This window comes from Herpetosiphonaceae bacterium (genome assembly GCA_036374795.1).
Lineage (GTDB): Bacteria > Chloroflexota > Chloroflexia > Chloroflexales > Kallotenuaceae > LB3-1.
The window spans coordinates 1-52,008 of sequence record DASUTC010000367.1 but is presented as its reverse complement, the minus strand read 5'-3'; the positions used below and the strand labels follow the sequence as shown (position 1 = coordinate 52,008).

Sequence of the window (52,008 nt, the reverse complement as noted above, 5' to 3'; positions counted from 1 at the left end):
ATCCTCGATAAACTCGGCGAGGATCTCCTGCCGAAAGGAGCGCTCCGGCATCGTGCGGTACAGGTGCTCAATCTCCTTCCAGGGCAGATCGGGGTTTTCCAGCGGATGCGGCGCGCGGACCAGGCCCTGCGCCGTAATCGTCGCCCCTAAGCTCGGTGCCTGAAAGAAGACCGTTTCGGGATCGTCGCCCCGCTGCGCGGCCATGCACTCCCGCCAGAACCAGTTGCGACCTTTGGGCGTGCCGCCTGCCAGCAGCCAGCCGTTCGTGTCCATGAGCATGGGCCGCAGCACTTCCACCCAGGCGACTTCGGCAATATCCGCCACCTCGTCGAGGACAATCCCGCCGGCTGTCTTGGACCGGGCATTCTCAGGATCGTCGAGTGAGCGAAAGAGCATCTGCCCGCGCCCAAGCGTGGCGGTCATGCGCGACTGATTGAAGCTGATCACCTCACGCCCCGCCCGCCGCAGCTCCTCCCAGGCTGTGAATACCTGATCATACGTCGGCGCGCCCCACACAATCGGCGTGCCACTCGCCGCCGCCTCGACCATCAGCGAGACAAACAGCGTGGTTTTGCGCCAGCGCCGCCCCGCCGCCAGCCAGGTAAAGCGCCGCCGGTGCGTGCGCACATGCCGCTGGCCGGGATGCGGATAAGGGAGCCTGATACGTTTGCTACTGGTCGCGCCAATCATTCACATACTCGATCTGGATATTGCCGCTATGGTTGAGATTTGCGTCCACACGCTCCCGGTACTTGTCGGGCCGATGCGCCTTGAGCAGCGTAGTCATGAGCGTATCGGAGTACTTACGGATGTACAGCGGGTTGCCGTCGTCGCCGATGATCTGCCCATCCTGATCCCTGCCGACCCGCCCGATCACCGGCTCTTGCACGCCGTCGCGGGCGCGACGCCATGCCTCCCGCTCCAGGCTATCAACCGCCTCGTCGAGCGCATCATCCCACTGCTGCCGAAAGTCGGGATCGGCCTCCCGCCACTCATACACGGTTGATCGGCCAACGCCCGCCGCTGCTACTGCGTCGCTGACATTGCCGCACTTCCGCAACTCCACGAGAAACACCGCCCGCGCGCGTGTACGTGTCCGTTTTGTCTGTGCCCGCCCGGTCATCCTACGCCCCCGCAATCCCAAGATCGTGCTCAAGCTGCGCCCAGAGAGCCCACCATTCCGCCGGCGTGCAGGTAGGCCGGTATCGCCCGCCCGCGATCAACTGCTCACAGTGTCGGCGAAAGGCATCAATACGAATCTTGAGATCCATGTGGGTATCCTCTTCAAATATGCGGTGCTCCGGCGAACATGGGCGGAGCACCGCTGAGCACGCTGGAGCGTTCGAGTTGGATGTGTGCCTGCTGATCTGGCGGCAGCTAGCCTGCCTGCGGAGTGCGTTTGCGGACACACTCCCAAAACGTCCACCAGGGAAAGCCCTTTGGGTCGGTCTTGCCGAGCGTATCAACCTGATAATGCCCGACGACCGGCAGCGGCCCGAAGCGGCCCAGCCATTCGACGACCTGCGCGGCGCACGCCTCGACCTGCGCCGTCGGATACGGGTCGCGCCCGTTGTTCCGGTTCTCTAGCTCGATGCCGAGTGCGATCTTATTCAGCCAGCGATTACCCCACAACGCGCTGCGGCCTACATGCCCGCACGACACGAGGTCATCGGCCATCTTGTAGATCGTGCCGTCCTTCTGGATCAGGCGATGGATCGACAGTCCTTCGGGGTTTTCGACCAGCCATTCGCGGCTATCCGTGCCGGCGGTTGCATGAATCACAATCAGGCGCGGCGTAAGCACCCCGTAGGTGTGCTTCGTCGGCAGATCCGTGATCGCGAGTGGTGGCGTTGCGAAATACATCCTCAATCCTCCCGATCCCACCAGGCCGCGCAGCCCGGCGCAAACAACACCGCGCAGAACAGCGCGAGACAGAGATAACTCACGATCATCAGCGCGCCCGCCGATCGGTATCGAACAGCCCCGCCGCCCGCACCTGCTGGCTCCCGAACTCGGCCAGCGTGATCAGCCAGGTCGAGCGCTTGGCGTGCTGGAAAATCCCCTGCTGCACCCCGAACGCGGCTAAGATCGCGCCGACCGTCTCGACCGGGAGCGGCCAGAGCAGCGCCTGCCCGTCAAACCACTGGCCGAGGAAGTACGCGCCCGCCGCCAGCACAAACGACAGGTAGAACTTGACGAGATCCGGCCACTCGCAGCGGCCAATCAGCGCGGCCAGCGGCACCGAGAGCGCGATAAACAGATTGGTCCAATTCACAACGTCGAGATCCATCTAAGGCGCTCCTAGTAAACGAGCAATGCCGGTCAAAATATCGTCGCCGGTGACGAGCCCGATCAGCGTGAGCAGCAGGCCCATGCCGACCAGGATATAGCGGATCTTGGTGCGCTCGTCCTCCAGCGTGCCGATCCGCGTCTTGAGCGTCGCCATGTCGATCACAATCTGGGGTACGGGCGCAACATCTTTATGTAAACTCTCGACGCGACCTCGGATCAAGTTGAGCTGGGTACGAATCCCCTCAACCCCCCGCCGATCATTGCCGTCAACCAGATCCGATAAGCGCTCCACAGATTCGCGCATATCCGACATAGCGGTGGTTAGTGCCTCTAGGCCAGTCCGTACATCTTGTAGCAATGTTGTCTCAGTTGATGATGTCACAGCCCGCCCCGGTCGTCGTCGTGTCGTCATAGCCCTCGATCATCCGCTCGGCCTCTCTCCCTCTGTGCGGATTAACAAACAACGGCGCAGGGAGCTAGACGAATCAAGCTCCTGCACCGCAGATTTAGTATAGCACCGATTTGACATTCATGCAATCATCATGCCTAGAAATTGCATGAATGTACTGGTATACTACGGATAATCCGCACCGCCGCCCGCGCCCGCCTGGCCCTGCTCGGTGGGCGTTGGTGTGTCAGGACATATAGGTCACTGATGACGATTCGCCACGCAGTAAGTTAAGCGCGAATTGCAGCGCTTCAGCCTTAGCCGCACACTCTGCCCGGTAGGCTTCCTCGCCTGGTTGTTTTCCACGAGCGCACCAACTGTAAAATCGGATCTGCTCTTGAAGTGCGGCTTCAAGCAGGGGGATCGTGAAGTCAAAAATCATGCACTCATCGTCGGCGGGCTGCTCTGGCCCTGAGTCAGACGGATCGCGCTCAATCTGCCCGTCATCAAACAAGTGGTAGCCCATCTCCTCAAGTTGATCGCTTGGATCGTCAATCCCGATCCACCAGTTCGGCTCGGCAGGCTGCCAGTCCGATCCATCGTCGCGCACGGCCCACGCCCGCACACGATAGATATGTGGCGCGGGACTGCCGGGAGCCGCAAACCAGTGGAGCACCGCATAGTGTGCCACATGCGCCAGCGCGTCCTCTTTGGTCATTGGTTCGATCTGTTCTGTCATTATGTCACCTCCACCATAACCCCGTTCCGCCAATACTCGCCGCGTCCGTCCGTCGCCAGCACGCCCGCCTCGACGAGCGCCCGCAGCTTGTTCTGCGCCGCCCGCTCCCGCACGCCCAGCAGCGACTCAACATCTTGCCGCCCGATGCGCCCGCACGTTTCCAGATGCGCGACGATGCGGGCCTCGTCACTCCCCGCACCATAGCGCACGATCGGGACGTGCGGCTCATGCGGGAGCGCAGCCGGGATCGGCGGCGGGGCCGGATCGGGCGTGCGGTCGTCGGGATCGGCCTGCGGCACCGTCGCGGCGTCGTGCGGCGTCGCATCAGGTCGCACGTCCACCGGAAGATCGATCGGTGCGGGGGCATCCTGCGGCGCACCTTCGGAGGCACGAACACGCCACGTCATGCGGGGCCAGATGCGCCACTGCCAGAATCGCAGCCATGCCCAGCGCCGGCGCGTGCGGGGGCGTGCGGTTGGATACCAGAGCCCGCCACGATGTTGCTGCGTGCGTGCGGTCGCATAGAAGTTCATGCTAATCGTACAAATCATCAGCGGCGGCACCGCCGCAAGAAAAGCGATCGGACCAAACTCCCACACCGCATAGACCGACATGATCGACGAGTACACCGTGATCAGGCCGATCGTCGCCCAGGTCCAGGCCGTCGCGCCGTACAGCTCGGCGTAGCGCAGCACGAAGATCAGCAGCAGCTCGATCGAGAGCGATCCCGTGATCGCATACGCGCCCTCCAGGCTGTAGGGCGAGTCGATCTTGAGATGCTTCTTATGGCCCATGTAGAGGGTGATCCACTGATGCACGGTCAGCAGCAGCAGGATCGTATGCTTCGGCGTGAAGAAGTCGAGAAAGCGCCCGCGCTGGTCGTTCATGGCGTCGGCTCCTGTTTTGGCTTACCGCGCCCGCGCCGCGTTTGGCGAAAGCGCTCTACTTCGTCGGCTTCAATCCACCAATCGCGCCCGCGCTTCTCAGCCTTGAGATTGCCGCGCTTAATATGCGCCTGGACGGTTCTAAGGGATAGTCCAAGCACTGTAGCGGCTTGCTCAGTGGTCATTGGTGCGGTAGCCTCGTTCCTGCAACTTCTGCCGCATCATCGTGTGCCACTGCTCAGAGCCCATATGGTCGCGCTGTCCAAGATACGCGGAAATTAATTCTGCATCGCGCTGCATATCAGCGTTGGTTGTCTCATAGATAACGCCACGGTAAGTCGTTCCGCGTGGCATATTCGGATCGCCATCAAGTTCAACAGCATCGTCATACGATCCAGGACTGTCATCAAGGCCGGATTGAAAGCCTGCTGGCAGTTCGCGCCACACATGATCGCTGCCGGAGCCATGCTTCGCTTGAAATTGTTGTACCAGATCGTTCGTCAGATCCTTACGTCGGATGATGATCGTGTTATTCGTCAGCACTGAAATCATTGTCGCTCCCCTTACTTGCTATGTCGTTATTGTACGCCATGACGTACAATAAGTCAAGTGCCTAGAAGGACCAATTTTGTCGAGATTTGGTAAATAAATACCGCGCCCTGCGGCGCGGCTCCCTCCCCTTTTTGGATCAATTCATTTACACCGCGACAATCTGATCATACTCCCGGCTCGCCTGCGTGTAGAGCGTTGATCCGCCCGGCTTGGCTCCGGTCAACACCTCGATAATCTGTTTCTTGCCGAGCGGCGTGGGCTGACTGCGGAGCCGTTTCACGATTTCAGGGTCCAGGATCGCGCCGCTTTTGGGCTGCTGCGAAACCGTTTCGATCGTTTCTAGGTGTTTCGGATGCGCTACCGCAAACGTCGGCATATTTCCCTCAGTTTCACGATCCCGCACCAGATCGATCGCCTCTAGAATATCCCGCTCCCCGCAGCGCAGCGCCTGGAACGGCTGCGGCGTGGGCTGGCGCACGGTCTTGATGATACCCCGGCCCGGCGTGCCGTCGATCACCTGCTGTAAAGCGTTATGATCGACCTTGGAGCCGAACAGCATCGCGACGGCGGTCTGGTCATACGCGCCGAAGTGCGCCCGCGTGACAAACTGCTTGGAGCCGTCGCGCCCGAAGTTTTCCGCCCGCATGTATTGAAAGCCGCCCTGCACCAGCACGCCCGCGCCCCGGCCAATCTGAAGCAACGACCGCAGGTTCTCGGCCAGCGGCGCGTTCTTGCGGGACGCCTCAAGCGCGGCGTTCAGCTCATCGACGATGCAAATCACCACCGGCAGTGTCTCGCCGGTCACGCTGGCATACGCGCTGTAGTTCTCCACGACGCGCTCATAGCGCCGCGACGTGTCCTCGAACAGTTCATAACGCGTGCGGACCATGCCGCCTAGCTCGCCCAACATCTCGGCAATCTCGCCGGGCTCGGTCAGGATGCCGGACTCAAACAGCGCCGAGCGGCTCCAGGTCGCCGACAGTTCGCGCTTATAGTCGGCGGCGTAGAGCTGGAGCGGCACGCCCGCCGCCACCATATGATGCAGCTGCGCGATCATGCTGTTGATCGCATTCGTCTTGCCTGAGCCCGTGTCACCATGGTAGAGCCCATGGTAGCCGTGGCCGAGCTTGAGCTGGAGCAGTTCACCACTCGCCAGCACGCCGTAGGCCAGGTGCGCGGGCTGGATGCGATCCCGCACCCGCGACAGCTCGACAATGCTGGGCAGCTGCGGCGCATCGTCGTCGCGATCTTCGGCCGCTGCCGCAGGAGCCGGCAGCGCATCGCGCACATGCGGGGCGTAGTGCAGCGTGTGCGGGACGTTGACCGCCGGAGCACCGATCGCCCGGCGCGTCTGGTGCTCGTCCGCAATCGAGGCAATCGCGATCGTCGCGCTCAGTTCCCGCACGGGCACGGGCAGCATCCCGTCGCGCGCATAGATCAGCCGCGCCTTGTGCTGCGCGACCGCCAGCGCGTACCATGCGCCCGCACCGGCGACAACCGCCACCGCAGCCAGGACCGCAGCGCCCGCAAACGCGCCCGCACCGATCAGGATGCGGGTCGCACTCGTTTTGACGGGCGCAAGCGCCTGCTGCTGCGCGACATACTGCGCCGCATCGAAGCGCGCACGCTGATCGGCCAGCACACGCTCGGCAGGGGTTTGCCCGCACGAGACGAGCGTAAAGACCACGAGAGCAAAGACGAGGGCCAGCACGAGAAAGGACGCCGAGCCGAGGACGGAGACGCGAGAAGACTTCGATCGCATGAGTAGGCTCCTGTTGGAGCCGCCGGTGTTCTGCTATACTACTGGCGGCGGCTGGTGCTTTCAGTCCGCTAGTCCAGGGCTGGGGCGTCGCAAGCGACCCCGGCCCGAACCATTTACTAGCCGTAGTATAGCACGTTCTACGACAGATCGCGACAGCGCACGACGCCGCGACATGGCGCACGCAGGGCAAACGAAAACCGCCCCGATTGGGGCGGTTTTCGTGTCACATTTTAGACCGCTTGTTGCTGTTCGGCCACCGAGCGCGACGGGAACGGGCCGCGATAGGTTTCCATGACCTCATTCCTGGGAGGGTATTCATCAAACCATTCGACCGACTCACGATACGATTCCGCGTTGCTGTTCGGCTCGTACTGCCGGACCACGTACCAACCTGCACCGTCCTGTTGTTCGTTCATAGTGAACCTCCATAAAAACGCATGTAATCTCGCGCGGCGGCTGCACTCAGGCTGCGCCGCGCGTGCTACAAACTAATCCTGATCTCGCCGTCGCTGGTTTTGACAACAATCTGGCGCGTGCCTGATTCGGTACGTTTGATAATCGCCGGGCCTGCTGCGATCGGGCTGTAGCCGCCATCATTGTCCACAAAGCCAATCCGCAACGGTCGGTCCTGAGCAATCTCAATTTTCTTTGGTGCTTCTCGCTGAGGCTTGCGCCCCGCTCCTGGTGCGCGGGGCTTGCCCGAACGATTGCCGCTCCCATCACCGCCCATGTATTCCTCCTAAAAGTTCAGGTCATCAAGGGTATTGCAATCGTCCTTGTTCGTTCGAATGATATAGTGCGAGGTCCAGCTTGTTACCGCTTCGTTGCTGTCGATGATGTCCGCTGCTTCGTCGGCGTGTTCACGGTCGAAGATAAACGTTTGTTCGATGTTCATTCCAGACTTGACGGTGAACACTTCGAGCTTGTACTTCCCAACCATACCAGCGCCTTCGCTTGCAATCTGCATATCGATGGTCTTCTTGCTTGGCTTAGCAGTCATGTCCGCATCTCCTTATTACTTGCTATGTCATTATTATATCGGAAATTATAATAAAGTCAATATAAATCTGGTAAAGATTTACGGCAATTTCAGGCACAATAAAACCACCCGCCAATGCTGACGAGTGGTACCGCGCCATGTCGCAACCTGTCGCTACCCGCCAAACAACCGCTTATACCACGGTCGCCGCGCCTGTTCCAACTCTTCGCGCAACCGCTCGGCCTCCTGCTCCAGATGCCCCGCCCGCGCCTCAGCGTCGGCAAGTTGTCGCCGTGCGTCAAGCGCATCATCAGTCAGCAGCCGCTGCTGCTCCAGCACGCCGGTCAGCCGCCCGATCTCATGAGAAGCGGCGAAGAGCTGCCGCTCCAGGTCGGCAATGTGCTGGATCGTCGCCTCTGACATAATCTCGGCCTGCGCTTTGGTCTGTGGGCTGAACTGCGCCGCGCGGGCGCGCGCCGCCTCTCCCGCCTGGTACTCATCGGCCAGGCGCTCCACATCCGCCCGCAGATACAACTGCTTGCCGCCCGGCGCGTGGGAAACGTGCAGATTCTTGGTTGCATCGGTAGCCCAGCGCTCGACCGTGCGTTTGCTCACGCCGATCAGCGCGGCGGCTTCTTCGCCTGAGATGTAGTCAGATTCTGGCATAGGGTATACACTAGAAGCGACAGCCTGCGCTGTCAAGCGACGCCGCGACGGATCGCGGTACACTGATTTGGTGAAGATTTCACCACCGAGGGTGGTCAGATCTTCACAAAAGGCGGGGTGGTTTGATAGAATATAGAAGTACCCCGCAGCAAGGAACCAGCATGGCAGATCCACAGGACCGAGGAGCGACGATCCCCGGTACGTTCAGTGCGGTCAATTATGGCGATGCCAGCCGGATCGCCACGCCCGCCGATCATGAGCGTGCCCGGATGATCATGGAACACCGGAAATTCGCCTATAAGGGGATGCTGGCCATCCGCGCCGCGTCCGCGCTGGCCGGGCAGATCTACGCCGAGCATGGGCTGGAGGCGGCGATGGATCTGGCGTCCAGCGTGCCCGAAGAGGACTACCTGCACGACTACCTGCCGAACGCGCCGATCCTCTACAACGACATCGATCCATTTGTGATTGCGTGGAGCCGGCAGCTGCTAGGCGATCGTCCAAACATCGCTTACACGAATGAGGACGTACGCAACATCCAGCAGATCCTTGCCGTTGCGGCCCAACACTTCGGCGCAGCCCGGCGGATCGGCGTCCATGCAACCGGGCTCTGGTATTTCATCGAATCCGACGAGGAGATCCAGGCGATCACGCAGGCGACCTTTGACTTTGCCGCACCGGGATCGCTCAAAACCGTGACCGGCTGGGACGATCCCGGCGACCAGGGCACGACGGCGATCAAGAAGGGCTACCAGCAGAGCGGCCAGACCCTCTACCCACGCTCAGCCGCACAGATCACCGAGTTGATGCGCCCGTGGCAGCCGTACCAGGGCGGACTGATGCCCACGGAGCAGTTCTTTCGCCAGCATGGCCGCTACCGGCAGCTCGACACCGAGGAGAACCAGAACAAGATCGGGTTTGCCGGGCTATTCATCCGACCCTGATGCATCCTGTTGTTGGGCATCGCGCCAGATCCGGTAGGGGCTCGACGGATTGCTGTAGAACGGGTGCTCGGCATGAATGAACTGGTTGGCGACGGGGAACGGCGCGCGATCGGGGATATTCGGCGGCACCCAGAGCAGTGTCAGGGGCCAGAGCTTCGGGAAGAGCAGAATCGGCGGCAATTGAAACGCCAAACAGATCGCCTCAATCACGCGGGCGGTGGGGTTGTCGGCCTTGCCGCTCCGCAGCTTCTGAATAATGTCCACGCTTACATTGTCGCCGTACAGCGCGACATCGCGCGGAAGGAGCGTGCGACCATCCTGATCGCGGTAGGTCGTAAACAACCAATCGACGATCTCTGCCAGCGTCGGCAGTGGCATATCTGGAGAGAGAGTCGCGTTGTCTGTTGGCACAAATAAAAACCCCTTGCGCTACAGGTTGTGGACGTGTAGAATGAGATCAGCCGAATATATTCGGCTCACCCGTATCCTCGAAGAGATTCAGATCGTTTATAGGAACAAGGCACACGATCACCGTTCTGTCACGGCACCCCTCGCCGTGATCGTGTGCCACATATGCAGGACGAACCGATCGCCAGGTCGGGCACCCCCCAAAGGTGAAGGATGGACCATGGACAACCAGGACGTTGTAGAGAGCGTGTGCGCCGAACTCACACTGATGCAGGCACGCAGCGACGAAGCCGCCCGACCCGCGTTTGAAAACCTGATTACTTCGATCCGTCGTGTTGCTTCCGATGCGACTGCAAGCGCTCAACTTGCTGCGCTACCGCCCGCAGGTCTGCTGGCGGGATGGCTGCAAGGGCTTCGATGACCTGAACGATGGCCGGGGAGGCATCCACCAATTCAGTCATAACCGTGCTAGCCGTCGGCGGCAGCCCTTTGTCTTCCGCGTACCACCGAAACAGCCGATCCAGCCAGCGCGCAACCGCGTCGGGCGACGGCTCATCCACGCCATGCATGGGGTCGCGATCGTGGCGCGCAAAGACTTGCGCCATCGCGTAGAGTGTCCGCAGTTCGGGCTCGAAGTGACCACTTAACCAACGTGTAACTTGAGAGGCTTGAACATTGAGCCGCCGGGCAAAGTCCGATTTATTCCAGCCACGCCGATCAATCTCGGCTTCCAGGTTTTTCGCAAATCCGGCAAGTTTTGCATCGCGTTTCGGATCGTTCATCTGCACCCCTCTAGATAGCGTCTTATTATACTAAACGTTTGCACAAATGTATATATTCGTGTCGATTGAGATATTGACATTCATGCAAAAAGGGCGTATGATAATTGCATGAATGTAAAGGATGATCCTATGGAAGAGGTGTATACCAGCGTCACGATCTACCTCCCGCCGAGCCAGCTTCAGGAACTGAAAGCCTACGCCCGAACCCATCACGGCTCGGCATCGCGGAAAAACGCCGGAAACATGAGCGCTGCTGTCCGTCACATCCTCGCTGACTTTTTCGCCCGCCAGCCCGCCGAGCCGTCCGAGACCACCGAAGGAGCCGACCATGAACACCACGCCTGAGACGTGCGGGCACAGCGACGCGAAGTTCGCGTTTCTCGGTCAGATCGACGAGCGCGCGCCGCGTGGGCAGCGCTGGTCGCCAGACAAACTGCTGTGTAAGCAGTGTTTCGCCTTTGCCGTGACCAACAACCTGCATCTCAAGGATCGCCGGCTCTACCCAGCGGCAACCATCGCCTACCTGCGCGAACTGCACAGCCTGGCCATCACGATCGAGGGTCAGCTGGCCGGCACGACGCCGAGCTACCTGGACGGTGCCGACGCGATCCATGCCGTCGCCGTGCAGCACATCGCCGACAACGAGATCGTGCTGGAGCAGATCGCCAGCGGCGAGATCCCGACCGAGACGCAGCTGGCCGAGGAGCGCCGTGAAGCACTGGCGGCGCGGCTGGAGTTCGATCTGGCGGCGTAGGTCATTCATACACCTATGGTACTACGCGGCCTCGTTTTGTAGCGGTGCATTGTTGGTGCAAAAGAGGAAGACGTGAACCGACGAGATCGATTCAATCAATCAAAGTGCGATCGATGTGGGAAAAGCACGCCAGCGCGTCAGAACGGGATCGGGGATCTTTTTGTTCTTTCTGACGAGTTGGGGGAACCACTGACCGATAAGGGCGACTTCTGCAAAGATTGTTGCAGCCGATACAGCCGGGAAAACTGGCTGAAATGGTTTCGCATCCACCGCCCTAGCGTAATCGCCGCCTTCGAGCATCAAGGGAATGAGAGATGACACCTGTTCAGATCGACCTGCTCACCCTGACCACCTGTAGCGCCTACGCCTGCGTTCTGGCGCGGTTCAATCATCGGATCGCGCCCGATCACACCTGGAAGAGTGTTGCCGTGGGCGTGGGTATCTGTCTCGGCTTTGCCCGCCTGCACACCACCAGCCAGCCCGGTGCGACCTGGAACGATCACGAGCGCAACATGCTCCGATCGCTGGCCGTGGGCTGCATCCCGATCGTCCTCTGGCAAGAACTCCGCCGCGACGCCGACCACGCCCGCGCCTGGGCCATTCTGAAAGGACTAGCCACTCATGGGGAGGCCAGCGAGCGATAACGGCACGACGCGCAAGCGCTATCTGGAATTGATTCTTGACGGCCTGCGCTCTCTCAACACGTCCTACACGCCGATCCAGACCGACCTGCGCACGTTACGCGATACGCTCGACGCTCTTCAGGCAGCGCTGCTGCAAAACAAACATCACGAGGCCAGCGCGCACAGCATCGCCGCCAAGCATCACGCCCGGCAGGTCCATGACCATCTAATCGATCAACTGGCACAGCTGGAGCGCGAACTCGGAGGCATTGCGCAACTCGCACAGGAGGGAATCAATCCGCCCGAGGCCAATAGTCGGAGCCGTGCATTCTTCGGAAACGACGAACGGCCTGGCGCAGAACCAAGCCGCTCATCTCCGTCACCTACGTTGGGAAAGGAATAACCCTATGGTAGCACGTCTGATCCGGTTCTTCAAGATCAAAATCTTCCATCACTGCCCGTTCTGTAACGGGCTCGGCTATCACTCGCCGGTCCTGCCGTGCGGGATGTGCCACACGTCGGGGAGGTGGTAGCGATGGCCGCTGATCCCTTGCGCGGCGCAGCACCCCGCGTGCGCCAACACGCACGCCTGAGCGACGCCGAATTGGTCGAGAAGGTGCGCGGGAGCGTACCGCAGCAGCTCCCTGATACGCGCCTGCTGGCCTGTGGACGCTGTGATCGTCCGCTCCAATCCGATAGCGACGGCTTTCTCGCCTGCACCAGCTGTCAACCGCGCTGCTCTTGTCGCGGCCCGATCGTCGTCAGCAAGGACCAGACACGCATCGCACTGATCTGTAAGTTCTGCCGCCGCGCCGCACAGCATCAGCACCAGCCAACGAGGATGCCATGAGCGAGAAGCCGACTACCCCGCCCGACGTGGACTACACGTTCACGGTCCAGGCGACGATCGAGGGCGTGACCGGGCCGCTGGTCATTCGCGCCATGCGAGTCGATGAGATCCGCCGCGCCGTGCACCTGCTGCGCGAGAACCAACTGCTCAACGTGCAGATCCCGGCAGCCTGGAGCTACACGCCCGAAGGCTTGCCGATCTGCCCCAAGCATGGCGTGCCGATGAAGAAGCGCGAGAAGCAAGGCGATGTGTGGCATAGCCATAGTGTCGGCGAGCGAGGCGAGGATCTGTACTGTCGCGGCTATCCCGGCAAAGAGTCGCCGGGCTGGGAGTACTGAGATGAGCACTAAACCGCGCTGTGCAACCTGCAAACAATCGTACCTCCTCATTCCAGCCGATGATGGTAGATGGTACTGCGCACGGCATGATGCACTGCGAAAACAAACCGAACGACTCCTAGAGCGCCTCAAGGCAAAGGAAATTAAATATGACCAAGCCCCTCTTTATCCCTGAGCAGATGCTCAGCGCGGCCCGCGCCGCCGGCTACCAGGACGCGCAGACCTGCCGCGACGAGGACAGCGTGCAGGCGCTGGTCGAGACCGCTTGGTCACAGGTCACGGGCGGACTCACGCCGCACGCCGCGCCGACCTATTACCGCGATTTTCAGCAGCAGTATGCCGCCGGCTGGTGCCGGTGGCTCGATCAACGGGAGGCTCGTCATGTTTGAGATTCCGATGTGGCTTGGCTGGATCATCCTGGGAACGATCGGCGGCGGGCTCACTGTCTCGTTTGCCGTCGCAACCGGGCGCTTTCTGCGCGACGTGGACGAGGCCCAATCGCGGGCGTTCCTGGAGTGGGAAGCCCAGAAGCGGCTGCGGGCGCAGCCAATCGAGGAGGACCAAGCCGCATGAGTAGCTTTGCCCTGCGCGTGCCGACTGCGCACGCTGGCCTTCAGATCCAACCGAACGGCCACTGCTTTATCGTCCTGCCGGCGCACGAGACGACGCTGCGCGACCTGATCAGCCGCAAGGTCCGGGCCGAGTGGCACAAGCTCGTCGGGACCGGCGCGTTCGCGTCGTCGCTCCTGGATCTGACGGGCCCACTGGATCGCGTCGAGACGATGGACGTGGCGGTCGTCGTGCAGCACGCGCTGGCGGCCTGGGAGCGCGGCGCGTTTCTGGTGCTGCTGGGGATGCAGCCGCTCGTCGATCTGGACGCGCCGCTCACGGTCACGCGCGAGTCGCGCATCCTGTTTGTCGTCGTGCCGCCGGAGCCGATCCAGGTGATCGCGCTGCGGCCTGAGCAGCTGCGGGCGGCGTAGTTATGAACCGCCCGACCCTCCTATCCTTCTACAGTGGCGGCGGGCTCGTCGAGGCGGGCCTGCGCGGCCTGGTCGAGCCGATCGGCGCGGTCGAGTACGATCCGGCGATTGCCGACGTATACCGCGCCAATCACGGCGACCATGTGTGCGTGGCGCGCGTCGAGGATCTCACGCCCGCCGCCTTCGACCGACCTGACATGCTCTGGCTCTCACCGCCCTGCCAGGAGCACAGCGCCGCCCGCAATAAGGCGCTCGGCAGCCGGGACGATGCCGACGCCGGGCTGGCGGTCCTGCCGTTTCTCCGCGCCTGGCAGCCGCCGTTCGTGTTCGTGGAGAATGTCGAAGGCTACAAGCGGGCGCGGAGCTTCAAGGCGATCATCCACACGTTGGCCGAGCTGGGCTACTGGTACGACGTGCAGGTGCTCAATGCCGCTGACTATGGTGTCCCGCAAACCCGCCGCCGGCTGATCGTCCGGGCCTGCCGGGATGGCATGATGCCGCAGCTACCCCAGCCGCAGCCCTGGATCGGGTGGTACGCGGCGATCGAGGATCTGATCCCGACACTACCCGAATCCGAGTTCGCTGAGTGGCAGCTCAAGCGCCTGCCTGAACAGTGGCGATCATTCATGCATCCCTACACCACAGCAGACGGCACCACGCCGCCGCGCCTGGACGATGAACCAGCTTTCACGATCACGTCAACCGTCGGCAAGAATATGCCCCGCGCCTTCCTGGTCGGCGGCGCGAACACCAGCGCCGCCCAAGCCGCGCCCGGCGTCGGAGTCTCCGACGCCGCCGAGCCTGCGCGCTGCGTGAATGCGAGTAATAGTTCGCACTGGCGGGCGTTCCTGGTGGATGGCAAGCCAGGGGATTCAGGCTCCTATGTTGCCGTACGCAACGACGGTGAGCCTGTGTTCACCGTCGTTGCGTCGTCAGGACATAAACAACCGATCCGCGCCTGGCTGGAGCAGGGCCGCGTCGTGAAGATGACTCCACGGGCATTAGGGCGGTTCATGACCTTACCTGATTGGTATCAACTGCCAGCGCAGAATAGCCTCGCCACCAAGATCATCGGCAACGGCGTGCCGTCGCGCTTTGCCCGGCAGATCGTCGCCGTGACCTGTGGCCTACCCCTGGGAGATCTCACATGACCGACACCTACACCTGCCTGATCTGCCGCCCGCTCCCCGACCGCTACGGCCCGCTGGATTTCCCGATCACGACGTTCGTCTGGTTCTGGGAGATCGATCGCTACCTCGTCGCCCCGCTGCCGACCTACCCCGACCAGGCCGCGCTGGCCGCGCACCTCCTGGCCGCGCATGGCATCGGCGCTGCGCTGGCGAAAGGGCGGCGGCTCCGGGATCGCTACCGGGCTGAGGCGTACGACCAGCTGCTCACGCTGCGAGGTGCGGGCGGGCACGAGCTGGCGCTGCTGCACCGGGAGGGCCTATCATACCGTAGAAGCATGGATACTTCGATCAGAACCCCGATTCGTGCATAACACAGACGGCGGAAGCTATGCTATACTCAAGGTGTCTAGGTAATCATGTATGTTTAGCGATCGGGCTGCTGTTCAGCAGGGTGCTTTGTTGCACCGTTACAACAAAACCTAATAAAAACACGCCGAGCAGGTCGCTAGTGATTGCCTAGACACCAATTGCAGCAGCTCGGCGTGTTTTTATATCTCGCATTTGCATGAATGTAAAAGATTGTTTTGCTTTCATGCAAACCTAGAGGCGTTATGAGTCAACCGAAAGAACGCCCGATTTTATTCTCTGGTCCGATGGTTCGGGCGATCCTGGCAGGAACCAAGGTGCAGACGCGGCGGGTTATTGCGCCGCAGCCAGAAGTCTGGAATGAGGAGCGCCTACATGGATCACCGCTCCTCTTCGCCTGGAAAGACAAGGTAAACACGCCTGCCAACATCGCCCCCTATTGCATGAAGCGATTTTGTCCATACGGTGAACCGGGCGATCGGCTGTGGGTACGGGAAACCTTCTGTATTGAGTCGAACTTCAATATCGACAGCGACTACCAGCCGCCATTTGATGATGGACGACCTGTGAAGTGGACAGAAAGCACAGAGTACGGCGACTATTGGCAGCAGTGCCACTACCGCGCCACCGATCCGACGCCTGAGCTGGTCGGTGAGGATGAGGACGATCCCGGCTGCCGTTGGCGTCCATCCATCCATATGCCGCGCTGGGCCAGCCGAATCACCCTGGAGATCACCGAGATTCGCGTGCAGCGCGTGCGCGACATTAGCGGCAAGGACGCACTGGCGGAAGGTGTGACCCTGCCGGAGATGGCAAACGGCCCCGCCGACCCGACCGCCGAATTTGCGGCGCTGTGGGACAGCATCAACGAGGCACGCGGCTACAGCTGGGCGAGTAATCCCTGGGTCTGGTGCATCTCCTTCAAGCGCATCGTCCAGGCCGAGCAGAGCACGGCGCAGCCAGCGCGGAAGGCGGCGTGATGACGAAAAAGGCGCGAAAAACACTCGACACGCTGCCGACGCTCTTTGCGCTCTCGGCTCGCGACGGCGATACCTGCCGCTACTGCGGTAAAGCGCTCTATTCACCACAGCTTGTGTCCGACATGCAGCGCTTTACAGGCGCGACGCATTGCGGCGAATCGTGGTGTACGCCTGAGCGTCACCCATCCTGCTACTACATCGATCCAGCCACAATCGACAAAACGAAAATCCCAACCATCGATCATGTTATCCCGCAATCAAAGGGCGGCACGCATGATTTATCAAACCTCGTTCTCGCCTGTCGCTCTTGCAATTCTCGCAAGGGCGCACGCATGACCGAAGGACTCAACGATGAACGATCATTTTAGCTTCCGCTGGGGAATACACGTCCTTGATAAACTCAAGTTCGTACCCGTGTATGATTTCCTGCTGGACAGCTACGCTGAACTCGGCATCTCACCCGCTGAGATGATGTTCATTATCCACCTGAGCCAGTTTCACTTTGAGAGCGAGCGCGGGCGCGCAACACCGAGCCTTGCCACGATCGGCAAGCGCATGGGCTATGCCGATGCGCAGATGCCGCGCCGCCTAGCAAAGAGCCTCAAGCAAAAGGGGATGCTTGAGGTGATCGATCACGGCAGCGAGGGAAAACCGAACGAGTACAATTTTGCTGGGTTCAGCCGCCGTGCCTGGGAGATCTGGCTCAGGAAGAACGATCAAGGGACTATACATTATGATACCCCTGTACAATCGTATAGCCCTATACAGAATGATACCCCCTCCCCTATACAGGAATATAGCCCCCCCCTATACGCCAGTATAGGCAAAGAAAAAGAAGAGAAGAATCAGAATCCAAAGAATCAGAGAGGGGGGAAACTAGCGCCGCTTGCAGCGGACGCCGCCCCCGCCCCGGTTGAAAAAAAGGCTGATGATGGGCAATCGAAGAAACGAGCGCCCAAACAGATCGACGCCGCACCCGTTGCCGATAACCTGCAATCTCCCAAGCCACCGAGCAAGGCCGCCAAGCATCAATCGCTGCTCGCGCAGTTCGACGCGACCGGCCAGCAGGCGATCAAGCTCTACCAGGCCGCGTTCGGGCGCTACCCCAACGAGATCCAGATGCGCGACATCGCCGAGAAGGTGCGCGATCTCGACCGCTGGCAGCAGGTGCTCGACGACTGGCAGTTGAACGGCTGGAACTGCGCCAGCGTGGGCAAGATGACCGCCCGCTACCAGAAGCCGATGGATCGCCCGAATCAGCGCACAGACACGCCCGGTCGTCGTCGGGGCGTGCTGAGCGGCGACGGCGACGCCGGGCCGAAGATCGACAAGTCGAAGCTGGCCTTCTTGCAACCGTCGGGAGGTGGCGCGCATGGCTGAGTGTGGATGCAACGGGACCGGCTGGCGTCTGTCGCCCGCTGGGATCGTCGCTTGTGATTGCGAGATTGCCCAGGAGCGCCAGCGGGTGCAGGTCCGATCCCGGCTGGCCGGGTTGGAGCAGGAGCTTGGCACGCTGGCCAGTTGCACGTTTGCGACGTTCGATCCTGATCGCCCGACGCAGGCCGTCGAGTGGTGTGGCGATACGTTCAGCCCGTACGAGCAGCGCGAGTCCCTGCGGTTTGCGTGGCGGCGGGCCAAAGCGTACGCCGATCAGCCGCTGGGCTGGCTGTACCTGTGCGGCCCCTACGGCAGCGGGAAGAGCCACCTGGCAGCGGCGACCGCGCATCGCCTGGCCGAGCGCGGCCATATGATCGCGTATGCCAGCACGCCGGATCTGCTCGACTTCATTCGCGCCGGCTACGACGACGGCACCGCGCACGAGCGGCTCGACACCCTGAAGCGCGTGCAGGTGCTGATCCTCGACGACATCGCTGCCGAGAACGCCACCGACTGGACCGAGGAAAAACTATTCGTGATCGTCAATGCCCGGATGCTGGCGCAGCGACCCACGATCTTTACGTCCAACGTGCGGATCGACGCGCTCAGCGGACGCATCGGCAGCCGGATCGCGGGCGCGGCCGAGGAACTGCTGGTCATCGCCGCCGACTACCGAAAGCGAGGCCGCTGATGGAGCGCACGCTACCGCATAACGAGACCGCCGAGCGCGCGACCATTGGCGCGATCCTCCTGGATCGTGAGGCCATTGTGCCGATTGAGGCGTGGCTGGCGGCTGAGCATTTCTACATCGAGAAACACGCCTGGATCTACGAGGCGCAGCAGGCGTGCTATCGCCGGCGCGTGCCGCCCGACCTGACGACCGTCGCCGACGAGCTGCGCCGCGCGGGGCGACTGGAGCAGCTGGGCGGCGTGCCGTTCCTGGTCGATCTGTCCAACTCGGTGCCGACCGCCTTTCATGTCGAGTACTACGCCCGGATCGTGGAGCGCACGGCGACGCTGCGGCGGCTCATTCGCGCCGGCGGCAAAATCGCCGCGCTGGGCTATGACGAATCCGGCGACGTTGATGCCACGATCGCAGAGGCAGAGGCCGAACTGCATAAGGTCAGCCAGAGTCGAAGCGCTGGCGGTTTCGTATCGGCAGCGCAGGCCGTGGACGAGTACTACACGTTCCTGGAAGCGGCGACGGCCAGCGGCGGGATCGGCGGGCTGCCGACCGGATTTATTGACTTCGATCGCCATACCGGCGGGCTGCATAAGTCGGATCTCTGGATCTTGGCCGCGCGGCCTGGTGTCGGTAAAAGCGCGTTTTCGATGGGGATTGGTTTCAATATCGCGATGCAGCTGCACCTCTCGGTCGGCGTGTTCGCGCTGGAGATGGGCCGGGAGCAGTTGATCCAGCGCCTGGTGGCGGGTGAGACCGGGATCGACGGGCAGCGCCTGCGCAACGGGCGCGTGACCCAGGACGAGCTGGCGCGGGTTATGGACGCGATGGCGCGGATCTCCGAGCTGCCGCTGTACATCGACGACACGCCCGGCGTGACCGTGCATGAAGTGCGCTCGAAGGCGATCCGCCTGCAAGCCGAGCATGGCTTAGATCTCCTAATCATTGACTATTTGCAACTGATGAGCGGCAGCGGTAAGAGCGAGAACCGCGTGCAGGAAGTCAGCCAGATCTCGAAGGGGTTGAAGCAGCTGGCGCGCGAACTGAATATCCCGATCATCGCGCTGTCGCAACTGTCGCGGGCGGTGGAAGGCCGCACGAGTCATGTTCCTATGCTTGCCGACCTCCGTGAGAGCGGGAGTCTGGAGCAGGACGCGGACGGTGTCATGTTTATCTACAGGCCAGAACTCTACGACAAAGATACCGATCTAAAAGGCATCGCCGAGATCCATATCGCAAAACATCGTCATGGTCCGCTCGGTGTGGTGCCGCTGTTCTTCGATACACGCACGACGCGATTCCAGAGCCTTGCGCCGTACGAAAGCGTGGAGGGTTTCTAATGGCCCGCCGAGCGACCCCACCCCGGCCCGTGCCCAGCACGCCGACGCCCGAGACGTTTGTGCGCGGCGCGCTGTCGCCGGATGATCCCTGGATTGCGTTGCAGCTCGTCTCCGCGATGGCCTGGCGACGGCGGGGCGATGCGGCGCGGGCGAAGTTATATCTCAGGCGCTGGAAGGCGCTCAAGCAGGCGATGGAGAGCTAAGATGATCGAACCTGTGTACACCGAGGCCAATCATACGGTCTATCACGGCGATATGTGCGCCATTGTGCCGCAGTTGGAGATGGTCGACCATTGCCTGACCGACCTGCCGTTTCATGAATACACCCACCGAGGCGCACGCACGCGCAGCGCGAACACCGGCACCGACCACGATGGCACGTCGGGCGTGCTGATCGACTTTGCCAGTATCGACGACCTGCAAGTGCGGATCTGTCTCGGTCTGATCGGGATGCAACTCAAGCGCTGGTTTGTGGCGAGCATGGACTGGCGGCACCTGCGCGACCTTGAGGAGATTCCGCCGATCGGTTTTCGCAAGTGGCTGCGGCATGGTAGCTGGCTCAAGACCGATCCCGCGCCGCAATTCACCGGTACGGAGCCCGGCACCGGCTGGGAGAGCATTTGTATCATGCACGCCGATCGCGGCGGTCATAAGCGCTGGAACGGCGGCGGACATCCGGCGACCTACATTGGTCCGACGGAGAAGCGCGGCCAGTATCGCACACAAAAACCAGAGTGGCTGATCGGCAAGTGGATCGTCCAATTTACCGATCCCGGCGACCTCGTGCTTGATCCGTTTTGCGGCGGCGGGACCGTGGCGGCGATGTGTAAGAAGCTCGGCAGGCGCTCGATCTCGATCGACCGTAGCCGCCGCGCGGTGGATCTCACGATTGCCCGGCTCCAGGCGACCTACGAAGCCCCGATCGTGCTGCCTGAGCCGAAGCGCCGACAAGATGTTCTTGATTTCGCCGCCTAGATTTTTACCCGCCTTTGATTGACAAGTATGCAAAAAAGTACTATGATATTTGCATGGATGTAAATCTCAAAACCTACACCACCGCCGAAGCCGCCGCGCACTATGGCATCCCGCGCGGCACGATCCAGCAGGCCGCGCGTCGCGGGCAGCTCGTAGGCACGCGACGCGGGTCGATCTGGTTCTTCACTGCCGCGCAGATCGAGGCATGGCGGCGACGGACGGCGCAATGGCGGGAGCAGCGAGGGAAAGCATGAGCAAGGGCATAATCTTTTGGGAGCCGTGGATCAAGTGTGGCGAATGTAACGATGCCGAACAACTCACCCACACCATGAACCAAACGCCCGCTGATTTCGCCCGTGAAATTGGCTGGAAATTGACGAAATTGCATGGCTGGCTCTGCCCTCGTTGCCAGAAAGGTCTTGGTAAGTGATTGCGCGTCTGCGCGCTGACCTTGCGGCGGTTTCTCCTCGTCCCGTCGCGAGGCAGCGCGGAGCAGCGCAGCCAGTACCCTAACTCCGTCCTGGCGGCTGTCTTCAGATTGAGGCGGATGCTATTCGATGTTCGTGTGCTGCCAAGACCGTCGCACGGGGTGCGCGACAGGCCCGAGATGAGGGGACCGGACGCCTTAGACGCAGCAGCAGAAAGGAGCGACACGGTGTAGTTGCCGAACCTGAGTATCGCTTTGAGTTTCACACCTGCGCGCGGGGCCGTCGCTCGGGGGAGAGATGGCCCCGCCGCAATGTAGTTGAGGATGCGTATGGAGCAGATTTCTGACGAGATGAAAGCCGTGATTCTTGGGATTACTGAGGGCGTGCCGGATGTCGAGCGCCGCCTGACGAACTGCGCGGTCGCGTGCCTGGGCGCGAAGACCGACGATCTCGGCGCGCTGCCGACCGGGAGCCTGGGGCGGCTGATCACGATGCTGGCGATCCACGGCCCCGAATCACCAGCCGTGCAGATGGAACTGCACGCCATGTCCACCGCGCTCCAGGCGACGAAGTTCGGCCATCCCCGGTACGGCGATATGCAGGCCGCCCGCGCGGCCGTCAACGCCGCACCGCCGCGCCACGAGCCGATGGTGTAGTGATGGGCTACACCGGGACCAAACACCGCTTCCCGCGCCGCCCGTGGACGCCTGACGAGGTGCAGCGCGTGGTCGATCTGCTCTCCGCTGGCTATGGCATGGATTACATCACGGCCACCGTGCAGCGCTCCTATAACGCGATCGTTTGCTATCTGCGACTCGTCCAGCCCGGCGGTGTCACGGCCATCCGCTCCGATCTGCTGGCCGTGCGCTCCCGCATTGCTGTCGCCCGGCTCTTTGGCGTCGCTGAAAACCGTGTCGATACCTGGATTCAGGCGGGCTGGCTGAAAGCCCGGCGCAACCGACGCACGCAGGGCCATCGCCGCACGAAGTACCTGATCACCGACGAGGCGATCCTGACGTTTCTGGAATGCCGCGACGCCTGGGTGATGTGGGAGGCCGACGATATTACCGATCCCGACTGGCGAGAGCACGCCCGCGAAATTCGCGCCGCTGCCGGCGGTCGCTGGGTTCGTACCAGTGAGATCCCGACCTACGCCGATCGCTTTCGGCACTACTCACGCAGTGGCGCTGGCAGCTGGGTCGATCGGGGCCTTCTGCCGTCTATCAAGATTCAGAACGTGCTGTATGTATGGAGTGCCGACCTTGACCGGTTCATCCCGCCCAGCCTGCGCCCGACCGCCAACGCACCGCTGGAGCCTGCACGATGATCAGCAGATCGTCCAGCTGGTGCGCGCCGGTCAAAGCGTGGCCCATGTCGCGCGGCAGTTCGACTGGTCAGAGTTGGCATTATCAGGCTATATTCGCCGTCGTTTTGGGAGCGTTGGCCGAGCAGATCGCGCCAAGCCCGACCGAGTACCTGGACACGCGGTTCTATCGCCGCTAAGGAGGATGTCATGATCCTGGTCCGTCAGAACGGCCCGTTTGAGCTGGAAGCAACGCCCGACGCCGCGCCGCAGCCTCGCCCGCTGGATCTGTCGCTCGTGGGGCAGCCGGTGCGCTTTTCCTCGCTGGCCGCGCCGTCGCTGGCCAGGCAGAACGGCACGATCAGCGCGGTGCTGGCCCGGCTCACGACGGGGGAGCATCTGGTCACGATCAAGTTTCATCCTCCGATCAAGCATGGCGGCATGGAGCGGCGCTATCTCGACTCGCCGACCGACGATCTGGTCTTTCTCGGCCAGGCGCGTGAGCAGGCGGCGTAGCGATGGAGATCCTGACGCTCGACGAGTACCGCCAGCAGCTCGCGCCACCGCCCCGCCGTCGCGACGATGAGCATGTGATCCAGCGCGAGTTCTTTCAATGGATCAACGAGGCGGCGATCGTCGAGTATCCGGTGCTGGGCCGCTTCTACGCGGTCCCGAACGGCGGGAAGCGTGATAAGGCGGTCGCGGCCAAGCTCAAGGCCGAGGGCGTGCAGGCGGGCGTGTTGGATACCAACCTGCCGTTCCCGGTCGCGCCCTATGTCGGGCTCTGGATCGAGTTCAAGACCGAGCGCGGGAGCCTCAGCAAAGAGCAGCGCGACTGGCGCGACTTTCTGCTGAGCGCGGGCCATCAGGTCCACATCGCGCGCTCCTGGCAGCAGGCGGCACGGCAGGCGCTGGAATATCTCAAGGCCGACGAGCGGACAATCTTACGGCTGACTGAGGGGATTTTGTAGCCATGTTTCTTATTGTTGTTTTTATCGTCGGCGTCCTGATCGGTAGCCGCCTGCGCGTTGGCTCCAAGAGCGTACTCTTTGGCGTTCACTGCTGGGCGATTCATCCGTGGTTTGTGGCGCTGGCCTGGTGGAAGTTGTACGGCTTCCCGTTTGACCCGCGCCTGTGGGTTGCGTTTCTCGTCCACGATCTTGGCTATTTTGGCAAGCCGAATATGGACGGCATCGAGGGACAGACACACCCCGAACTCGGTGGGCGGATTATGGCGCGGCTCTTCGGGCAGGAGTGGGGCGACTTCACCCGCCTGCACAGTCGCTACTATGCCCGTATCGAGGGCAAACCTGTATCAAAACTCTGCGCTGCCGACAAGCTTGCGACCAGCCTCACGCCTGCCTGGATCTATGTGCCGCTCGGCACGCTAACCGGCGAGATCGACGAATACATGGCGCTGCCGGGATCGGTCGAGGCCATGCGGACAGGTGAGCACGACGGCACGCGGCGCGGTTGGTTTCGCTGGATTCAATCACATTTTGTGCTGGCGGCGCAAGGTACAGCCAAGCTCGATCCGCCACTGCAAAGCCATAAATAGTAAAAGGAGCCCACAACCATGATCCGCATACGCATCCTCGCCGCCCTCGCCCTGCTCAGCCTCGCCCCCGCGCCGACGTACGCCGCCCACCTGGCCCCGCCCGTGTCGCGCCCGGTCGCGCGCATCGGGGATTGCACCGAGGACGAGATCCCCGCGATCGACGCCGCGCCCGTAGTCGGCGGCTGGCAGCCGGGCCGCGTGGCGCAGCTGGGCTGCTGGGTGAAGGAGTAGGGACTATGAAACACGCAACAAACGGACAAATGGCGGAGATCATGGGGTGGACGCTAGACGGCAGCATTTATTACACATCAGATGGTCATATTGTTGGTTTTTTCCCGATTGGATCGGGGTTCAAGTTTGAAGCGGAATGGAATCCCATTGCAAGGCTTGACCACGCCGCGCTTGTGGAGGCACGGCTAGACGAACTCGGATTGAAGATGCAATACATGCGGGCGCTGACAGAACTGCTCAAGGATGAACGCGGACGATCGAGTGCATGGGGGTTTGTAACCGCGAAAGCGCAAACCCGTTGTAATGCTGCTTTACAGGCGTTTGAAGCATCCAAAATTGCACAATCCTAACTCCTGATAATCGGGGTTATTTGTAGTGAGGAAGCGAACAAATGAGCAGAATTATTTACCAAACAGACAATTGGGGCAATGTAGGCGAGGATCATATTGAGTTTACTTGGCAAGGCGTCACGATGTTTCTTACGATCACCGATGAAATGATCAAGATCGTGGGCGCTCAGTTTCTTGATGTTGATCATAGCTCTGTCAACAGCGTTACTCTCCGGCCAAGTGCAGAGCCATCGCTACTGACGCCAGCAACGCCGCCGAAGAATATCAAGGGTCCATTCAAAAATAAACCGCCCAAAGGGTTTACTTAGGGACGGATCTAAGTGTCGATAATGCGACTTATTGGTCGTTGAGTAGGTGAATTATGGACAGAGATCTACTAATCCAGAAGTTCCACGCGCCGCACTACTGCCCACGCTGCAACACGACACAGATCGATCCTTCGTGGACATGGGGCGGCACAACGTGGCACCACAAGTGCCCGATCGACAATCCACAGAGCGGCTATGAACTGATGCGACCACTAGACGCGGTAGCATTGGCCCAGCGGTGCGCTGCCTTAGAACAGGAGCACAAATCACTAGGTGCTGCGCTTGTATGCCGACTCTGCGATCAGACCAAGCCGATCATGTTCATTTTCAAGCGGGAGAATGATCGGCTATCCCTATGCTCTGACTGCATCCGTGAAGATGAGCACCTTTCTGATCTGGTACTGAAACAGCTTAAGCCTACTCCCGCCGCGCCGTCGCCTCAATCACAATCGGACGCTGCGCCTCAATGAGCGCCGCCGCTGCCGCTGCTGCCGCCTCGCTGGCCTGCGCCTGCGCCGCTGTCGCGACCGATCGCGTCGTGTCGTGCGCGGCCTTGAGGTCGTCATGCTGCCGCTGAAGCGCTGCCAGCGCCTGCTGGACCTGTGTGAGCGGGTCGGCGCGGTCGATCGGCGTGTAGGTGGCCGTGCGGTTCTTGAGATCGGCTTTGACCAGATAGTGATCGAACTCACGCTGCACCGTGGTGCCGTCGATCACGACGAACGGGCCGCGCGGCTGGCCCAACTCCAGCTTGCACTCCGGCAGGATCGCGACCGTCGAGTAGCCCGCGCCCGGCGCGATGTAGCGAAAGCTGGCCGTCTCGCCGACGAACATACAGAACAGGGCGTAGGCGTACGCGCCGCTGTAGGCCGCTGTGCCGCGAAACGAGGCCATGACCGTCACGCCCGCCTGCACGTGGCGCTGCATCTCCAGCAGGTTGCGGATGATACTGGCCGGGACGATCGCCACGTCGTAATCGACCCAGCTATAGATCGCCGCCTCGTCGAGATAGCCATCGATACCTGCCGCCAGAAAGTCGTCTTTCGAGATTGCGCCGTTCTTGCCCTCGATCGCGTTGGGGAGGATGATCACATCGGGACCAAGGATCTCGCGCCCGCGCTTCAGGAACGCCGCCCACGCGGCGCGGTACGCGGCATCGTCGGTATACTCCGTGCAGCCGCCGTAGTCGCGCTTGATTTTATTGAGCGAGAGGTGGCAGTTGTCGATTTCAAACGACCGCGCGCCCAGGCGCTCGACATACTCGTTTTGTACCTTGGTCCAGAAATACTCCTGCCACTCTTTATTGCCGGGGTCCATATCGTAGAAATAATTCTTCGAGTCGCCATTGACCGCCGCCAGCCGCCGACCGTCCAGGCCATGCAGGAACCAGGCTTTATTCGGGTGAATCTCGCGCTGAAACTGGTCACGGCTGAAGATCACGCCGTTGGTCCAGGGCGTAGCGGTCGGGATCGCGGCGGTGATGGTGTTCTCGTCACGGAAGCTGGGCGAGCTTTCTGGCTCCGGGATGATGTAGAACTTGGGCCACGTCGGGCGGATCTGTCCGAGCGCGCGCAGTTTCGCCACGGTCGCATCGTCGTTGCCGCGCTGGAGCACGAGATGGCGGATCAGCTGATCCAGCTGGTCGGCGGGAATGTTCGTCGGCGCGGTCGAGAAGGTACAGAGCGGGAGCGGGTTCATATCGGTAGTCCTTTCGTGTACAATGGGCCGTAGCCCATTAGGAGGTTTGTGATGCGTGTTCTGTTGATCGTAGCAGCTGCTGTGCTGCTGCTATTCGCTGGTCTGTCCGCACCCGCGCGGGCATCGGACCCGCTGCCGCCGATCCTGCCGACCGTCGCGCCGCCAACGACACCCACACCCGGCCCGCCGCCGCCTGACGCCACGCCGCAGATCGTGCTGCCGCAGCCGCCCGATCCGACTGGCACCCTCCCAACCGACAGCCCGCCGCCGATCCGACCAACGCCGGGCGCGCCGATTTCATCGATCGGACGCCGCCCCGCCGTTCCGATTCGCGTTAGGTAACGATCAGGCGATAGTACACGGTCACGTAGATCGAGAGCGATCCCGGCGCGCCAGTCACCGCCAAATCAACATCAATTCGCGCCCGGTTTGAGGGTGCCGCGCTCACGCTGGGCGCGGCATCGTTTTGCGCCCAGGTCAAGCTGGCAGCACTTGTATTGAATTGATGCACGCTACTTGCAGCGTTGTACGCCGCGTTGACGCCCCGAATAGTAATCGTCCAGTAGTTTGACCCGTTGTTGGTTGTGGCGACAACATAGCCCGTTGTACAGCGCGCAACGTAGGGCGCATAATCCTGGCGAATATCACTGATCGGCACTGACGTTGCCACGGTGAGTCCAGTCACGCCACGTTGGGCGCTCAACTCGTGACAGGTCAGCCAGCGCGCCCCGTCGTAGAAGCACCACCAGCCGAGATCCGAGCGGTAGAAGCGCAGGCCGGTTGGCGGGCTGCTGGGAAACGCGGTGCCGCTGGCCTCGGTGGTGTTCGCGGCGGCGATACGCTCCACGCGCCGCTTGAGGTGTTCCAGGTCGCGGATCGTCGGCAGATCGTTCATTGCTCACCTCGCACAAACGCCTCGATCGTCTCCGTGCCGCCCGCCACCTCAATCTTTACCAGGTCGATCCGCGCATCGATCAGGTACGTATCCGCGCCGGCGGTCACGTAGTCGCCGTGCTTCCAGTGGACGCCGTAGCGCGTGTCGGGTGTTTCCTGCACCCGCCCGGAGATGCGCACGCGGGGGCGGGCGGCGCGCACGCGCGCCTGTCCCTCACTTGTGAGGATGGTTATGTCGGCGGTGTCGGTCTTTTCGACCAGGCGCTCGATGCGATTGAACGGACTGGCCCCGATGCGCTCCGTGTCGGCATACACGCCGATCGTCCGCGCCTCCCGGTCGCCCTGCCCGCCCACGATCGCGGCGGTCACTTCTTCGCTTTCGTCCTCGTCGATCTCGACGTCGGTCAGGTTGCCGAGATCGGGCGACAGAATCACCGGGCTGATGCCGCCGGGGAAGCGATGATCGTCGCCGCGCTGTTGCAGATAGGTTTGCAGGATCAGCCGCTCGTTGACCGCGACCACATCAAACGCGACGTACACGCCCGCCTGTGCGCTGGCGTCGGCGATCTCGCGGCAGACCTCCAGCACATTGTCGCGCGAGAACGCCTTGCTGACGGTCGCGCCCGCGCTGGCCACGGCGGCCAGATCCAGGTAGGCCGACAGGTTGACGCCCGTCGCCCCGCCACTCTCGGCGTCGCGCTCGGCGCTGTCGATCCCGTTGTGCAGGTTTTCATTGACCACCTCGACGATCAGCGCATCTGCCGCGCCGCTCTTCTCGGCAAAGCTGCTGCCCGCCGGGTAGGCCACGATCCGCCGGTCGAGCAGTGTCAGCAGCGAGAACGCGCGCACGATCAGCCGCCGCTCGCCGCTACGCATGATCTTTCGCCGTGGGTGCCGGATCAGCCACACACCCTCCAGCTGCGCCGGGCGACCGTCCACGCTCCGCCACACGGCGATCCGCCCGTCGGTGCGGAAGAGTGCGCGCGGGATTGTGCCGGGCAACTCCAGGGTTAGCTCGGTGATCGTGTTCGTCGCCAGCGTGTAGGACAGGCTGAGGAAAGCCGACAGATCGGCCTCCAGGCGCACGCCGAACGGATCGGCCAGGATCAGTTCATACGTGGCGGCCATTAGCTTGCCACCCGATCATCGGCGCTCCAGGCGCGCGGGCGATAGACCAGCGTCACCTCCGGGCCGGGCTCGGCAAAGAAGGCCACATTGTTTATACCGGGCTGGAGCCGCCACGTCGCATAGCGCGAGCCGGGCAACACGCTGCTGATCACGTTGCCGCGCACGCTCGACGTGATGCCGCGCGAACCGGGCCGCAGATCGATCGTCAGCGTCTCGCCGGGCACCAGCACCAGATTGAAGTAGATCGCGTCGCCGGTCGTCGTGTTGGCGAGTTCGTACACGCGGATCTGAAACGCCGTCGTATTGCGGACGGTCACGACCGGGTACGCCGTGGCCGAGCCGGGGTTATTGATCACGGCGACGCTGGCGGCATTGCCGTCGGCACCCGTAAAGTCGCCGCCCACGTACAGCTCGCCGGTGGGTGCTGCCAGCACGGCCCGGATCACGTTGGAGGTCGGCAGATCCACATCCAGCGGCAGCCAGATCGAGGTGTTGTATTGCGCGATGCGATCCAGGATCGAGAGCGGCCCGGCGTTCGTGAAGCTGCCCGCCGCGAACAGGAGGCCACTCGCGTCCACGTCCAGCGCCAGCACGCCGCGCGTGCCGACCGCCGCCCCGCCCGTGCCGACGCCAGTTTGCAGGCTCGACCACGCGACGCCATTCCAGGCGGCGATGTTCGGCGCGGCCACGATCCCGGCTGAGCCAAAGAAGCCGCCGGCGTACAAGATGCCGTTGGGCCCGACCGTGAGCGCCCGTACATCGGCATTACTCATGCCCTGCGCCAGCGTGCCCCAGCCGCCATTCCACGCGGCGATCCCGCGCGCCGTGGTGCCCGCCGCTGCGGTAAATGCCCCGCCCGCGATCAGCGTGCCGCTGGGTAGCGAGGTGAGCGCCCGTACGTCGGCCTGATTGAAGGTGCCGCCAGTCAGTGTGCCCCAGCCGCTACTCGTCCACATCGCGATCCCAAACGCGCGGGTGCCTGCCGCCTGCGTGAACGCGCCGCCGACGTAGAGCGTGCCGGATGGCGCATAGTGCAGCGCCACCACATCCGAAGGATCAGGGGAGAGCGTACCGGGGCCGAGGGTGCCAAACGCGCCATTCCAGGCCGCCACCGAGAGCGCCCGCGTGCCGCCCGCCGTCTGAAAGTTGCCGCCGACGTAGAGCGTGCCGCTGGCGGTAGTTTCGAGTGTCGCCACGTTGCCGTTGACCGTTCCGCCCGTGAGCGTGCCCCAGCGCTCGGTGAGCGGATGCCAGAGCGCCAACCGCTGCGCGACGGTGCCGCCCGCGCTATTGAACGCCCCGCCGACGACCAGCGTACCATTCAGCCAGGCCAGCGCATACACGCTGTTATTGATTGTGCCGCCGCCGAGCGTGCCCCACTGGCCGCTTGTGTCGCGCCGGATGATGTAGTTGGGATTGCTGAGCGTGCCCTGCGCCAGTAGTGCCGTGCCGTACTCGACGGTCGTCTGCCAGTAGGGATCGAACGCCACAAACCGCATACCCGCCGTTTCCGAGAAGCCCGCGCGGCTTTCCAGGCTCAAGCCGCCATCATAGTAGGCGTCGATCTGAAGCGTGCCGCCCGCGCCGCTATACCAGAAGCGCGTCGGCTGCTTGGTCGGCGTGAGATCGGGCTTGATGGCGTCGATGATCGCGGCGCGGATCGCGTGCAGGCCGGGGTAGCTCGTGCCGCTCATCAGGGAGGCGATCGTAAAGGCGCGCGGTTGGGCGAACGTATTTTGATACAGTGCGCCGTCTTGCAGCCCGTACTGCTGCGCGATGTTCTGCACGTCGGCCATGCCGATGCCGGGCGACTCCAGCACGATCGCGCCGAGGTCATTCAGCGCCACGATCGAGCCGCCCGATCGCACGGTGCCGGGCCGAAAGCTCGTCGATTGGTGCGGGTTGCCGTCCCAGCGGCAGCCGGGCTGATCGCCGTCGATCGGGGTTGTCACCGAGCCGACTTCCGCCTGTACTGCATCGATGTAGATCGTGCCGGTGCTGGCCGCGCCGGCCCCGTTTGCTTTCCGCACAATAATGCGTCGGTTCTGGCTACTGTTCTCGGTGTAGCTCCCCACGTACCTATGCCACGTCCCGCCGCCTTGGAAAACTACGCTCCCAGCCAGTGCATTGGAGGTATTCGCCACGGCCAGCATATACTCGACACCCACCGAGCCGCGTACATAGGCACTGTAGCTGTAGGCCGTGCCGTTCTGCGCGGCAAACGTGCCGACGTAGGCACCGCTAGTGCCGTTGCTGTTCGGCACCACAAACAGGCTATAGGCTCCAGCAGCTTGATAATCGCTGGCACTCCCAAGTGTCGCGGATTGAATCGCGCCCGCGCCGATCGTGCCGCGTTCAAAGGATGGGTTAAGTGTAAGGTTGCGCTTCTCGCTGGGCAGGATAAGAGACCAGTACCCCATAGACACCTGCACACAAAAAGGCGGCGGCCTCGCTCCCCACATTGGAGAGAAAGACCGCCGCCGAAAGTCCGATGGCTTTAGATTGTTGCAGGTATTATAGCATGTGGCGTACAGGGATGCCTATAGATCTTCCGGGTCCGAGTCCGCCCAATGGTCGCCAAAACCATCAGCCAACGCCTCCGCAGTTGTGCGATCTCGTTCCATAATCTCATCAATATCCGGCTCGGTTTCGCGTGGCCTGCCGGGCTTACGCTTGGTGGTTTTGTACTGCTCTACATCGGCGCGCTTGAGCCGGTAGCCGCTCGGTGTAATGTGTGCGCTCAAGCGCTTATTGCGGATCGCCTGCTGGACCGTGGCGGCGCTGCATCCGAGGATGCGCGCCGCTTCCGCCGTCCCGATCTCGTCAGTATTAGTAGTCAACGCCTTCCACCTGTTGATCGAGCTCGGTCCACTCAGCCGCAACACTCTCTGCCGTTTCCGTGCCTTTCCAGTCGCCTTCTTCCAGCCAATCCGCCAGGCCGTCGCGGCTCACATCATCACTCAGGTGCTGGTACACCATCGCCTCAACCGCCGACCAATCCGTGCTCATTACTGCCTGCTGAAATTCAATGTTGCTCATGGTGGTCACTGTCTCCATGTGTTTGTTTGGTATGCCTATATATTATCATGACCGTGATAATTTGTCTATATGAATCTGGTAAAGATTTATGGCCAATTTTCACAGATAGACACCACGCGCCCGGATCTGCTATAGTAGCCTCCTACACATCCACACCCCCAAGGAGTCTCTATGGAAGCGAAGAAGCCTCGCAGTTGGCGGCGCTGGGCGCTGTATGCGCTCGGTGGCCTGGTCGTTCTGTGTCTCGTCTGCGGCATCATCGGCGCGCTCACCAATCCATCCACACCCCAGCAAACCGCCGCCGCGCCGGACACCACCGGGCAAACGACCGCGCCCGTCGCCTCAGCAGCCGCTGCACCCGACCCCAGCCCGACCGCAGAACCCAGCCCCACGGCAGAGCCGACCGCCGCGCCGAGCCAGGAGCCGACGCCCTTACCCGCCGTCGGGCAGGATGTGCAGGTGGGCGACGTGCGCTGGAAGGTGATCGCGGCTGAGGATCTTGGGCAGGAGCTGCCGAGCGATAATCAGTTTATCGAGGCCAAAAAGACAAGCGGGAAGTTTATTCGCGTGCAGTGGGAGATGGAGAACCTCAAGAGCGATACCGCATCCTTTACCGGCGCGGATCTCGTCGATAGTAAGGACCGCACATTCCAGGCGTCCACCGACGCGCTGGTGGGCTTTATCGACAGCGAGCAGATCTGCTCATTTGAGAGCCTGAATCCCAACGTACCGAAGACGTGTACACGCATCTGGGAAGTGCCGGCGGATGCTGCCGACTTGAAGCTCAAGGCGAGCGATCTGGAACTCTTCGGCGGAGATGAGACGCTGATCGCGCTCGGCTTCTAAAAGCCTGCTTTCGCCAGCGTGCGCATCAGGGCAAAGTCGGCGCTGGGATTGTTCGGCGCGCTGCCGTAGGTCGGGCTGTAGTTGAAGTTGTTCACGACGCTGCTACTCGTCTGCTGTGCGGTGCTGAGCGCGCCGCCGCTGGCCTGCGTGACGGCTGCCTGCACGAGTGGCGCGCCGCGTGTCACGCCCAGCGCCATCCCCTGCATCATCGGCACGCCGACCAGATCCGCAAACATCTTCGACGGGCTGGCGATGCCCAGCGCATCCTTGGCTGCCTCAAGTGCGCGCTTGGCCGCGTCCACGACCGCGCCGACCAGCGCGCCGACGCCGTTCTTGACGCCGTTGATAATACCCGTAATAATCCCACCGCCGATCGAGAGCGCCGAGCTAATGAACTGCGGCGAGAGCCCGGTGATCTGACTGGCAAGCCCCAACAGGATCGACGGCACGGCGGCGGCCAGTTCCTGCACTTTCGTCACGACGGCGCTGCGGATGCCCTCGAAGATCTCGCGGAAGTTGGCGATAATCGCGCCCAGGATACGATCCTGTGTCTGCTGGAGCGCGTCGAGCGCGCCCTGCCAGTCGCCTTTGATCAGCGCCAGCGTCGTGTTGATCACGCCCTGAATCAGCGCCAGCGCGGTCTGGACGATGGTTTTGATCGCGGCCCAGGCAATATCAAGCGCCAGCTGGATCTCTGCGCCGTGCTGTTGCACCCAGGCCGTCGCCGAGCGCAGCCGCTCCCCGATGGTCAGATCCAGGATTTGCAGCACGCCGGTCACGATCTGCTGAATGCTCGTCCATGCCTGTTGCGCCGTGGTCAGGATGTCCGCGCCGTGCCGATCCCAAAACGCCGACAGCTCGCCCAGCCAGGCGCTAATCAGGCTGCCGAGATAGCCGGCTACGTTGGTCACGACCGTGCGAATGCCGCCCCAATCCGACTCCCAGGCGGCATACAGCGCCGCGCCGAGCGCGACCGCTGCCAGGATCGGCGCAGCCAGGCTGAGGATTGAGGCGACCGCCGAGGCAATCGCCGCCACCATCGCGCCGCCCAGCATCGCCGCGACCCCAGCCAGGATCGGCTGCCAGTGGCTTACCAGGAACGCCGCGATCGGCTCTGCCGCAGCCAGCATACCGCTGAACCCAGGGATGACCTGATCGATCGAGCTAACGAGCGCCTGCACCGGATTGGCGGCATTGGCGATCGACTCCGCAAACGCCATCACCTGATTGACACCGGGCGTCACGTAGTTGGCCAGGAAGTCCGACAGGACCGGCAGCAGCGCCGTGCCGACGACGATTTGCAGCGCCTCGATACTGCCCTTCAGGTTCTCCATCTGGAAGTTAAAGCCCTGCTGCGTCGCCGCTGCCTGCGCCTGGACGCCGTTCGCCTCCATCATCTTCTGCGCGAACAGGTCGTACTGCTCCGACCCTGCGCTGATCAGGGCAATGGCCGCGCCCTTGGCATCGTTGCCGAAGATGGTTGACAGCGCCTCGGTGCGCTGCGCATCAGACAGCCCGCCAAAGGATTGCTTGAGCAGTTCCGCCGCGTCGCGCATGCCGATGAACTTGCCGTCCATATCAAAGAACTTGCTCTGCGCAAAGCTATCCCAGACCTTTTGCGTTTCTTTGGCCGTAAAGCCTTGCTTGACCGCAAACTCGGTAAATTGGTTGCCCAGCGTGTCGATATCGGTGCCGAGTGGCTCGACCCCGTTATCCTTGAGAAACTGCATGATCCGCGTGGTGCTGGTGGTCATTAGGCCCAGGCCCGACATTGCTTCGGTTGCTGCCTTCGTGGATGGGACGAACCGCGCGACGAGGTTCTTAAATGACGTGCCGGCTTCGGCAGCGCTGCCGAACGCGGGACTGATCAGGCCCATCGTCGTTACAAAGTCCTGATAGTCGATGCCTGCGCCTTTGACCGCGCCCGCCGCCTGCAACATGGCGTCGCCGAGCTTCTGCACGTCCAGCGTCGAGGCGTTGGCGGCTTTGGTCATCAGCTCCTGCGCGTTGGCCATGAACTCGGTCTGCTCGGTGACACTCGCGCCCATTGGCACAAAGGTGCCGAGCATTTTGGTGGTCAATTCGGCGGCGTCAGCAAGCTCCATCCCGGCAGCCGCCGCAAATTGCAGCGAGTCGCGCAGCGCGCCGGCTTTGACGACGGCAGGATCGATACCGGCCTTGATCAGTGTGGTCGCGGCCTCCTGCACCTCGGTCGTCGAGACCGGCAGTTCTTTGCCGAGCGAGATAAACAGATCCTTGAACTCGTTCAGCGCCGCGCTGCCCGGCTCAAAGCCTGCGCCCGCCGCCGCGCCAAAGGCGTTCATCCCGGCCTCGAAGTTGCCCGCCAAGCCCACGCTATCGGTGACGAACTTGGCGACGCCGACACCGGCGGCGACCGTGGCCGTTGCGATGGCGGCCAGGCCCGCCACGCCGACCTTTTGGAGCGTACTAAAGCCGCCGCCGGATTTCTCCGCAGCGGAGCCGAGGGATTCAACGTCGTTTTTGGCGTCCTTGAGGGCCGAGCCGCTACCGACACTGGACACAACGATCTTGATTTCGGCGGCCATGCGCTCCTACACACAACGCGGCGGCCCTGCTCCCCGATCCGAGGAGAAAGACCGCCGCCGATCGTTCCGATGGCTGTTAGGTGTTTTTATTCTCGCGGGCGCGTTCCCGCTCTTCCAGATAGACCGTGCGCCGGGCGATCCAGCGCAGCGCGCCGGGCTGCGCCATGATCTCCCACGGCGCTTTGCCCCAGCGCGACTCTTCCGCGATCTGGATCGCCGTCGCCCACGCGGGCACGTTCGTCCCCCCAAAGCGCAGCGCGTTGTAGAGCGCTGCGCGTTCTAGTTTGGGACCGTGGTTTGCTCCGTGATCGAGGACTGCATGGCCGTCGTCAGTTCGCGAAACTGCTTATTGGTGATCGCCCGCAGCTCGTCGCGGCTCAGGTCCAGCATCTCGCCCATCGGCTTGAACAGGTCGCGCCATTTGCCGGTTTCCTGCGCCGTCTCCATGTCTTCCATGAAGCCCAGCGTAATCTCGTCGGGATCGACGATCACCTCGCGCGTTTTCGCCGTTTCGCCTTTGCCGATGGTGATGGTGAATCGGATCATGTCTCGCGCCCCCTTCGCGCGTGTCGGTGCTTATGCGCCGGCAAACTCGCTCGTGCCGTGGCGCACGATCGTGATGGTGCCGCGTCCGGCAGCCGGCGTGCTTTCGTTGTACTTACTGATGAATTTGCCGACGGCGATCGAGTTGCCGTTCTGGTCGCCCAGCGGATCGAACTTCTGCCATTTGATCGGGAGATCAAAGATCGCGGTCTTGCGCTGGTAGGTGGTGCCGAGCGGGATCGTGCCGCCGGTCCACTGCATACGGAGCAGCTGCGGCAGTTGCTCACGCCACTTGTTTTTCTGGCCGGTCGTGCCCGCCGCGCCGTAGGTGCCGCTGATCTGATGCTCCAGCGTTAGCTCGCCCTCGATGTCGATGCCCGTGAAGACGGCGGTATGAAAGTACAACTGCCCGCTGTCGGCGGTGAACTTCGGCTCGAACTTCGGCGTGATCTTGAGCTGCCCGGCCAGGATGTTGCCCACCGTGACCTGGCCCGTGCCGAAGCCAGAGCCGACCGGCGTCAGGTAGAAGGTGCCGCGCGATGCCAGGATCGTCTCGACCGCTGGCAGCGTGCCGACGTTGCTAAACGTGCCGGCGTTGTTCGTGCGCTGCACCTGCCGGCCCATCAGATCCGCCTCAACGGTCATGGCCTCGCCGCCCACAAAGGTAATCGTCAGACCTTTGCCGATCAGGTACTCGATCGCTTCGGCTTCGACCTCGTTCTCGCCGCCTTCGAGCGTGTAGCTCTGTGTGTACGGCGCGGTGTCCGAGGGGATCGGCAGCGTAAAGACGACCGCCGAGCCGCTGGCCCCCTGCGCGCTGCCGGCGCGATTGCCGCCGCCCGACGTGCCCAGCCCGTGCATCATCAGCAGATCGGGCAACTGCTCGAACGTGGCCGGGTTGCTCGGCAATTTCAACTCGGCCATGAGCTTGGGGATGTAGGTACGGTCGGTACCGCCGAAGATCCCAACCTGCTCTTCGACCATGACCAGCTCGCGCTGATCGTCGGGCATGTCCGCCACGCCGCGCCAGAGGAAGCGGGGCGCGACCGCGACGCCGTTCGTGTCTTCTGCTTTGAGTCGCAGTGACCGCAGTTCCTTTCGACCTGGACCCAGCATGTGCGTTGCTCCTGTGTGCTGGATGAATCAAAACGGCGGCGGTCGTCGCTGCCTGTTGGCTTTGACTGACCGCCGCCGGTGTTCCCGATGGCTCTTAGGTTGTTATGTCAAGACTGTGCTCCGGTATACACCACCGCTACGTTGTAGCGCTCCCGATTCGAGCGGGCTCCATCCCTGACACTATACACTCAATTATAGCATGTGCATCGGCAATTTACCATAGCTCGCGCACGCGCACGCGCAGCTCAAAGCCGTGAAACGGCACGCCGCCGAACACAAGATTGCTCACCAGCCCGCCGTCGCTATGTGGGCTCTGCGCGCCTTCCTCGACCGTGACCTGATAGGGATTGCTCCCGCTCGGATCGGCCAGCGCCACGGTCGCCGGATCGAGATACGTCTCCTTGAACCGTTGCAGCAGCACGGCGGCGGCGGCGGCGCGCGTCGGGATGTCGTTTTGGCCGAGCGGCTCGGTATAGACCAGGATGCGATAGGTGCGATCTTCGCGCTTGAGCGCCCCGCCCATGCCCTCATGGTGCCAGGTGCCATCGGCGGGCCACGAGATCGCGAACGGGAGATCGGCGGTGTTGAGCTGCGTCGGGTACTTGTCCAGCACCGGGGCGCGTTTCACGCCCGGCACGCCCCGATTCACCGCCTGGAGCAAATTGATCGTCGTATTAATCGCCATGTGATCCCCGATGATTCGCCATCGTTATCAATGCCGACGGCACGAGAATCCCGATCAACAAGGTAAGAATGCCGGGAATCCAGCCATGTTCTACGTAGAGAAAAGAGATCGTGACGTACACGGATGCGAGGAAGATCGCGATTGCAATGCCGTACACGGCAATTCGTTGTTTAGTCATGCTGATACACCCATAAGCGCCCGCCGAGCACCTGCACGCGCTCGCCCAGCGCATCGGTCACGGCCATCATAACCTCGCGATGATACCAATCATCGCCGCACAGGATCGCGCCCGGTATAAGGTGCGGCTTGACGGCCTCTAAACAGTCGAACACGCTCTGATAGTCGTGCGCGGCGTCGAGATGCAGGAAGGCGATCGCCGGATTATTCCCCTGCCGCCAGCCGGTGATCCATTCTTCCCAGCCAAGAATAATCGGCACAAACTCGCCCGCTGTCAGGCGCGTCATGTTCTGGCGAAACGTGCGGTACACATCCCGCTCCCGTGCCGCCACCGTCGCCGGATGATCGTCGCCTTCCGCCTCATTGCCGCGCCAGTGGTCAACACAGTGCAGGGTACGCGGCGCGACCGCCTGCGCGATCACAAACGCCGAGCGCCCTTCCCAGCAGCCGATCTCAACCAGCGCCCCGCCGGCGGGTGCATGCCGGGCCAACTCGGCCACAACCAGCGCCTGCGTGCCGCTGTACCAGTCCTCGTGAAAGTCGGGCCGCCAGTCGGGATGAAACAGATGCACCCAGCGCATCGGATCGAGCAGGACCGCGACCGGGAGATCCGCCGCCGGGCCGATCTCGAATTGTTGGTCGTCGCGCCCGTAGGCGTCCACGCCTGCCGCTATACGCTCGGCAATCGTGCCGGGATCGGTCGTCGTGTCGTCGATCAGTTCCTGGTGCAAAAAGCTGGTCATCTTCTGCTGGATGTGCGCCACGTCGCCAAAGTAGGAGAGGTGCCAGCCGCCGCCCTCGACGAGTGCATAGCGGGGGTAGTGTTCGTCGGGCATCCCCAGCCCGTACCGGATCACATGGGGGGAGAGGGCGCGCACGTCGGCGGCGGGAGCCGCGCGCGTGCCGCGCCAGCGGGCGTTCGTGCAGGTCGTGTTCAGGTTGTAGTAGGAGAGTGTCTGGTCATACACCGCCACGACGCCGGGATCGAGCGTGCGGGGAATGTGGGAGCGGCGCGGGATCTCGTCCACATCGGAGATCAGCACCACGTCGGTATCATCGGCGTCGAACAGTCCGCGTAGAATCGCGTTGCGCTGGGCCATCTCGCGGCGGCGCGTGCCGGGCAGACCGTCGCCTGCCGGGAGGTCGTGGACGATGATATGTCTGATTTTCGGTAGCCAGTCCTTGAAGCGCTCTTTGTGCTGCTCGAAGTACAGCGGTTTGGGCTGGCCCGCGTGCGTGTGCGTGGCCTCGACCAGCACGAAGCGATCGACCGTGTCGTACAGCTCGCGCAGGCGGATCTCTAATATGTCGAGTTCATTGAAGAAGGTCACGCAATCAATCACGGCCATGCGGCACCTCAGCGGCCCACGCCGCGCCCTCGGTTGAGACGGTCGGCGCGCGTTCTTTCGTGCGCTGTGTCCACATGACCCGCTGCTCGCCGTCCTGCTCGGCCTGCGGATCATGGAACGAAACAACGACCACATTGTTTGCTTCAAGGTGCAGACCGGTCACTACTGCTGTACTTGATACGCCTTCGATGCAGGTAGCGATCCGGTCGGTGGTTTCCAGCGTCGCGCCCTGCTGTGTGATCATCAGCAACACCTCAGCTGATATTCGGACTTCTCGCGTACTCATTTCGCACCTGCCAGATACGACTCGATCGCCGCGCCCGCCCGTTCGACCGGCTGCGCTGGCGGCACCTCGATCACGGCCATGCCATTGCACGGCAGTACGAACGTGACCGGCCAGCCGCGCGCGTCGCAAAACTCCTGCACGGCCCGACGCACGCCGGGGAACGTTTCGGGATCGTGGATGCAGATATGGCCGCCCTCACGCACCCAATGCGACCATAACTCAAGTTCGGCCTTGACGTGCTGATAGGTGTGTAGCGTGTCGATAAAGAGCAGGTTGATCAAGGGGTTAGATTCTGGCGGCAGCACCTTTGCGAAGTGGTCATACAGTACATTGACCGTCTCGCGCTCAATGCTCGATCCCTGGATGAACTGCCACAGCGGATGCCCCGCCGCGACCTGGCTCGACCGGGGATCAACGTCCACACTCCACACGTAGCCGCCGTGCTGCTCCACGCCCGCCAGCAGCGCCGCCGTGCTCACGCCCGAGCGCGTGCCCAGCTCCAGCACGTTACCGCGTGCGAGGCTGTACAGCAGCGGAAGGTGGTGCTGAATGTCAGACGGCGTGTAGAGATGATTCAGGTAGGTGGCATAGGTCGGCGTCGGCTGCGTCGGCTTGAGACTCGCCCACACCCGATCGCCGAATGTGCGTCGGTTGGCCTCGAAGCTCTCGGCCCAGCGGGAAAGCGCCCCCGCCGTGCGCCCGCCCTTGTGCTGGATCGGCCAGGCGGTCTGCACGAGCGAGATCCCGGCTTGCAGGGCGCGCAGGCAGAGATCGTTATCTTCCCAATAGGGACCGGGGTAGTAGATCGCATCCCACGGCCCGACGATAGCATGACGCTCGTCGCGCTCGTTCCATTCGTCGATCAGCTGCTCCCACGTCGCCCGCGTCGCCGCGATGCACCAGCCCGACAGATACGGCAGCCAGCGCCCGCCGACGCACTGCTGGCCCAGCTCCGGCCCGTAGAGCGCGCCGTCGCGCACATCTGCCGCGACCATGCCGAGCCAGTCGCCCGCCGGTACAACGTCGCTATTCAGGAACACGATAATATCGCCTGTGGCGCGTGCGTAGCCCTGATTATTCCCCGCCGCAAAGCCTGCGTTGTGATCGTTCCTGCGATAGATCCCGTGCTCGGCGTGCCACTCACGCAGCGCGGCGGCGGTGGCCGGGCCGCTGGCATTGTCCACGGTGACGACCTCAGCCCCGGCGACGGCGCGGCTGTAGTCGGGCAGGAGGTCGAGCGTTTCTGATGACCAAGGCGTGATAATCGAGATCTTAGGCATGTTGCCCGCCTTCACGAACACGCTCAACAACCTGAGCGTATGCCGCTACCATTTCTTGCACAGCAGCGAAGCCGAATACCATCACCCGATCGCCTTCGGTGATGATCAGGAATGGCCCATGTTCGATCGGTTCATTGAAGTCAGGAATCCGCTCACGCATCTGCTCAAGCGTTCCCCATCCCACAAACCAGCGCACCTCATTCATACGGCTAACACCTCCTCGGGCCGCACGATCCGCAGCACGCCCCGACTCCGCTCCCGTGCGATCTGCTGCTCAAGCTCGGCTAGGAGTGGCTGCCAGTAGGTCGCGACGACACGATCGATCTGGTAGTCGTATGCGCCCTCGTACGCAGCGGCTGTGATCTCGTCCCGCTCATATTGCAGCGCCACATACGCCTGCTCCAGCCGATCCGCAATCGCCGCCGGCTGCGGGATGTACTGGTAGCTCCCCTGCGGGCTGTAGAAGCGCAGCGCTTCCTCCCGTCGCACCTTCCAGCCGCCAAAGCACAGCTCTGCCGACGCCGCCCAATCGCCCACAATCACGGGCGTGCCGCACGCCTGTGATTCGAGCGTCGGCACGCCGAAGCCCTCACCCAGCGACACGGCGTTCAGCACGTCGATCGCGTTGTAGTAGGCGTGGAGGTACTGGTCAGGGAAGCCGCCGTTGCGGTAGCGCGCCTGATCGCAAAACATCACCTTATCCGTGATGCCGAGCTGCGCACAGAGCGCGTGCAAGTTCACGCCACCCTCGAAGCCGTCGGTACACACGTCGGTATGGACAAAGTAGCGCGCGTCGGGGTGCTGCTGGGCGAACAGCGCGAACGCTTCGAGGTTCTGCGGCCATGCCTTGCGGCTGGGAATGCCGCCGCGATTGACCGCGACCGTGCCGACCAGGAACAGATCGTCAGGGATGCCTAAGAACTGTCGCGCCTCGGCCTTACTCTGCGGGTTGAGCAGCTGCGGATCGTAGGCGTGCGGCGCGTAGAGCGGATCTAAGCCCGCGTCGTGCAGGTCGCGCTCGCCGTTCCGGGCGTAGGCGATCGGGCGGTAGCAGGACCGCACGGCCTCGATCACCGCAGCGGGCGCGGGCTCGTGATCGACGGGCACTAAGGGGCACCAGCGCAGGCCGCGAAACGTCTCTGGCCGAAACACGAACGCATCCTTGAGCGTGATCACGATGTCGGCGCGCCAGTCCGCTGCCGCTGCCGGGATCACGTCGTTACCAAACGGGTCCGCGCCGCCGGGGTAGATCTTGATCCCCTGCCACTCGATCGAGCCGCCGTGCAGCCCGAACGTGGTCAGGATCGCCACGTCGTGACCGAGCGCGGCCAGGCGCGGGGCGAGCAGGGCGATCTGTCGCCCGTATCCCGATACGCTCCAGGGCGCATCGCTTGCAATTAAGCACCGCATTAGCTCGCCTGCCCTTCGACCAGCGTGATCAGGCGGGCGCGGAGTTCGTGCGCCTCAATAATATTGTCTTCGATTGCCTGCTGGATTCGTCCCTGTTCTTGGCGGAGAAAGGCGATCCGCTGCTGATTGGCGGCGTACCGTTGCGCGGCTGTGACGATGGGCGATTCGGGCGCTGGCTTGCTGATGGCAGGTTTGCTGCTTTGCTTGATACAGCGTTCGTCCACAGTGTTCTATCCCCCTTCGATAGCCCTGGTGGGAGCGCGCGCCGGGTGCCAGGGTCGCACCAGTTCAGCCCGTCGGCCTAGACGCGCGCCGATCGGCAATGCAAAAGCGGCGGCCCGGCTCTCGCTCGTAGTGAGGAGAGACAGAACCGCCGCCGGTGTTTCCGATGGCTCTTAGTTGTTGCGGCTATTATAGCACGCGGGCTACGAGTTTTGAAGATTGGTCGCTAAACCGCTTGACAAATTATCCCGCTGGTGGTATATTTATTGCATAGCAACGAAGGGGCAAGACAATGGCACAAGCAATCAAAGGTGGTCAGGCTGGACAGAACGGCGAGTTTTACAAAGGCGGCCAATTTCTCCCAAATACCGATCTTCCGAAGCGCGGCGCGAAAGAGCGTAAAGCAGCGACGAAAAAGCAGCAGATCGCGCCGTATGTATGGGAAGTTGCGCCGAGCGGAGAGATGAGCATCTATAGCAACGTACAAGCTTTCGTCAAAGTTCAGAACGATACCATGACCATTGTTGCCAGTGTTGAGACGCTGAATTACTTCAAGGTTGACCGTGCCGAACTCCAAGGAAAGGTTGACAAATGGAACGCAGGGCAGCGGTGGATGTAGATCCACCGCTCACCAAAGATCCGACCATTATTCCATATATCATGTGTGCTGGATGTGGCGCAAAGCCAGAACACCATGACCCGCTTCCCGATGGTTGGTTGTGGGATACCCTAGAATTTCGCAACTCTTGGGTATGGTGTCCGAAATGTATTTCAGGTGAAACATGGCGCTAACGACCACAGAGGCGGCTGTACTGCTCAGTGAGCGCGGCTACACTGGACAAAAAGGACAGCCTATAAAACCTGATACTGTCAAGCATTGGTGTCAACAGGGACGCTTCCCACATGCCCAACGTATCGGCGGCGAACGCCGAGGGTATTGGCTGATCCCACGATCGGATCTTGACAATTTCGCCCCGCCACAGGCGGGCAGGCCAAAGCAAGAAAAATAGCACCCTCGCGCTGTCGTGACCAGCCGAGGGTATGACCATCCTGCAAGGAGGATGATGTGGACAGTGTACCGCAAAAGTCTTGCATTACGTGCAAGGAGTTGAAACCGCTAAGCGATTTTCCTACACGGCGCGATAGCCCCGATGGATATCGAAATCAATGTCATGTGTGTCGCAAATTGGCGCGCTATAACACAACGCCCGGATTTCTCGGTCCTGGTGATACCAAGACTTGTGCATTGTGCAAAAAGGTTAAACCTGTTGACCAATTTTGGACGAGCAAGGTGCAGCGCTCAGGATTTACAACACGGTGCAAGGAGTGTGGACAGGCGGCGGCGCGCGACTGGAAGCGTCGTAACAAAGACAAGATCCGAGCGTATGAGCAAGCAAATCGAGAGTATTTGCTGAAGTTGCGCCGCGATTGGGTCGAACGCAATCGATCACGGTACTTAGCCCTGCGGCGTAAGGCCGCAAAAACACCATATTGGAAAGCTTATAATCGCAACAAACAAGCCTTACGCCGCACACTCAGCCGACAGGGAGATGTAACTCCTGAGAAATTACAAGCCCTTTTAGACTCACAACACCGATGCTATTACTGCCATAAACCTTTTACGAGTCGCCGCAAAAAGACGATTGATCACGTTATTCCAATTGTCAAAGGTGGGGAGCACGTTCTGAGTAATCTTGTCGTGGCTTGTCAGTCCTGCAACTCGATCAAGCACGACAAGATTCAAACTCTTCTCTAAACGGCACCGCCCGTACGTGAACGGTAAGGGGCGAGGAGGTACCTCACATCTTGAGGGATGCCGCTGATGATAGTGACCTCCCCGCCCTCTTGAAAGCCCGCGACATCGGTCATGCCGCCCTGATCTTTGCCTCGGTACAGATAGGCCGCATACCTGACCGTCGCCTGCTGAATGTCGGCGGGCGGGGTCGTCGAGTAGCCCCACGTTCCACTAAACACCACATCGCTATCGGTATTCCACACCCACACATACGCGCTCTTGAGCCGCACGATCCGGTAGGGCGGTCCCTCGTTGCGCGGCTCCAGCCACACCGAGCCGACCGGGATCGTCTGCCCGTCGCCGTTATACACGCCCGTGAGGCTGTAGAGATCCTGATCCAGATAGAACGCGGCTCCCGCCACCTGTCCGCCGCTGAATCGGTTGTAGTACACCGTGCCTGCCGTGCCGGCAAAGCTGCGCCGCGTATAGGCGCTGATCGCGCCCTCGGCCCGATCCAAACAGTCTTGCAGCAGGCCGTCCTGCTCGGTGCCGAGGCTGCCATCGGGCGAGAGGTAGTCGCGCAGCGCCTGGAGAGTGACATAGCGGCTCATGTGATGTTACTCCCTCGCACAAAGTAGCGGGATTGCTCGGCGGCGTTGGCCGCGCCGGTCCCGACCCAGCGCACATTCCAGTAGCCCGCCTGCGTCGCCGTGCCGTTGTAGCTAAACGTGCCGAGCGCCTGCCGCGTGACCTGCCCCGCGCTCAGCGTGTAGGTGCCGACCGATCCGGCAGGCGTTTGCAGGTACAGCAGTACCTCGGACGGATCGACCGATTCGCCGGCGGCGTTGGTCACAAAGAAGCTGATCGTCGGTACATCGCCGACATCACAGGTAAACGCGCTCATTCATTCCTCCGTCGCCGTGGCGTTCGTCGTCGCGGCGGTTGTGGTGCTGGCATCCTGGTTCAATTGGTAGCCCACCGCGCCCGCGTGCGCCGTCGTCGCCGTGCTGCCGGTCTGGTTCAGTTGAAAACCGACCGCGCCGCCATGCACGAGGCCATAGAGCACGCGCCCGAACGCCCGGATCGCCGTGGCCCCGCCCCCGACCGCCTGCGCCGCCAGCGTGCCGCTGCTGCTGAGTAGCCCGCCGAGCGTGCGCTGGATCTGTTTGGTGATCGTCCCGGTGCTTTCCAGCGCGCCGGCTAGCCCGATCGTCGTGCGACGCTGGAGCATACCACTGCTACCGAGTGCCCCGGCCAGCACCTTCTGCGCCTGGCTGCGGAGCGTGCCGCCCGGTGCGAGACTGCCGCCTGTGGGTTTGCTGGCCTGTTTGATCAGGCTCCCGGCACTGGTCAGCGTGCCACCAAGCGAGAGCAGGATCGTTTTGATGACGCTCAGGCTGCCGCTGCTGGTCAGCGTCCCGCTCAGGATCTGCTGAGCCTGTCTCGACAGCGCGCCCGCGCTCGTCAGCGTGCCCGTAGTGACGTTCTGCGCCTGTTTCAGTAGCGCGCCCGTGCTCGTCAGATCTCCCGCCGCCTGTTTCCCGGTCTGCCGAACCAGCGCCCCGCTGCTGCTGAGGCTGCCCGCCAGCGAGAGCAGCACGGTCTTGATCGCGGTCAGCGTGCCGCTCGTGCCGAGTGTTCCGGCCAGCGTGCGCGCCGTGGATTTGAGCACCGCCCCGGCGCTCGATAGGCTACCGCTCACGCCTTTGCCGACCTGTTGCGCCAGCGTGCCGCTACTCGTGAGCACGCCCGCTGCCTGCTTGCCGATCTGCCGGCTGAGACTGCCCGCGCTGGTCAACGTGCCGCTCGTGACCGTCTGCGGCTGATTGGCGAGCGATCCCGCACTCGTCACGCTCCCGGCGGTCTGTTTCTGCGCTTGTCTGCTGAGCGCGCCCGCGCTACTTAGCCCGCCCGCCGCCTGTTTCCCGGTCTGCCGAACCAGCGTCCCGCTGCTGCTGAGCGTCCCGGCGGCGCTCTGCGTGTAGAGCGTGCCGCTGCTGGACTCCGTAACCTTGTAGGTGCCGAAGCGCCACGCCGCGCTATTGACCGCACCGTTCGGATAGTTGGCGTTCGGCCGGCCCGCGCTGATCCCGGCATCTCCGGCGCTGGTCAGCGCGTTGTCGGCGCTCGACAGGATCTCGACACCGTTCTTGAGTACGCGCTTGGCACTGTCGCGGAGTTCCAGCGTGATCACGTCGCCATTGGCGAGCCCGGTATCGACGCTGGCTAAGAGCGTGCGCGTGCCGCCGACGATCTTATACAGGCTTGTGTCGTTCTGCGCGTTGGCGAGCTGCGCGAACTCCACATAGTAGCCGTTGTCGGCGTCGGCCATGCGCCCGTGGATGCGCCACCAGCGGGAGGCTGATCCTGTATCCACGGCGTTGATCGTGATCGATACATCGTAGGCAGCCGTGGACGGCGACGGCTGCGATTTGACCAGGTGCCCGCTGCTGTTCGCGTTGGTCAGGCTGCCCAACTCGTCCGTCGCAGCCAGCACGCCCAGCACCGCCGTGCCCGTGATCGCGACCTCGGCATAGCCCGTGCCGGTCGTGTCGGGCGTGCGCGCCGTCAGCGCCTGATCGCTGGTCGCGACGAAGCGATCTTCAAAGATGACCGCCACTAGCCGCCCGCGCTACACGTCAGATCGTAGGTCGTTTGCAGAGAGTCCCCGGATTCGAGCGTGATCGCCGCAAAGACTGTCCGATCGAGGAGCGTCCCGCCGCCGGTCGCCGCCTGCGAAAAGATCCCGTGCTCCCGCGCGACGATCTGCGCGTCGGCGGTTAGCGTGCCAACGGTGCGGTAGATGTTCGCGCTGGCGCCCTCGGTCGTCGAGCCCGTCGCGCGCGTGCTGTCGGGATTGAGCGCGGTCGTGCTCTCCGTGACCAGCGCGGTATCGCCCGACGCTTCCGCCGTGCTGCCCGTGCCGACGCCGTGATACTTGAGGTTCTCCAGCTCGGTCGCGTTCTGGAACGCATCGACGAGGTAGCCCACGCCCGCCGTCGTGACGACCCGATACCCCAGCGTACCGTAGTGGATGCGCTGGCCGTCGGCCTTGATCACGACCGCCGAGAGCTTGCCGATCATCGTCGCCACGCCCCAGGCATTCGCGAACGGCGCGATCAGGTGATAGGCAATCCAGCCCTTGAGAAAGCCCCAGCGGAGCGTGTTTGCAAGCTTCCACGCGAGCGGCGCGGATTGGCGTTTGATACGCCGGATGTGGAGCGCGCCCCGTGGTCCGAGTGTGCCCTGTGCCATAGATCCTCCAAAGGCGGGACCGACGCCCCGCCCCTGTCCTGGTTTTACCCGCCGAAGGCCAGCACGCCGATCGTGCCGCCGCCGCCCGCCGCTGCGGTGCCCAGCAGCCCGCGTACAATCACGCTGCCGGCTGAGAACAGCGCCGGATCGATCTGCGCGCCCGAGACGGTGCCCGCGCCGATGTTCGCTCCTAGCGCAACCGGGAACGCCGCCGATACCGGAAAGCCGATCCCGATGGTGCCGACACCGCTGGCCAGCGCGGTCGTGCCCCAGCCCACGCGCGCGGGCACGGGTGCGCCGCCTGCGAATGTGGTAAAGGCCGTACCGCCCTGGAGAAAGCCGGTTGGCGTGTTATAGCTCATCCCTGCCTCCCGTTAGACCAGCGTCGTACCGACCGCTGCATAGCCGTTCGCCGCCGGCGTGGTGCCAGCCGTGCGCGCGGTCGTGGACAGGCAGAAAAACGCGCCGCCCAGCGTGCCGCCGCTATCGACCTTGAGATTGGCCCCAAAGTGCGTATAGCCCGTGCCCGCGCTGCTCAGCACATCCGATTTGACCTCGTAGATGATGCCCTGCCCGGTGGACGAGCCGAAGACCAGCGAGCCCAGCAGGCTATTGGTCAGACCCGCGCCGACCGCGTACACGAACACCGTCCCGGTGTTGCCGATGGTGCCCGCGAACGTGTAGGCGTGGTACTGGTAGTCGGTCGCCGGCACCGTGCCCGCCGCCGTGCCCGCCAGCGTCGTGTTGACGATGGAGCCGCCGCCGATCGTGGTCAGGCGGCTATTTTCAAACAGTGTATGGTTGCGTGCCACGTTAGCCCTCCGATCAGGCCGAAACTTTCATCGTGGCAATCCGCCACGGATCGATCACCTGGCCACCGACGCGGTAGCGCGCGACGACGACAATGCTATTCGTGCGCGCGGTCGTGGCATCGTCGTAGCGCTGCACGTCCATGCCCACCCGATCGACGATCAGGTACGCGCCGCGACAGATGAACAGGACCGGGTACACGTTGGCGGTGTAGGCCGTGCCGCTGGCGGTCGTCGGCGAGGCCAGCGCCTCCGACTCTTTGATGTCGTAGCCTTCCAGCTTGGTCGGCTGGCCGTTCTGGAGCTGCTGGTTGCGATCGGCCCACAGATACGCGCCCGAGCCGTCCTTGAGCGTCTTCACGACGCGCACCGAGCCGCGCGCCATCGCCCAGATGCCGCCCTGCTGGCGGTACTGGCTGGCGATCGCGTAGGGCACGTTGCGGAACGCATCGCCGGTCAGCGAGGTTGCGCCGCCGCTGTTGACCACCTGCACCGCGCCATAGGCGTAGGTGAATGGGCCGCCCGTGCTATTGCCGTTCAGGACGCCCTGCGGCTTGGCGACGCCATCGCCGATCAGGAACGCCTCGTCCTCGACGATCGCGATCGCTTCCGCAAAGGCCCGCTCCAAGAACGGCACGATCGCATTCGCGCCCGCGCTGTCTTCGAGCAGGTTTTTGCTGACCGGCGTGTGTGCCATCAGCGTATGCACCGGGATCGTCACCTGGCCGAACGTCGCGTTGGTCTCGGCCTGGCTGCTGGTCGGCGACTCGTCCACCCAGGTCGCGCGGACGCTAGTCGTGTAGCGATCGTCGCCGCCGAGCGCGACGGGGAACGTCACGCGGTCACGCGTCGTGGTGATCTTCTCAGCCACCTCGCGCATGATGGTCATGCCCACCAGGCGCTTCACGATCCGGTCGCGCACATCTTCGGGTACGAGGTAGCCGCCCAGCGTGTCCTGACTCTCGATCTGCGTGGCCTTGAGTTCGGCGACGGTGCGCCCGCTGGCGACGGCCTCTAAGATCTGCTCCGGGCTGTACAGCAGCGTGCGATGCAGCTTCGGATCGGCCTGACCCGTGCGGATGTAGCGCACAAAGTCGGCAGCCTTAGCCCACGCGACATGTCGGTAGTCGCGACCGTACAGCTCGGTCGCCACCTGCTGGACGCCCGTGTCCACCGCGCCGTACTTCTGCGCGAACCAGGACTTAACGGCGATGGTATCGGTGCTCTCCGGCGCGGGCTCAGCGCTGGCGTCGCCAAACGGCAGCCGCGCCGACGTGTCCACGCTCTTGGTCTCGGGCTGCCCCATCGACTCGGCCTTTTTCTCCAGCTCGGCCTGCCGCAGCAGCTTTTCCGCCTCGTCCAAATTGCTTGCTTTGATCGCGGTATCCGCCGCCGCAAGCGTGTCCTTCCATCCCATGATGGTTACTCCTGTAGTGCTACGATTCGTGCGTGCAGCGACAACCGCCGCGCTCGATCGTCCGCCGCCGCCTTTGTCCCTGCGGACCTCTCGCGGCTCTCGGTGTCGTGCGCCTCTGGGCTATCGTCTATGGTCACGTCAAGGCCGATCGCCTTGTACGCGGCTTTGATTTGTGATGCTGGCAGGAGCCGAGGCTCTGCTGGGGTCGGAGTCAACGACGCGGCCAGCAAGGGCCAGCGCGTGACCTCGTTCGTGCCGTTCGGCTGCGCCTTACGCTTCACCAGGTGCGGCGCGCTATCACTGCTGAGCGCCAGCGCCCCCTTGGTGATCATCTGCTGGATCGCGCCCCGGTACTTGTGCGCTTTCGCCAACTCGCCCTCTAACCAGATCCCTACGTCGTCAACCGTGGCCTTGGTCCAGGTGCCGACGACCGGATCGTCGGCGGTCTGCGGATCAAGCGCGTGGTGGTAGAGCATCGGGCGCGTGCTCCACTTGTCGAGCCAGTAGTCGGTCGCTTTCGTGAAGTAGTCGCGCATCATGGAGATGTCGGGCTCGTCGGCGCTGCCAAAGCGCACGGCGTAGGCTCCGATCCGGTCGTCGTCGAGCGCTTTCACGGCGTAGAACGGATCGACGCTCTTGGTAGCGCTGCTGCTGACCGGCACATAGTCGGGCTTGACCTCCTGCCAGTCGCCGCGCTGGGCAAAGCTGATCGCGCCGTCCTGCTGCGTGTAGCTGACCAGGTAGAACGTGCCGCCCTGGTTCACGATCACGGAGTCGTCGCGCACGGTCACGACGTAGGGCCGATCGTCGTAGCTGGGCATCTGCATCGGGGCGCGATACCACGCCTCGCGCACCTTCTGCGCCACCTGCTCGTAGTCCAGCGCTTTGCCGGCCATGCCGGGCATCTCGCCCATCTCCGACTCGTCGTCGGCTTCGCCTGTCTCTGCACCCAGCGTTTCCGCCAGTTCACAAAGCTCTTCCGCCCGGTCATAGATCGCCTGCACGATCGCCTGGTCTGCCGCGCTATTGCGCCGCCCGGCTTTGATGGCGTCGTACTCCTGCCCGACCTCGGTCAACTCGTCGAGCGTGGCGGTTAGGTCGTCCAGGATCGGGGCAAAGTCACTCATATCGATCTCCGTTGCTTTGCGGTTGAAGCGGTTTGCTTGGTGTCCGGTTAGATCGCCGTCGCTGATGAAGCGCAGCCCGCTTGCGCCGCGCAGGTTGTCAGCAATCAATTTTGCTTTGGCGATCGACGACGGTGTGCCGCGATTGAAGTGTGTTTTCGCAATCTCCCGCCAATCCGAGGTCGAAAGGTCGAACTTGGGCGTTTTTCCCGCCTGTGGCTTGGCATCCTCGATCGCCGCCCGTAGCGTGCGCCTGGTCACATTCGGACTACTCAGCAGCTTTTTCGCTTGCGCCCGGCTCGGCACCCGCTTACCATCCGACCCTTTCTTCCACAGTCCGCCCGTGCCGCCGCTCGGCTTGCCGCCCGATCCCCCGGACCCGCCGCCACCCCCGCCCATGTTGGCAAACATCGCCCGCTCTTGGGCGGTCTGTTTGATGGCGCTCACCGTCAGCTCGTCGCCGCGTGGTGCCGGGCGCTTGGACAGACGCTTCTTGCCGTCGGGCGTCAGGCTCGGCACGCCGTCGCGGTCGATCGTGATCAGTCCTTCGGCCTCAAGATCTGCCAGCTGCGTCTCGCTGAGCTTCCCGCCGCGCTCAAGTCTGCCGAGTTGCAGCGCCTGCACGCGCTCGGTACGTTCCTGCCGGGCCTGCTCCTTGGCGGTCTTTTCCTTATCTTTGGCATCGTCCTTGCCCTTGCCGCCGCCCCCGCCGCCCTTGGCCTGTTTCTGCTTCTCTTTCTCGGCCTTGGCCTGCTCGCGCTCTGCCGCCCGTTTCTCCCGTTCCGCCTGCCGGGCTGCCCGTGCGGTTTCGCGCTCCTGTTTGGCCGTCGCCTGGTCGGCTGCCTGTTTGACCCGATCCCCGCCCCGGCTGAGCGCGTCCCTGGCCTTCGACACATCGCCCGAGCGCGCCGCGTCCACGTAGGCCCGGCCTGCGCTGCTCAGGCGTGGCGTGCCATCGGCCCCGATCTCAACCATGCCGCGCTTCACGAGCTCGTCCTGCATTTTGGGCGAGAGCGCGATCACCTCGTCGGGACTGGCAAACTCCAGCAGCGCCTCGCTGACGTTCTCGCCCAGCCCGGCCTGTTCAGCGACCTTCTGCTCATTGGCTCGGCGCGTGGCGGTCTGCTCCTGCTCGCGCTCGGCCTTGCGCTGCTCCGGCGTGACTTTCGGCGCTTTCGGCTTCGCTGCCCCGCCGCCCGTGCCCGGCTTCGGCTTGGCTGCGGCTTTGCCTTTGGCCTTGCGCTGCTTGCGGGCCTCACGGACGGCTGCCATGCGTGCCGCAAAGGGATTCTCTTTGCCCCAGCGCACGAGGGCCGCATGGCGCGCCCGCTCGGCGGGCGTCATGGGCTTGCGAGTGCTGCCTGCCGCTGGGGCCGGGGTACTTGGCGCGGTCCCGCGTGCGGCGCTGGTTTGCTCTTTTGGCTCGGCTTTGAAAGCGGTCATAAGGCACACAAAAAGC

74 protein-coding genes (1 of these 74 only partly in view) are annotated in these 52,008 nt (G+C 62.7%); 31 read left to right on the top strand and 43 right to left on the bottom strand.

Annotated features, from left to right (window positions below):
* From VFZ66_29860 to VFZ66_29795, 14 genes are all read right to left on the bottom strand, one after another.
* A protein-coding gene (locus tag VFZ66_29860; protein ID HEX6293425.1) for a hypothetical protein crosses the window boundary here: on the bottom strand, nt 1-690 show its 5' portion. 567 nt of this gene lie to the left of the window's left edge; the window shows 690 of its 1,257 coding nt (coding positions 1-690); it begins with the start codon at nt 688-690; the stop codon falls past the left edge of the window.
* Nucleotides 671-1,066: a hypothetical protein gene (locus VFZ66_29855; protein HEX6293424.1), complete on the bottom strand. Its 396-nt coding sequence runs from the start codon at nt 1,064-1,066 to the stop codon at nt 671-673. Before VFZ66_29855 ends, VFZ66_29860 begins: the two co-directional genes overlap by 20 nt.
* Nucleotides 1,067-1,124: 58 nt before the next feature.
* Nucleotides 1,125-1,271: a hypothetical protein gene (locus VFZ66_29850; protein HEX6293423.1), complete on the bottom strand. Its 147-nt coding sequence runs from the start codon at nt 1,269-1,271 to the stop codon at nt 1,125-1,127.
* A 106-nt stretch (nt 1,272-1,377) separates the two neighbouring features.
* Nucleotides 1,378-1,863 carry an N-acetylmuramoyl-L-alanine amidase gene (locus VFZ66_29845; GenBank protein HEX6293422.1) on the bottom strand — a complete coding sequence of 162 codons (486 nt, stop codon included), beginning with the start codon at nt 1,861-1,863 and terminating at the stop codon, nt 1,378-1,380.
* An 88-nt stretch (nt 1,864-1,951) separates the two neighbouring features.
* Nucleotides 1,952-2,290, bottom strand: coding sequence for a hypothetical protein (locus VFZ66_29840; protein HEX6293421.1), 339 nt, complete (start codon nt 2,288-2,290; stop codon nt 1,952-1,954).
* Nucleotides 2,291-2,584 carry a hypothetical protein gene (locus VFZ66_29835; protein HEX6293420.1) on the bottom strand — a complete coding sequence of 98 codons (294 nt, stop codon included), beginning with the start codon at nt 2,582-2,584 and terminating at the stop codon, nt 2,291-2,293.
* Nucleotides 2,585-2,927: 343 nt separating this feature from the next.
* Nucleotides 2,928-3,419, bottom strand: coding sequence for a hypothetical protein (locus VFZ66_29830; protein HEX6293419.1), 492 nt, complete (start codon nt 3,417-3,419; stop codon nt 2,928-2,930).
* Nucleotides 3,419-4,306 carry a hypothetical protein gene (locus VFZ66_29825; GenBank protein ID HEX6293418.1) on the bottom strand — a complete coding sequence of 296 codons (888 nt, stop codon included), beginning with the start codon at nt 4,304-4,306 and terminating at the stop codon, nt 3,419-3,421. Before VFZ66_29825 ends, VFZ66_29830 begins: the two co-directional genes overlap by 1 nt.
* A gap of 171 nt (nt 4,307-4,477) precedes the next feature.
* Nucleotides 4,478-4,855: a hypothetical protein gene (locus tag VFZ66_29820; GenBank protein HEX6293417.1), complete on the bottom strand. Its 378-nt coding sequence runs from the start codon at nt 4,853-4,855 to the stop codon at nt 4,478-4,480.
* A gap of 145 nt (nt 4,856-5,000) precedes the next feature.
* Nucleotides 5,001-6,617 carry an FtsK/SpoIIIE domain-containing protein gene (locus VFZ66_29815; protein ID HEX6293416.1) on the bottom strand — a complete coding sequence of 539 codons (1,617 nt, stop codon included), beginning with the start codon at nt 6,615-6,617 and terminating at the stop codon, nt 5,001-5,003.
* A gap of 230 nt (nt 6,618-6,847) precedes the next feature.
* Complete coding sequence (locus VFZ66_29810) at nt 6,848-7,033, bottom strand: hypothetical protein (protein HEX6293415.1); 186 nt, start codon at nt 7,031-7,033, stop codon at nt 6,848-6,850.
* A 65-nt stretch (nt 7,034-7,098) separates the two neighbouring features.
* Nucleotides 7,099-7,347 carry a hypothetical protein gene (locus tag VFZ66_29805; protein HEX6293414.1) on the bottom strand — a complete coding sequence of 83 codons (249 nt, stop codon included), beginning with the start codon at nt 7,345-7,347 and terminating at the stop codon, nt 7,099-7,101.
* Between the two features lie 9 nt (nt 7,348-7,356).
* Nucleotides 7,357-7,617 carry a hypothetical protein gene (locus tag VFZ66_29800; GenBank protein HEX6293413.1) on the bottom strand — a complete coding sequence of 87 codons (261 nt, stop codon included), beginning with the start codon at nt 7,615-7,617 and terminating at the stop codon, nt 7,357-7,359.
* Nucleotides 7,618-7,770: 153 nt separating this feature from the next.
* The gene (locus VFZ66_29795; GenBank protein ID HEX6293412.1) at nt 7,771-8,262 is read right to left on the bottom strand and encodes a hypothetical protein; all 492 of its coding nucleotides are present in this window, start codon (nt 8,260-8,262) and stop codon (nt 7,771-7,773) included.
* Between the two features lie 161 nt (nt 8,263-8,423).
* Between VFZ66_29795 and VFZ66_29790 the strand changes: the two genes are divergently transcribed.
* Entirely contained in the window at nt 8,424-9,206 is a 783-nt protein-coding gene (locus VFZ66_29790) for an SAM-dependent methyltransferase (GenBank protein ID HEX6293411.1), read from the top strand.
* Here the strand turns inward: VFZ66_29790 and VFZ66_29785 are convergent.
* Together VFZ66_29785 and VFZ66_29780 are read right to left on the bottom strand one after the other, a co-directional pair.
* Nucleotides 9,189-9,617, bottom strand: a complete 429-nt coding sequence (locus VFZ66_29785; protein ID HEX6293410.1) for a hypothetical protein — start codon at nt 9,615-9,617, stop codon at nt 9,189-9,191. The two genes, VFZ66_29790 and VFZ66_29785, sit on opposite strands and share 18 nt — an antisense overlap.
* Before the next feature lie 314 nt (nt 9,618-9,931).
* Complete coding sequence (locus VFZ66_29780; GenBank protein ID HEX6293409.1) at nt 9,932-10,396, bottom strand: helix-turn-helix transcriptional regulator; 465 nt, start codon at nt 10,394-10,396, stop codon at nt 9,932-9,934.
* A gap of 129 nt (nt 10,397-10,525) precedes the next feature.
* Between VFZ66_29780 and VFZ66_29775 the strand changes: the two genes are divergently transcribed.
* The 4 genes from VFZ66_29775 (at nt 10,526) to VFZ66_29760 (ending at nt 12,176) form a co-directional block, all read left to right on the top strand.
* Nucleotides 10,526-10,741, top strand: a complete 216-nt coding sequence (locus tag VFZ66_29775; protein HEX6293408.1) for a hypothetical protein — start codon at nt 10,526-10,528, stop codon at nt 10,739-10,741.
* Nucleotides 10,725-11,150 carry a hypothetical protein gene (locus VFZ66_29770; protein ID HEX6293407.1) on the top strand — a complete coding sequence of 142 codons (426 nt, stop codon included), beginning with the start codon at nt 10,725-10,727 and terminating at the stop codon, nt 11,148-11,150. Before VFZ66_29775 ends, VFZ66_29770 begins: the two co-directional genes overlap by 17 nt.
* A gap of 314 nt (nt 11,151-11,464) precedes the next feature.
* Complete coding sequence (locus VFZ66_29765) at nt 11,465-11,794, top strand: hypothetical protein (protein ID HEX6293406.1); 330 nt, start codon at nt 11,465-11,467, stop codon at nt 11,792-11,794.
* The gene (locus VFZ66_29760; protein ID HEX6293405.1) at nt 11,772-12,176 is read left to right on the top strand and encodes a hypothetical protein; all 405 of its coding nucleotides are present in this window, start codon (nt 11,772-11,774) and stop codon (nt 12,174-12,176) included. The genes VFZ66_29765 and VFZ66_29760 overlap by 23 nt, the downstream gene beginning before the upstream one ends.
* 78 nt (nt 12,177-12,254) lie before the next feature.
* Here VFZ66_29760 and VFZ66_29755 read toward each other — a convergent pair whose 3' ends face one another.
* The gene (locus tag VFZ66_29755) at nt 12,255-12,503 is read right to left on the bottom strand and encodes a hypothetical protein (protein ID HEX6293404.1); all 249 of its coding nucleotides are present in this window, start codon (nt 12,501-12,503) and stop codon (nt 12,255-12,257) included.
* Between the two features lie 116 nt (nt 12,504-12,619).
* Between VFZ66_29755 and VFZ66_29750 the strand changes: the two genes are divergently transcribed.
* From VFZ66_29750 to VFZ66_29645, 22 genes are all read left to right on the top strand, one after another.
* Nucleotides 12,620-12,961: a hypothetical protein gene (locus VFZ66_29750; GenBank protein ID HEX6293403.1), complete on the top strand. Its 342-nt coding sequence runs from the start codon at nt 12,620-12,622 to the stop codon at nt 12,959-12,961.
* 149 nt (nt 12,962-13,110) lie between these two features.
* Complete coding sequence (locus VFZ66_29745; protein ID HEX6293402.1) at nt 13,111-13,350, top strand: hypothetical protein; 240 nt, start codon at nt 13,111-13,113, stop codon at nt 13,348-13,350.
* On the top strand, nt 13,343-13,534 hold the full coding sequence (locus VFZ66_29740; GenBank protein ID HEX6293401.1) for a hypothetical protein: 192 nt from the start codon (nt 13,343-13,345) through the stop codon (nt 13,532-13,534). The genes VFZ66_29745 and VFZ66_29740 overlap by 8 nt, the downstream gene beginning before the upstream one ends.
* Complete coding sequence (locus VFZ66_29735; GenBank protein HEX6293400.1) at nt 13,531-13,944, top strand: hypothetical protein; 414 nt, start codon at nt 13,531-13,533, stop codon at nt 13,942-13,944. The genes VFZ66_29740 and VFZ66_29735 overlap by 4 nt, the downstream gene beginning before the upstream one ends.
* 2 nt (nt 13,945-13,946) lie before the next feature.
* A complete protein-coding gene (dcm, locus tag VFZ66_29730; GenBank protein HEX6293399.1) occupies nt 13,947-15,095 on the top strand; it encodes a DNA (cytosine-5-)-methyltransferase in 1,149 nt (382 codons plus the stop codon).
* A complete protein-coding gene (locus tag VFZ66_29725) occupies nt 15,092-15,445 on the top strand; it encodes a hypothetical protein (protein ID HEX6293398.1) in 354 nt (117 codons plus the stop codon). Before dcm ends, VFZ66_29725 begins: the two co-directional genes overlap by 4 nt.
* Before the next feature lie 240 nt (nt 15,446-15,685).
* Nucleotides 15,686-16,420: a hypothetical protein gene (locus VFZ66_29720; protein HEX6293397.1), complete on the top strand. Its 735-nt coding sequence runs from the start codon at nt 15,686-15,688 to the stop codon at nt 16,418-16,420.
* Nucleotides 16,420-16,788: an HNH endonuclease gene (locus VFZ66_29715; GenBank protein ID HEX6293396.1), complete on the top strand. Its 369-nt coding sequence runs from the start codon at nt 16,420-16,422 to the stop codon at nt 16,786-16,788. The genes VFZ66_29720 and VFZ66_29715 overlap by 1 nt, the downstream gene beginning before the upstream one ends.
* Complete coding sequence (locus tag VFZ66_29710) at nt 16,772-17,800, top strand: hypothetical protein (protein ID HEX6293395.1); 1,029 nt, start codon at nt 16,772-16,774, stop codon at nt 17,798-17,800. Before VFZ66_29715 ends, VFZ66_29710 begins: the two co-directional genes overlap by 17 nt.
* On the top strand, nt 17,793-18,488 hold the full coding sequence (locus VFZ66_29705; GenBank protein HEX6293394.1) for an ATP-binding protein: 696 nt from the start codon (nt 17,793-17,795) through the stop codon (nt 18,486-18,488). Before VFZ66_29710 ends, VFZ66_29705 begins: the two co-directional genes overlap by 8 nt.
* Nucleotides 18,488-19,819 carry a replicative DNA helicase gene (gene dnaB / locus VFZ66_29700; protein ID HEX6293393.1) on the top strand — a complete coding sequence of 444 codons (1,332 nt, stop codon included), beginning with the start codon at nt 18,488-18,490 and terminating at the stop codon, nt 19,817-19,819. Before VFZ66_29705 ends, dnaB begins: the two co-directional genes overlap by 1 nt.
* Nucleotides 19,819-20,022 carry a hypothetical protein gene (locus VFZ66_29695; protein ID HEX6293392.1) on the top strand — a complete coding sequence of 68 codons (204 nt, stop codon included), beginning with the start codon at nt 19,819-19,821 and terminating at the stop codon, nt 20,020-20,022. Before dnaB ends, VFZ66_29695 begins: the two co-directional genes overlap by 1 nt.
* Nucleotide 20,023: 1 nt before the next feature.
* Nucleotides 20,024-20,794 carry a DNA methyltransferase gene (locus tag VFZ66_29690; GenBank protein HEX6293391.1) on the top strand — a complete coding sequence of 257 codons (771 nt, stop codon included), beginning with the start codon at nt 20,024-20,026 and terminating at the stop codon, nt 20,792-20,794.
* 53 nt (nt 20,795-20,847) lie between these two features.
* On the top strand, nt 20,848-21,048 hold the full coding sequence (locus VFZ66_29685; GenBank protein HEX6293390.1) for a helix-turn-helix domain-containing protein: 201 nt from the start codon (nt 20,848-20,850) through the stop codon (nt 21,046-21,048).
* Nucleotides 21,049-21,551: 503 nt separating this feature from the next.
* The gene (locus VFZ66_29680) at nt 21,552-21,878 is read left to right on the top strand and encodes a hypothetical protein (GenBank protein HEX6293389.1); all 327 of its coding nucleotides are present in this window, start codon (nt 21,552-21,554) and stop codon (nt 21,876-21,878) included.
* Nucleotides 21,879-21,880: 2 nt separating this feature from the next.
* Nucleotides 21,881-22,549, top strand: a complete 669-nt coding sequence (locus VFZ66_29675; protein HEX6293388.1) for a hypothetical protein — start codon at nt 21,881-21,883, stop codon at nt 22,547-22,549.
* A 186-nt stretch (nt 22,550-22,735) separates the two neighbouring features.
* Entirely contained in the window at nt 22,736-23,041 is a 306-nt protein-coding gene (locus VFZ66_29670; GenBank protein HEX6293387.1) for a hypothetical protein, read from the top strand.
* Nucleotides 23,042-23,043: 2 nt separating this feature from the next.
* A complete protein-coding gene (locus tag VFZ66_29665; protein HEX6293386.1) occupies nt 23,044-23,496 on the top strand; it encodes a VRR-NUC domain-containing protein in 453 nt (150 codons plus the stop codon).
* 2 nt (nt 23,497-23,498) lie between these two features.
* Complete coding sequence (locus tag VFZ66_29660; protein ID HEX6293385.1) at nt 23,499-24,083, top strand: hypothetical protein; 585 nt, start codon at nt 23,499-23,501, stop codon at nt 24,081-24,083.
* 18 nt (nt 24,084-24,101) lie between these two features.
* Entirely contained in the window at nt 24,102-24,314 is a 213-nt protein-coding gene (locus VFZ66_29655) for a hypothetical protein (GenBank protein HEX6293384.1), read from the top strand.
* Nucleotides 24,315-24,319: 5 nt separating this feature from the next.
* Nucleotides 24,320-24,664, top strand: coding sequence for a hypothetical protein (locus VFZ66_29650; protein HEX6293383.1), 345 nt, complete (start codon nt 24,320-24,322; stop codon nt 24,662-24,664).
* A 41-nt stretch (nt 24,665-24,705) separates the two neighbouring features.
* Nucleotides 24,706-24,972, top strand: coding sequence for a hypothetical protein (locus tag VFZ66_29645; protein ID HEX6293382.1), 267 nt, complete (start codon nt 24,706-24,708; stop codon nt 24,970-24,972).
* 417 nt (nt 24,973-25,389) lie between these two features.
* On the opposite strand, the gene VFZ66_29640 is transcribed toward VFZ66_29645, so the two are convergent.
* Nucleotides 25,390-26,667: a putative glycoside hydrolase gene (locus tag VFZ66_29640; GenBank protein ID HEX6293381.1), complete on the bottom strand. Its 1,278-nt coding sequence runs from the start codon at nt 26,665-26,667 to the stop codon at nt 25,390-25,392.
* A 51-nt stretch (nt 26,668-26,718) separates the two neighbouring features.
* On the opposite strand from VFZ66_29640, the gene VFZ66_29635 reads away from it, so the two are divergent.
* Complete coding sequence (locus VFZ66_29635) at nt 26,719-27,009, top strand: hypothetical protein (protein ID HEX6293380.1); 291 nt, start codon at nt 26,719-26,721, stop codon at nt 27,007-27,009.
* Here VFZ66_29635 and VFZ66_29630 read toward each other — a convergent pair.
* The 5 genes from VFZ66_29630 to VFZ66_29610 all read right to left on the bottom strand — a co-directional run bounded on the left by VFZ66_29630 (nt 27,002) and on the right by VFZ66_29610 (nt 31,728).
* Entirely contained in the window at nt 27,002-27,562 is a 561-nt protein-coding gene (locus VFZ66_29630) for a hypothetical protein (protein HEX6293379.1), read from the bottom strand. The genes VFZ66_29635 and VFZ66_29630 overlap by 8 nt on opposite strands.
* Nucleotides 27,559-28,689: a hypothetical protein gene (locus tag VFZ66_29625; protein ID HEX6293378.1), complete on the bottom strand. Its 1,131-nt coding sequence runs from the start codon at nt 28,687-28,689 to the stop codon at nt 27,559-27,561. Before VFZ66_29625 ends, VFZ66_29630 begins: the two co-directional genes overlap by 4 nt.
* The gene (locus tag VFZ66_29620; GenBank protein ID HEX6293377.1) at nt 28,689-31,109 is read right to left on the bottom strand and encodes a hypothetical protein; all 2,421 of its coding nucleotides are present in this window, start codon (nt 31,107-31,109) and stop codon (nt 28,689-28,691) included. The genes VFZ66_29625 and VFZ66_29620 overlap by 1 nt, the downstream gene beginning before the upstream one ends.
* Nucleotides 31,110-31,229: 120 nt before the next feature.
* Nucleotides 31,230-31,529: a helix-turn-helix domain-containing protein gene (locus tag VFZ66_29615; GenBank protein ID HEX6293376.1), complete on the bottom strand. Its 300-nt coding sequence runs from the start codon at nt 31,527-31,529 to the stop codon at nt 31,230-31,232.
* Nucleotides 31,519-31,728 carry a hypothetical protein gene (locus tag VFZ66_29610; GenBank protein ID HEX6293375.1) on the bottom strand — a complete coding sequence of 70 codons (210 nt, stop codon included), beginning with the start codon at nt 31,726-31,728 and terminating at the stop codon, nt 31,519-31,521. The genes VFZ66_29615 and VFZ66_29610 overlap by 11 nt, the downstream gene beginning before the upstream one ends.
* A 171-nt stretch (nt 31,729-31,899) precedes the next feature.
* Between VFZ66_29610 and VFZ66_29605 the strand changes: the two genes are divergently transcribed.
* Nucleotides 31,900-32,574 (top strand): hypothetical protein, encoded by a 675-nt coding sequence (locus VFZ66_29605; GenBank protein ID HEX6293374.1) that lies wholly within the window; start codon nt 31,900-31,902, stop codon nt 32,572-32,574.
* Here VFZ66_29605 and VFZ66_29600 read toward each other — a convergent pair.
* From VFZ66_29600 to VFZ66_29545, 12 genes are all read right to left on the bottom strand, one after another.
* Nucleotides 32,571-35,141 carry a phage tail tape measure protein gene (locus VFZ66_29600; protein ID HEX6293373.1) on the bottom strand — a complete coding sequence of 857 codons (2,571 nt, stop codon included), beginning with the start codon at nt 35,139-35,141 and terminating at the stop codon, nt 32,571-32,573. The two genes, VFZ66_29605 and VFZ66_29600, sit on opposite strands and share 4 nt — an antisense overlap.
* A gap of 76 nt (nt 35,142-35,217) precedes the next feature.
* Nucleotides 35,218-35,376 (bottom strand): hypothetical protein, encoded by a 159-nt coding sequence (locus VFZ66_29595; protein HEX6293372.1) that lies wholly within the window; start codon nt 35,374-35,376, stop codon nt 35,218-35,220.
* Nucleotides 35,377-35,420: 44 nt separating this feature from the next.
* On the bottom strand, nt 35,421-35,687 hold the full coding sequence (locus VFZ66_29590; GenBank protein ID HEX6293371.1) for a hypothetical protein: 267 nt from the start codon (nt 35,685-35,687) through the stop codon (nt 35,421-35,423).
* Nucleotides 35,688-35,717: 30 nt separating this feature from the next.
* Nucleotides 35,718-36,800: a hypothetical protein gene (locus tag VFZ66_29585; GenBank protein ID HEX6293370.1), complete on the bottom strand. Its 1,083-nt coding sequence runs from the start codon at nt 36,798-36,800 to the stop codon at nt 35,718-35,720.
* A 214-nt stretch (nt 36,801-37,014) separates the two neighbouring features.
* Complete coding sequence (locus VFZ66_29580) at nt 37,015-37,485, bottom strand: hypothetical protein (GenBank protein ID HEX6293369.1); 471 nt, start codon at nt 37,483-37,485, stop codon at nt 37,015-37,017.
* Nucleotides 37,475-37,663: a hypothetical protein gene (locus VFZ66_29575; GenBank protein ID HEX6293368.1), complete on the bottom strand. Its 189-nt coding sequence runs from the start codon at nt 37,661-37,663 to the stop codon at nt 37,475-37,477. The genes VFZ66_29580 and VFZ66_29575 overlap by 11 nt, the downstream gene beginning before the upstream one ends.
* Nucleotides 37,656-39,011, bottom strand: a complete 1,356-nt coding sequence (locus VFZ66_29570; protein ID HEX6293367.1) for a class I SAM-dependent methyltransferase — start codon at nt 39,009-39,011, stop codon at nt 37,656-37,658. Before VFZ66_29570 ends, VFZ66_29575 begins: the two co-directional genes overlap by 8 nt.
* Nucleotides 38,998-39,255, bottom strand: a complete 258-nt coding sequence (locus tag VFZ66_29565) for a hypothetical protein (GenBank protein HEX6293366.1) — start codon at nt 39,253-39,255, stop codon at nt 38,998-39,000. Before VFZ66_29565 ends, VFZ66_29570 begins: the two co-directional genes overlap by 14 nt.
* A gap of 38 nt (nt 39,256-39,293) precedes the next feature.
* Entirely contained in the window at nt 39,294-40,577 is a 1,284-nt protein-coding gene (locus tag VFZ66_29560) for a CmcI family methyltransferase (GenBank protein HEX6293365.1), read from the bottom strand.
* Entirely contained in the window at nt 40,570-40,782 is a 213-nt protein-coding gene (locus tag VFZ66_29555) for a hypothetical protein (protein ID HEX6293364.1), read from the bottom strand. Before VFZ66_29555 ends, VFZ66_29560 begins: the two co-directional genes overlap by 8 nt.
* Nucleotides 40,779-41,987 carry a glycosyltransferase gene (locus VFZ66_29550; GenBank protein ID HEX6293363.1) on the bottom strand — a complete coding sequence of 403 codons (1,209 nt, stop codon included), beginning with the start codon at nt 41,985-41,987 and terminating at the stop codon, nt 40,779-40,781. Before VFZ66_29550 ends, VFZ66_29555 begins: the two co-directional genes overlap by 4 nt.
* The gene (locus tag VFZ66_29545; GenBank protein HEX6293362.1) at nt 41,987-42,211 is read right to left on the bottom strand and encodes a hypothetical protein; all 225 of its coding nucleotides are present in this window, start codon (nt 42,209-42,211) and stop codon (nt 41,987-41,989) included. Before VFZ66_29545 ends, VFZ66_29550 begins: the two co-directional genes overlap by 1 nt.
* 290 nt (nt 42,212-42,501) lie before the next feature.
* On the opposite strand from VFZ66_29545, the gene VFZ66_29540 reads away from it, so the two are divergent.
* Both VFZ66_29540 and VFZ66_29535 read left to right on the top strand, forming a co-directional pair.
* Nucleotides 42,502-42,828 carry a hypothetical protein gene (locus tag VFZ66_29540; GenBank protein HEX6293361.1) on the top strand — a complete coding sequence of 109 codons (327 nt, stop codon included), beginning with the start codon at nt 42,502-42,504 and terminating at the stop codon, nt 42,826-42,828.
* Nucleotides 42,829-43,275: 447 nt separating this feature from the next.
* Complete coding sequence (locus tag VFZ66_29535; GenBank protein ID HEX6293360.1) at nt 43,276-43,965, top strand: HNH endonuclease; 690 nt, start codon at nt 43,276-43,278, stop codon at nt 43,963-43,965.
* Here VFZ66_29535 and VFZ66_29530 read toward each other — a convergent pair.
* From VFZ66_29530 to VFZ66_29495, 8 genes are read right to left on the bottom strand one after another with little or no spacing between them, the layout of a single operon-like run.
* Nucleotides 43,962-44,555, bottom strand: a complete 594-nt coding sequence (locus tag VFZ66_29530) for a hypothetical protein (GenBank protein ID HEX6293359.1) — start codon at nt 44,553-44,555, stop codon at nt 43,962-43,964. The two genes, VFZ66_29535 and VFZ66_29530, sit on opposite strands and share 4 nt — an antisense overlap.
* Nucleotides 44,552-44,848 carry a hypothetical protein gene (locus VFZ66_29525; GenBank protein ID HEX6293358.1) on the bottom strand — a complete coding sequence of 99 codons (297 nt, stop codon included), beginning with the start codon at nt 44,846-44,848 and terminating at the stop codon, nt 44,552-44,554. Before VFZ66_29525 ends, VFZ66_29530 begins: the two co-directional genes overlap by 4 nt.
* Entirely contained in the window at nt 44,849-46,564 is a 1,716-nt protein-coding gene (locus VFZ66_29520; GenBank protein ID HEX6293357.1) for a hypothetical protein, read from the bottom strand.
* Nucleotides 46,564-47,199: a hypothetical protein gene (locus VFZ66_29515; protein HEX6293356.1), complete on the bottom strand. Its 636-nt coding sequence runs from the start codon at nt 47,197-47,199 to the stop codon at nt 46,564-46,566. Before VFZ66_29515 ends, VFZ66_29520 begins: the two co-directional genes overlap by 1 nt.
* 44 nt (nt 47,200-47,243) lie before the next feature.
* Nucleotides 47,244-47,561 (bottom strand): hypothetical protein, encoded by a 318-nt coding sequence (locus tag VFZ66_29510; GenBank protein ID HEX6293355.1) that lies wholly within the window; start codon nt 47,559-47,561, stop codon nt 47,244-47,246.
* 12 nt (nt 47,562-47,573) lie between these two features.
* Nucleotides 47,574-48,011, bottom strand: a complete 438-nt coding sequence (locus VFZ66_29505; GenBank protein HEX6293354.1) for a hypothetical protein — start codon at nt 48,009-48,011, stop codon at nt 47,574-47,576.
* 13 nt (nt 48,012-48,024) lie between these two features.
* Complete coding sequence (locus VFZ66_29500; GenBank protein HEX6293353.1) at nt 48,025-49,425, bottom strand: phage major capsid protein; 1,401 nt, start codon at nt 49,423-49,425, stop codon at nt 48,025-48,027.
* 5 nt (nt 49,426-49,430) lie between these two features.
* The gene (locus tag VFZ66_29495) at nt 49,431-51,992 is read right to left on the bottom strand and encodes a hypothetical protein (protein HEX6293352.1); all 2,562 of its coding nucleotides are present in this window, start codon (nt 51,990-51,992) and stop codon (nt 49,431-49,433) included.
* Nucleotides 51,993-52,008: the final 16 nt, after the last annotated feature.

What these genes read in the sequence shown, in the direction of transcription:
- VFZ66_29850 (HEX6293423.1), bottom strand. Translation starts at nt 1,271, where the DNA reads ATGGATCTCAAGATTCGTATTGATGCCTTTCGCCGACACTGTGAGCAG.
- VFZ66_29845 (HEX6293422.1), bottom strand. Translation starts at nt 1,863, where the DNA reads ATGTATTTCGCAACGCCACCACTCGCGATCACGGATCTGCCGACGAAG.
- VFZ66_29840 (HEX6293421.1), bottom strand. Translation starts at nt 2,290, where the DNA reads ATGGATCTCGACGTTGTGAATTGGACCAATCTGTTTATCGCGCTCTCG.
- VFZ66_29830 (HEX6293419.1), bottom strand. Translation starts at nt 3,419, where the DNA reads ATGACAGAACAGATCGAACCAATGACCAAAGAGGACGCGCTGGCGCAT.
- VFZ66_29825 (HEX6293418.1), bottom strand. Translation starts at nt 4,306, where the DNA reads ATGAACGACCAGCGCGGGCGCTTTCTCGACTTCTTCACGCCGAAGCAT.
- VFZ66_29820 (HEX6293417.1), bottom strand. Translation starts at nt 4,855, where the DNA reads ATGATTTCAGTGCTGACGAATAACACGATCATCATCCGACGTAAGGAT.
- VFZ66_29815 (HEX6293416.1), bottom strand. Translation starts at nt 6,617, where the DNA reads ATGCGATCGAAGTCTTCTCGCGTCTCCGTCCTCGGCTCGGCGTCCTTT.
- VFZ66_29810 (HEX6293415.1), bottom strand. Translation starts at nt 7,033, where the DNA reads ATGAACGAACAACAGGACGGTGCAGGTTGGTACGTGGTCCGGCAGTAC.
- VFZ66_29805 (HEX6293414.1), bottom strand. Translation starts at nt 7,347, where the DNA reads ATGGGCGGTGATGGGAGCGGCAATCGTTCGGGCAAGCCCCGCGCACCA.
- VFZ66_29800 (HEX6293413.1), bottom strand. Translation starts at nt 7,617, where the DNA reads ATGACTGCTAAGCCAAGCAAGAAGACCATCGATATGCAGATTGCAAGC.
- VFZ66_29795 (HEX6293412.1), bottom strand. Translation starts at nt 8,262, where the DNA reads ATGCCAGAATCTGACTACATCTCAGGCGAAGAAGCCGCCGCGCTGATC.
- VFZ66_29790 (HEX6293411.1), top strand. Translation starts at nt 8,424, where the DNA reads ATGGCAGATCCACAGGACCGAGGAGCGACGATCCCCGGTACGTTCAGT.
- VFZ66_29780 (HEX6293409.1), bottom strand. Translation starts at nt 10,396, where the DNA reads ATGAACGATCCGAAACGCGATGCAAAACTTGCCGGATTTGCGAAAAAC.
- VFZ66_29775 (HEX6293408.1), top strand. Translation starts at nt 10,526, where the DNA reads ATGGAAGAGGTGTATACCAGCGTCACGATCTACCTCCCGCCGAGCCAG.
- VFZ66_29770 (HEX6293407.1), top strand. Translation starts at nt 10,725, where the DNA reads ATGAACACCACGCCTGAGACGTGCGGGCACAGCGACGCGAAGTTCGCG.
- VFZ66_29765 (HEX6293406.1), top strand. Translation starts at nt 11,465, where the DNA reads ATGACACCTGTTCAGATCGACCTGCTCACCCTGACCACCTGTAGCGCC.
- VFZ66_29760 (HEX6293405.1), top strand. Translation starts at nt 11,772, where the DNA reads ATGGGGAGGCCAGCGAGCGATAACGGCACGACGCGCAAGCGCTATCTG.
- VFZ66_29750 (HEX6293403.1), top strand. Translation starts at nt 12,620, where the DNA reads ATGAGCGAGAAGCCGACTACCCCGCCCGACGTGGACTACACGTTCACG.
- VFZ66_29745 (HEX6293402.1), top strand. Translation starts at nt 13,111, where the DNA reads ATGACCAAGCCCCTCTTTATCCCTGAGCAGATGCTCAGCGCGGCCCGC.
- VFZ66_29740 (HEX6293401.1), top strand. Translation starts at nt 13,343, where the DNA reads ATGTTTGAGATTCCGATGTGGCTTGGCTGGATCATCCTGGGAACGATC.
- VFZ66_29735 (HEX6293400.1), top strand. Translation starts at nt 13,531, where the DNA reads ATGAGTAGCTTTGCCCTGCGCGTGCCGACTGCGCACGCTGGCCTTCAG.
- dcm (HEX6293399.1), top strand. Translation starts at nt 13,947, where the DNA reads ATGAACCGCCCGACCCTCCTATCCTTCTACAGTGGCGGCGGGCTCGTC.
- VFZ66_29725 (HEX6293398.1), top strand. Translation starts at nt 15,092, where the DNA reads ATGACCGACACCTACACCTGCCTGATCTGCCGCCCGCTCCCCGACCGC.
- VFZ66_29720 (HEX6293397.1), top strand. Translation starts at nt 15,686, where the DNA reads ATGAGTCAACCGAAAGAACGCCCGATTTTATTCTCTGGTCCGATGGTT.
- VFZ66_29715 (HEX6293396.1), top strand. Translation starts at nt 16,420, where the DNA reads ATGACGAAAAAGGCGCGAAAAACACTCGACACGCTGCCGACGCTCTTT.
- VFZ66_29710 (HEX6293395.1), top strand. Translation starts at nt 16,772, where the DNA reads ATGAACGATCATTTTAGCTTCCGCTGGGGAATACACGTCCTTGATAAA.
- VFZ66_29705 (HEX6293394.1), top strand. Translation starts at nt 17,793, where the DNA reads ATGGCTGAGTGTGGATGCAACGGGACCGGCTGGCGTCTGTCGCCCGCT.
- dnaB (HEX6293393.1), top strand. Translation starts at nt 18,488, where the DNA reads ATGGAGCGCACGCTACCGCATAACGAGACCGCCGAGCGCGCGACCATT.
- VFZ66_29695 (HEX6293392.1), top strand. Translation starts at nt 19,819, where the DNA reads ATGGCCCGCCGAGCGACCCCACCCCGGCCCGTGCCCAGCACGCCGACG.
- VFZ66_29690 (HEX6293391.1), top strand. Translation starts at nt 20,024, where the DNA reads ATGATCGAACCTGTGTACACCGAGGCCAATCATACGGTCTATCACGGC.
- VFZ66_29685 (HEX6293390.1), top strand. Translation starts at nt 20,848, where the DNA reads ATGGATGTAAATCTCAAAACCTACACCACCGCCGAAGCCGCCGCGCAC.
- VFZ66_29680 (HEX6293389.1), top strand. Translation starts at nt 21,552, where the DNA reads ATGGAGCAGATTTCTGACGAGATGAAAGCCGTGATTCTTGGGATTACT.
- VFZ66_29675 (HEX6293388.1), top strand. Translation starts at nt 21,881, where the DNA reads ATGGGCTACACCGGGACCAAACACCGCTTCCCGCGCCGCCCGTGGACG.
- VFZ66_29670 (HEX6293387.1), top strand. Translation starts at nt 22,736, where the DNA reads ATGATCCTGGTCCGTCAGAACGGCCCGTTTGAGCTGGAAGCAACGCCC.
- VFZ66_29665 (HEX6293386.1), top strand. Translation starts at nt 23,044, where the DNA reads ATGGAGATCCTGACGCTCGACGAGTACCGCCAGCAGCTCGCGCCACCG.
- VFZ66_29660 (HEX6293385.1), top strand. Translation starts at nt 23,499, where the DNA reads ATGTTTCTTATTGTTGTTTTTATCGTCGGCGTCCTGATCGGTAGCCGC.
- VFZ66_29655 (HEX6293384.1), top strand. Translation starts at nt 24,102, where the DNA reads ATGATCCGCATACGCATCCTCGCCGCCCTCGCCCTGCTCAGCCTCGCC.
- VFZ66_29650 (HEX6293383.1), top strand. Translation starts at nt 24,320, where the DNA reads ATGAAACACGCAACAAACGGACAAATGGCGGAGATCATGGGGTGGACG.
- VFZ66_29645 (HEX6293382.1), top strand. Translation starts at nt 24,706, where the DNA reads ATGAGCAGAATTATTTACCAAACAGACAATTGGGGCAATGTAGGCGAG.
- VFZ66_29640 (HEX6293381.1), bottom strand. Translation starts at nt 26,667, where the DNA reads ATGAACCCGCTCCCGCTCTGTACCTTCTCGACCGCGCCGACGAACATT.
- VFZ66_29635 (HEX6293380.1), top strand. Translation starts at nt 26,719, where the DNA reads ATGCGTGTTCTGTTGATCGTAGCAGCTGCTGTGCTGCTGCTATTCGCT.
- VFZ66_29630 (HEX6293379.1), bottom strand. Translation starts at nt 27,562, where the DNA reads ATGAACGATCTGCCGACGATCCGCGACCTGGAACACCTCAAGCGGCGC.
- VFZ66_29625 (HEX6293378.1), bottom strand. Translation starts at nt 28,689, where the DNA reads ATGGCCGCCACGTATGAACTGATCCTGGCCGATCCGTTCGGCGTGCGC.
- VFZ66_29620 (HEX6293377.1), bottom strand. Translation starts at nt 31,109, where the DNA reads ATGGGGTACTGGTCTCTTATCCTGCCCAGCGAGAAGCGCAACCTTACA.
- VFZ66_29610 (HEX6293375.1), bottom strand. Translation starts at nt 31,728, where the DNA reads ATGAGCAACATTGAATTTCAGCAGGCAGTAATGAGCACGGATTGGTCG.
- VFZ66_29605 (HEX6293374.1), top strand. Translation starts at nt 31,900, where the DNA reads ATGGAAGCGAAGAAGCCTCGCAGTTGGCGGCGCTGGGCGCTGTATGCG.
- VFZ66_29600 (HEX6293373.1), bottom strand. Translation starts at nt 35,141, where the DNA reads ATGGCCGCCGAAATCAAGATCGTTGTGTCCAGTGTCGGTAGCGGCTCG.
- VFZ66_29590 (HEX6293371.1), bottom strand. Translation starts at nt 35,687, where the DNA reads ATGATCCGATTCACCATCACCATCGGCAAAGGCGAAACGGCGAAAACG.
- VFZ66_29585 (HEX6293370.1), bottom strand. Translation starts at nt 36,800, where the DNA reads ATGCTGGGTCCAGGTCGAAAGGAACTGCGGTCACTGCGACTCAAAGCA.
- VFZ66_29580 (HEX6293369.1), bottom strand. Translation starts at nt 37,485, where the DNA reads ATGGCGATTAATACGACGATCAATTTGCTCCAGGCGGTGAATCGGGGC.
- VFZ66_29575 (HEX6293368.1), bottom strand. Translation starts at nt 37,663, where the DNA reads ATGACTAAACAACGAATTGCCGTGTACGGCATTGCAATCGCGATCTTC.
- VFZ66_29570 (HEX6293367.1), bottom strand. Translation starts at nt 39,011, where the DNA reads ATGGCCGTGATTGATTGCGTGACCTTCTTCAATGAACTCGACATATTA.
- VFZ66_29565 (HEX6293366.1), bottom strand. Translation starts at nt 39,255, where the DNA reads ATGATCACACAGCAGGGCGCGACGCTGGAAACCACCGACCGGATCGCT.
- VFZ66_29560 (HEX6293365.1), bottom strand. Translation starts at nt 40,577, where the DNA reads ATGCCTAAGATCTCGATTATCACGCCTTGGTCATCAGAAACGCTCGAC.
- VFZ66_29555 (HEX6293364.1), bottom strand. Translation starts at nt 40,782, where the DNA reads ATGAATGAGGTGCGCTGGTTTGTGGGATGGGGAACGCTTGAGCAGATG.
- VFZ66_29550 (HEX6293363.1), bottom strand. Translation starts at nt 41,987, where the DNA reads ATGCGGTGCTTAATTGCAAGCGATGCGCCCTGGAGCGTATCGGGATAC.
- VFZ66_29540 (HEX6293361.1), top strand. Translation starts at nt 42,502, where the DNA reads ATGGCACAAGCAATCAAAGGTGGTCAGGCTGGACAGAACGGCGAGTTT.
- VFZ66_29530 (HEX6293359.1), bottom strand. Translation starts at nt 44,555, where the DNA reads ATGAGCCGCTATGTCACTCTCCAGGCGCTGCGCGACTACCTCTCGCCC.
- VFZ66_29525 (HEX6293358.1), bottom strand. Translation starts at nt 44,848, where the DNA reads ATGAGCGCGTTTACCTGTGATGTCGGCGATGTACCGACGATCAGCTTC.
- VFZ66_29515 (HEX6293356.1), bottom strand. Translation starts at nt 47,199, where the DNA reads ATGGCACAGGGCACACTCGGACCACGGGGCGCGCTCCACATCCGGCGT.
- VFZ66_29510 (HEX6293355.1), bottom strand. Translation starts at nt 47,561, where the DNA reads ATGAGCTATAACACGCCAACCGGCTTTCTCCAGGGCGGTACGGCCTTT.
- VFZ66_29500 (HEX6293353.1), bottom strand. Translation starts at nt 49,425, where the DNA reads ATGGGATGGAAGGACACGCTTGCGGCGGCGGATACCGCGATCAAAGCA.
- VFZ66_29495 (HEX6293352.1), bottom strand. Translation starts at nt 51,992, where the DNA reads ATGACCGCTTTCAAAGCCGAGCCAAAAGAGCAAACCAGCGCCGCACGC.